Origin of the sequence: Vogesella indigofera (genome assembly GCF_028548395.1) — a bacterium.
Lineage (GTDB): Bacteria > Pseudomonadota > Gammaproteobacteria > Burkholderiales > Chromobacteriaceae > Vogesella > Vogesella indigofera_A.
Window position 1 is genome coordinate 115,344 of record NZ_JAQQLA010000007.1, and the last position, 54,978, is coordinate 170,321.

Annotated in this window: 53 protein-coding genes, 4 tRNA genes and 3 riboswitches (2 of these 60 running past the window's edge); of the genes, 19 read left to right on the forward strand and 38 right to left on the reverse strand. The window is 65.2% G+C overall.

The window, feature by feature from the left end; translation table 11 throughout:
* The 6 genes from PQU89_RS12680 to PQU89_RS12705 form a co-directional block, all read right to left on the reverse strand.
* Positions 1-415 carry the start of a SpoVR family protein gene (locus PQU89_RS12680; protein WP_120811693.1) on the reverse strand. The gene continues 1,100 nt to the left of window position 1, outside the view, so 415 of the gene's 1,515 nt are visible here — the first part of the coding sequence; its start codon is at positions 413-415; the stop codon falls past the left edge of the window.
* A 33-nt stretch (positions 416-448) separates the two neighbouring features.
* Positions 449-1,720 carry a YeaH/YhbH family protein gene (locus PQU89_RS12685; RefSeq protein WP_272766159.1) on the reverse strand — a complete coding sequence of 424 codons (1,272 nt, stop codon included), beginning with the start codon at positions 1,718-1,720 and terminating at the stop codon, positions 449-451.
* 74 nt (positions 1,721-1,794) lie between these two features.
* Positions 1,795-3,723 carry a PrkA family serine protein kinase gene (locus PQU89_RS12690; RefSeq protein WP_272766160.1) on the reverse strand — a complete coding sequence of 643 codons (1,929 nt, stop codon included), beginning with the start codon at positions 3,721-3,723 and terminating at the stop codon, positions 1,795-1,797.
* 190 nt (positions 3,724-3,913) lie between these two features.
* Complete coding sequence (locus PQU89_RS12695) at positions 3,914-4,225, reverse strand: PilZ domain-containing protein (protein ID WP_238377308.1); 312 nt, start codon at positions 4,223-4,225, stop codon at positions 3,914-3,916.
* On the reverse strand, positions 4,212-4,769 hold the full coding sequence (locus PQU89_RS12700) for an NUDIX domain-containing protein (RefSeq protein WP_272766161.1): 558 nt from the start codon (positions 4,767-4,769) through the stop codon (positions 4,212-4,214). The genes PQU89_RS12695 and PQU89_RS12700 overlap by 14 nt, the downstream gene beginning before the upstream one ends.
* Positions 4,756-5,313 (reverse strand): DUF2062 domain-containing protein, encoded by a 558-nt coding sequence (locus PQU89_RS12705; RefSeq protein ID WP_272766162.1) that lies wholly within the window; start codon positions 5,311-5,313, stop codon positions 4,756-4,758. The genes PQU89_RS12700 and PQU89_RS12705 overlap by 14 nt, the downstream gene beginning before the upstream one ends.
* Before the next feature lie 184 nt (positions 5,314-5,497).
* Here PQU89_RS12705 and PQU89_RS12710 point away from each other — a divergent pair, with 184 nt between their 5' ends.
* Positions 5,498-7,282, forward strand: a complete 1,785-nt coding sequence (locus tag PQU89_RS12710) for an acyl-CoA dehydrogenase C-terminal domain-containing protein (RefSeq protein WP_272766163.1) — start codon at positions 5,498-5,500, stop codon at positions 7,280-7,282.
* 170 nt (positions 7,283-7,452) lie between these two features.
* Positions 7,453-8,031 carry a DUF5610 domain-containing protein gene (locus PQU89_RS12715; RefSeq protein WP_272766164.1) on the forward strand — a complete coding sequence of 193 codons (579 nt, stop codon included), beginning with the start codon at positions 7,453-7,455 and terminating at the stop codon, positions 8,029-8,031.
* Positions 8,032-8,128: 97 nt separating this feature from the next.
* On the opposite strand, the gene PQU89_RS12720 is transcribed toward PQU89_RS12715, so the two are convergent.
* The 3 genes from PQU89_RS12720 to PQU89_RS12730 all read right to left on the reverse strand — a co-directional run bounded on the left by PQU89_RS12720 (position 8,129) and on the right by PQU89_RS12730 (position 12,361).
* Positions 8,129-8,986 carry a dienelactone hydrolase family protein gene (locus tag PQU89_RS12720; protein ID WP_272766165.1) on the reverse strand — a complete coding sequence of 286 codons (858 nt, stop codon included), beginning with the start codon at positions 8,984-8,986 and terminating at the stop codon, positions 8,129-8,131.
* A 106-nt stretch (positions 8,987-9,092) separates the two neighbouring features.
* Entirely contained in the window at positions 9,093-9,725 is a 633-nt protein-coding gene (locus PQU89_RS12725; protein WP_272766166.1) for a response regulator transcription factor, read from the reverse strand.
* Positions 9,722-12,361 (reverse strand): PAS domain S-box protein, encoded by a 2,640-nt coding sequence (locus PQU89_RS12730; RefSeq protein WP_272766167.1) that lies wholly within the window; start codon positions 12,359-12,361, stop codon positions 9,722-9,724. The genes PQU89_RS12725 and PQU89_RS12730 overlap by 4 nt, the downstream gene beginning before the upstream one ends.
* A gap of 87 nt (positions 12,362-12,448) precedes the next feature.
* Here PQU89_RS12730 and PQU89_RS12735 point away from each other — a divergent pair, with 87 nt between their 5' ends.
* The gene (locus tag PQU89_RS12735) at positions 12,449-13,621 is read left to right on the forward strand and encodes an ABC transporter substrate-binding protein (RefSeq protein WP_272766168.1); all 1,173 of its coding nucleotides are present in this window, start codon (positions 12,449-12,451) and stop codon (positions 13,619-13,621) included.
* A 39-nt stretch (positions 13,622-13,660) separates the two neighbouring features.
* Here the strand turns inward: PQU89_RS12735 and PQU89_RS12740 are convergent, their stop codons facing one another.
* The 5 genes from PQU89_RS12740 to PQU89_RS12760 form a co-directional block, all read right to left on the reverse strand.
* Positions 13,661-14,332 carry a GntR family transcriptional regulator gene (locus PQU89_RS12740; RefSeq protein WP_272766169.1) on the reverse strand — a complete coding sequence of 224 codons (672 nt, stop codon included), beginning with the start codon at positions 14,330-14,332 and terminating at the stop codon, positions 13,661-13,663.
* Positions 14,333-14,451: 119 nt separating this feature from the next.
* Positions 14,452-14,527: transfer RNA gene (locus PQU89_RS12745), tRNA-His, on the reverse strand.
* 47 nt (positions 14,528-14,574) lie between these two features.
* Positions 14,575-14,650: transfer RNA gene (locus PQU89_RS12750), tRNA-His, on the reverse strand.
* A gap of 17 nt (positions 14,651-14,667) precedes the next feature.
* Positions 14,668-14,744 (reverse strand) — tRNA-Arg (locus PQU89_RS12755).
* A gap of 18 nt (positions 14,745-14,762) precedes the next feature.
* Positions 14,763-14,839: transfer RNA gene (locus PQU89_RS12760), tRNA-Pro, on the reverse strand.
* Between the two features lie 231 nt (positions 14,840-15,070).
* Between PQU89_RS12760 and folD the strand changes: the two genes are divergently transcribed.
* The 3 genes from folD (at position 15,071) to PQU89_RS12775 (ending at position 17,477) form a co-directional block, all read left to right on the forward strand.
* Entirely contained in the window at positions 15,071-15,922 is an 852-nt protein-coding gene (gene folD / locus PQU89_RS12765) for a bifunctional methylenetetrahydrofolate dehydrogenase/methenyltetrahydrofolate cyclohydrolase FolD (RefSeq protein ID WP_272766170.1), read from the forward strand.
* Between the two features lie 85 nt (positions 15,923-16,007).
* The gene (purU, locus tag PQU89_RS12770; protein ID WP_272766171.1) at positions 16,008-16,868 is read left to right on the forward strand and encodes a formyltetrahydrofolate deformylase; all 861 of its coding nucleotides are present in this window, start codon (positions 16,008-16,010) and stop codon (positions 16,866-16,868) included.
* 3 nt (positions 16,869-16,871) lie between these two features.
* Entirely contained in the window at positions 16,872-17,477 is a 606-nt protein-coding gene (locus PQU89_RS12775; protein ID WP_272766172.1) for a hypothetical protein, read from the forward strand.
* A gap of 128 nt (positions 17,478-17,605) precedes the next feature.
* Here the strand turns inward: PQU89_RS12775 and PQU89_RS12780 are convergent, their stop codons facing one another.
* Together PQU89_RS12780 and PQU89_RS12785 are read right to left on the reverse strand one after the other, a co-directional pair.
* Complete coding sequence (locus PQU89_RS12780; protein ID WP_272766173.1) at positions 17,606-17,947, reverse strand: thioredoxin family protein; 342 nt, start codon at positions 17,945-17,947, stop codon at positions 17,606-17,608.
* On the reverse strand, positions 17,947-18,423 hold the full coding sequence (locus PQU89_RS12785; protein WP_047967183.1) for an NUDIX hydrolase: 477 nt from the start codon (positions 18,421-18,423) through the stop codon (positions 17,947-17,949). Before PQU89_RS12785 ends, PQU89_RS12780 begins: the two co-directional genes overlap by 1 nt.
* 295 nt (positions 18,424-18,718) lie before the next feature.
* Here PQU89_RS12785 and PQU89_RS12790 point away from each other — a divergent pair, with 295 nt between their 5' ends.
* Complete coding sequence (locus PQU89_RS12790) at positions 18,719-19,966, forward strand: TIGR03862 family flavoprotein (RefSeq protein WP_272766174.1); 1,248 nt, start codon at positions 18,719-18,721, stop codon at positions 19,964-19,966.
* A gap of 97 nt (positions 19,967-20,063) precedes the next feature.
* Here the strand turns inward: PQU89_RS12790 and PQU89_RS12795 are convergent, their stop codons facing one another.
* The 3 genes from PQU89_RS12795 to PQU89_RS12805 form a co-directional block, all read right to left on the reverse strand.
* Positions 20,064-21,338: an O-acetylhomoserine aminocarboxypropyltransferase/cysteine synthase family protein gene (locus PQU89_RS12795; protein ID WP_272766175.1), complete on the reverse strand. Its 1,275-nt coding sequence runs from the start codon at positions 21,336-21,338 to the stop codon at positions 20,064-20,066.
* 133 nt (positions 21,339-21,471) lie between these two features.
* On the reverse strand, positions 21,472-22,776 hold the full coding sequence (locus PQU89_RS12800; protein ID WP_272766176.1) for a hemolysin family protein: 1,305 nt from the start codon (positions 22,774-22,776) through the stop codon (positions 21,472-21,474).
* Between the two features lie 132 nt (positions 22,777-22,908).
* Entirely contained in the window at positions 22,909-23,844 is a 936-nt protein-coding gene (locus tag PQU89_RS12805; protein WP_272766177.1) for a DUF808 domain-containing protein, read from the reverse strand.
* 180 nt (positions 23,845-24,024) lie between these two features.
* Here PQU89_RS12805 and PQU89_RS12810 point away from each other — a divergent pair, with 180 nt between their 5' ends.
* Entirely contained in the window at positions 24,025-24,267 is a 243-nt protein-coding gene (locus tag PQU89_RS12810) for a hypothetical protein (protein ID WP_272766178.1), read from the forward strand.
* 110 nt (positions 24,268-24,377) lie between these two features.
* On the opposite strand, the gene gcvP is transcribed toward PQU89_RS12810, so the two are convergent.
* From gcvP to gluQRS, 5 genes are all read right to left on the reverse strand, one after another.
* Positions 24,378-27,233 (reverse strand): aminomethyl-transferring glycine dehydrogenase, encoded by a 2,856-nt coding sequence (gene gcvP / locus PQU89_RS12815; protein ID WP_272766179.1) that lies wholly within the window; start codon positions 27,231-27,233, stop codon positions 24,378-24,380.
* A 144-nt stretch (positions 27,234-27,377) separates the two neighbouring features.
* Entirely contained in the window at positions 27,378-27,764 is a 387-nt protein-coding gene (gene gcvH, locus PQU89_RS12820) for a glycine cleavage system protein GcvH (protein ID WP_047967190.1), read from the reverse strand.
* Positions 27,765-27,840: 76 nt separating this feature from the next.
* Entirely contained in the window at positions 27,841-28,926 is a 1,086-nt protein-coding gene (gene gcvT, locus PQU89_RS12825) for a glycine cleavage system aminomethyltransferase GcvT (RefSeq protein ID WP_272766180.1), read from the reverse strand.
* Between the two features lie 32 nt (positions 28,927-28,958).
* Positions 28,959-29,053, reverse strand: a riboswitch (glycine riboswitch).
* Between the two features lie 12 nt (positions 29,054-29,065).
* A riboswitch (glycine riboswitch) is annotated at positions 29,066-29,167 on the reverse strand.
* 121 nt (positions 29,168-29,288) lie between these two features.
* Positions 29,289-30,623, reverse strand: a complete 1,335-nt coding sequence (locus tag PQU89_RS12830; RefSeq protein WP_272766181.1) for an amino acid permease — start codon at positions 30,621-30,623, stop codon at positions 29,289-29,291.
* Between the two features lie 247 nt (positions 30,624-30,870).
* Complete coding sequence (gene gluQRS / locus PQU89_RS12835) at positions 30,871-31,779, reverse strand: tRNA glutamyl-Q(34) synthetase GluQRS (protein WP_272766182.1); 909 nt, start codon at positions 31,777-31,779, stop codon at positions 30,871-30,873.
* A 98-nt stretch (positions 31,780-31,877) separates the two neighbouring features.
* On the opposite strand from gluQRS, the gene fdxA reads away from it, so the two are divergent.
* Positions 31,878-32,201 (forward strand): ferredoxin FdxA, encoded by a 324-nt coding sequence (fdxA, locus tag PQU89_RS12840; protein WP_272766183.1) that lies wholly within the window; start codon positions 31,878-31,880, stop codon positions 32,199-32,201.
* 143 nt (positions 32,202-32,344) lie between these two features.
* Positions 32,345-33,301, forward strand: a complete 957-nt coding sequence (gene miaA, locus PQU89_RS12845) for a tRNA (adenosine(37)-N6)-dimethylallyltransferase MiaA (RefSeq protein WP_272766184.1) — start codon at positions 32,345-32,347, stop codon at positions 33,299-33,301.
* A 9-nt stretch (positions 33,302-33,310) separates the two neighbouring features.
* Here the strand turns inward: miaA and PQU89_RS12850 are convergent, their stop codons facing one another.
* From PQU89_RS12850 to dtd, 4 genes are read right to left on the reverse strand one after another with little or no spacing between them, the layout of a single operon-like run.
* Positions 33,311-33,856, reverse strand: a complete 546-nt coding sequence (locus PQU89_RS12850) for a YbaK/EbsC family protein (protein ID WP_272766185.1) — start codon at positions 33,854-33,856, stop codon at positions 33,311-33,313.
* Positions 33,857-33,903: 47 nt separating this feature from the next.
* The gene (locus PQU89_RS12855) at positions 33,904-34,506 is read right to left on the reverse strand and encodes a cysteine hydrolase family protein (protein ID WP_272766186.1); all 603 of its coding nucleotides are present in this window, start codon (positions 34,504-34,506) and stop codon (positions 33,904-33,906) included.
* Between the two features lie 52 nt (positions 34,507-34,558).
* Positions 34,559-35,113, reverse strand: coding sequence for a GNAT family N-acetyltransferase (locus PQU89_RS12860; RefSeq protein WP_272766187.1), 555 nt, complete (start codon positions 35,111-35,113; stop codon positions 34,559-34,561).
* Positions 35,110-35,562, reverse strand: a complete 453-nt coding sequence (gene dtd / locus PQU89_RS12865; RefSeq protein WP_272766188.1) for a D-aminoacyl-tRNA deacylase — start codon at positions 35,560-35,562, stop codon at positions 35,110-35,112. The genes PQU89_RS12860 and dtd overlap by 4 nt, the downstream gene beginning before the upstream one ends.
* A 67-nt stretch (positions 35,563-35,629) precedes the next feature.
* Between dtd and yaaA the strand changes: the two genes are divergently transcribed.
* Both yaaA and PQU89_RS12875 read left to right on the forward strand, forming a co-directional pair.
* Complete coding sequence (gene yaaA / locus PQU89_RS12870) at positions 35,630-36,409, forward strand: peroxide stress protein YaaA (RefSeq protein WP_272766189.1); 780 nt, start codon at positions 35,630-35,632, stop codon at positions 36,407-36,409.
* Positions 36,410-36,484: 75 nt separating this feature from the next.
* Positions 36,485-36,883, forward strand: a complete 399-nt coding sequence (locus PQU89_RS12875) for a GFA family protein (RefSeq protein WP_272766190.1) — start codon at positions 36,485-36,487, stop codon at positions 36,881-36,883.
* A 37-nt stretch (positions 36,884-36,920) separates the two neighbouring features.
* Here the strand turns inward: PQU89_RS12875 and PQU89_RS12880 are convergent, their stop codons facing one another.
* The gene (locus PQU89_RS12880) at positions 36,921-37,916 is read right to left on the reverse strand and encodes a 2-hydroxyacid dehydrogenase (protein ID WP_272766191.1); all 996 of its coding nucleotides are present in this window, start codon (positions 37,914-37,916) and stop codon (positions 36,921-36,923) included.
* 232 nt (positions 37,917-38,148) lie between these two features.
* Between PQU89_RS12880 and PQU89_RS12885 the strand changes: the two genes are divergently transcribed.
* The 3 genes from PQU89_RS12885 (at position 38,149) to PQU89_RS12895 (ending at position 41,153) form a co-directional block, all read left to right on the forward strand.
* The gene (locus PQU89_RS12885; protein ID WP_272766192.1) at positions 38,149-39,741 is read left to right on the forward strand and encodes a methyl-accepting chemotaxis protein; all 1,593 of its coding nucleotides are present in this window, start codon (positions 38,149-38,151) and stop codon (positions 39,739-39,741) included.
* Positions 39,742-39,877: 136 nt separating this feature from the next.
* A complete protein-coding gene (gene mscL / locus PQU89_RS12890) occupies positions 39,878-40,333 on the forward strand; it encodes a large-conductance mechanosensitive channel protein MscL (protein ID WP_272766193.1) in 456 nt (151 codons plus the stop codon).
* A gap of 75 nt (positions 40,334-40,408) precedes the next feature.
* A riboswitch (yybP-ykoY riboswitch) is annotated at positions 40,409-40,590 on the forward strand.
* Between the two features lie 5 nt (positions 40,591-40,595).
* Positions 40,596-41,153, forward strand: coding sequence for a TMEM165/GDT1 family protein (locus PQU89_RS12895; RefSeq protein WP_047967202.1), 558 nt, complete (start codon positions 40,596-40,598; stop codon positions 41,151-41,153).
* A 63-nt stretch (positions 41,154-41,216) separates the two neighbouring features.
* On the opposite strand, the gene PQU89_RS12900 is transcribed toward PQU89_RS12895, so the two are convergent.
* From PQU89_RS12900 to hpnC, 8 genes are all read right to left on the reverse strand, one after another.
* Positions 41,217-41,393 carry a zf-HC2 domain-containing protein gene (locus tag PQU89_RS12900; RefSeq protein ID WP_272766194.1) on the reverse strand — a complete coding sequence of 59 codons (177 nt, stop codon included), beginning with the start codon at positions 41,391-41,393 and terminating at the stop codon, positions 41,217-41,219.
* The gene (locus PQU89_RS12905; RefSeq protein WP_272766195.1) at positions 41,390-41,950 is read right to left on the reverse strand and encodes a sigma-70 family RNA polymerase sigma factor; all 561 of its coding nucleotides are present in this window, start codon (positions 41,948-41,950) and stop codon (positions 41,390-41,392) included. Before PQU89_RS12905 ends, PQU89_RS12900 begins: the two co-directional genes overlap by 4 nt.
* A 14-nt stretch (positions 41,951-41,964) precedes the next feature.
* A complete protein-coding gene (radA, locus tag PQU89_RS12910) occupies positions 41,965-43,335 on the reverse strand; it encodes a DNA repair protein RadA (protein ID WP_272766196.1) in 1,371 nt (456 codons plus the stop codon).
* Positions 43,336-43,410: 75 nt separating this feature from the next.
* Complete coding sequence (locus tag PQU89_RS12915; protein ID WP_272766197.1) at positions 43,411-44,013, reverse strand: hypothetical protein; 603 nt, start codon at positions 44,011-44,013, stop codon at positions 43,411-43,413.
* Between the two features lie 15 nt (positions 44,014-44,028).
* On the reverse strand, positions 44,029-44,778 hold the full coding sequence (locus tag PQU89_RS12920) for an SDR family oxidoreductase (RefSeq protein WP_272766198.1): 750 nt from the start codon (positions 44,776-44,778) through the stop codon (positions 44,029-44,031).
* Entirely contained in the window at positions 44,762-46,054 is a 1,293-nt protein-coding gene (gene hpnE, locus PQU89_RS12925; RefSeq protein ID WP_272766199.1) for a hydroxysqualene dehydroxylase HpnE, read from the reverse strand. The genes PQU89_RS12920 and hpnE overlap by 17 nt, the downstream gene beginning before the upstream one ends.
* Entirely contained in the window at positions 46,051-46,896 is an 846-nt protein-coding gene (gene hpnD, locus PQU89_RS12930) for a presqualene diphosphate synthase HpnD (protein ID WP_272766200.1), read from the reverse strand. Before hpnD ends, hpnE begins: the two co-directional genes overlap by 4 nt.
* A complete protein-coding gene (hpnC, locus tag PQU89_RS12935; protein WP_272766201.1) occupies positions 46,893-47,732 on the reverse strand; it encodes a squalene synthase HpnC in 840 nt (279 codons plus the stop codon). The genes hpnD and hpnC overlap by 4 nt, the downstream gene beginning before the upstream one ends.
* A 186-nt stretch (positions 47,733-47,918) precedes the next feature.
* Here hpnC and PQU89_RS12940 point away from each other — a divergent pair, with 186 nt between their 5' ends.
* The 4 genes from PQU89_RS12940 (at position 47,919) to PQU89_RS12955 (ending at position 54,439) form a co-directional block, all read left to right on the forward strand.
* Positions 47,919-49,259 carry a purine-cytosine permease family protein gene (locus PQU89_RS12940; protein ID WP_272766202.1) on the forward strand — a complete coding sequence of 447 codons (1,341 nt, stop codon included), beginning with the start codon at positions 47,919-47,921 and terminating at the stop codon, positions 49,257-49,259.
* Between the two features lie 203 nt (positions 49,260-49,462).
* The gene (gene capB / locus PQU89_RS12945; protein ID WP_272766203.1) at positions 49,463-51,244 is read left to right on the forward strand and encodes a caprolactamase subunit beta; all 1,782 of its coding nucleotides are present in this window, start codon (positions 49,463-49,465) and stop codon (positions 51,242-51,244) included.
* Positions 51,241-53,325, forward strand: coding sequence for a caprolactamase subunit alpha (capA, locus tag PQU89_RS12950; protein ID WP_272766204.1), 2,085 nt, complete (start codon positions 51,241-51,243; stop codon positions 53,323-53,325). The genes capB and capA overlap by 4 nt, the downstream gene beginning before the upstream one ends.
* Before the next feature lie 145 nt (positions 53,326-53,470).
* Positions 53,471-54,439: an AraC-like ligand-binding domain-containing protein gene (locus PQU89_RS12955; protein WP_272766205.1), complete on the forward strand. Its 969-nt coding sequence runs from the start codon at positions 53,471-53,473 to the stop codon at positions 54,437-54,439.
* Positions 54,440-54,451: 12 nt separating this feature from the next.
* Here PQU89_RS12955 and PQU89_RS12960 read toward each other — a convergent pair whose 3' ends face one another.
* Positions 54,452-54,978, reverse strand: partial view of a type II secretion system protein gene (locus tag PQU89_RS12960; protein ID WP_272766206.1) — the 3' portion only. 76 nt of this gene lie beyond the right edge of the window; 527 of the gene's 603 nt are visible here — the last part of the coding sequence; the start codon falls outside the window, past its right edge — the gene reads right to left on this strand; its stop codon occupies positions 54,452-54,454.

Consider the following 54,978-nt stretch of genomic DNA (forward strand, 5'->3'; position numbering starts at 1 on the left):
CGATAATGGCCGAGGCGTCGGTCCAGGTGCGGAACAGGTAATTGCCCTTGAAGAAGCTGTTATGACCATAGGCGGCGTGCGCGATCACCAGCGCCTGCATGGTCATGGTGTTCTCTTCCATCAGGTAGGCGATGCAGGGGTTGGAATTGATCACGATCTCATAGGCCAGCCCCATCTGGCCACGCTTGTAGCCCTTCTCAGTCTGCACGAAGTGCTTGCCGAAGCTCCAGTGCTGGTAGTTGACCGGCATGCCAACCGAGGAATAGGCGTCCATCATCTGCTCGGCGGTGATGATCTCCAGCTGCACCGGGTAGGTGTCGAGGTGAAACTCGCCGTGCGCGATCTCGCGGATGGCGGCGTCGTAACGTTCAATCAGGTCAAAGGTCCATTCGGATCCGGTAGAGATCGGTTTCATGATGCCTCGCTCTCCATATGTGTGCTGCCGGGGCTAGCGGGTGGCAGGCTGGCGTTTGAACAGCTCGCGGAACACCGGGTAGATGTCTGCCGGCGAGCCGATCTTCTGCATCGCGAAGTGCTTGTAATGCTCCGCCACCTTCAGGTACTCGTACCACAGGTTTTGCGGCTCGCCCTGGGTGATCTCGATATAGGCGAAGTACTGGCACCACGGCAGCAGGCTTTCCTGCATGATGCGGCCACAGTTGGCCGAGTCGCTGTCCCAGTTGTCGCCATCGGAAGCCTGCGCCGCGTAGATGTTCCAGTCGCGGTTGGCGTAGCGCTTCTGCACGATGTCGTGCATCAGGTTCAGCGCCGACGACACCACGGTACCGCCGGATTCGCGGGAGTGGAAAAAGTCCTCCTCGCTGACCTCGACCGCACTGGTGTGATGGCGGATGAACACCACCTCGATCTTTTCGTAATTGCGCTGCAAGAACAGGTACAGCAGGATGAAAAAGCGCTTGGCCATGTCTTTTTTCGACTCATCCATCGAGCCGGACACGTCCATGATGCAGAACATCACCGCCTGGCTGGTCGGCTTGGGCTGCTTGACACGATTGTTGTAGCGCAGGTCGTAGGGGTCGATGAACGGGATGCGGTTGACCTTCTCGCGCAGCGCATGGATGCGCTTGCGCCGCTCGCGCACCTCCGGGCCGTTGTCCGCGTCGGACTCCAGTAGCGTGTCGAGATCTTCCTCCGCCTCGCGCAGCTGGCGCAGCGTCGGCGCAGCCATCGCCACCCGCCGTGCCAGTGCACCGCGCAGCGAACGCACGATGCTGATATTGGCCGGGGTGCCGTCATTGGTATAGCCGGCGCGCACCGACTTCATTTCCTCGATGCCCATCAGCTGGGTCTTGATCAGATTGGGGAGCGCCAGGTCCTCGAAAAACACATTCATGAATTCTTCGCGCGACAGCTGGAAGGCAAAGTCGTCCTCGCCCTCGCCTTCATTGCTGGCCTTGCCGCCGCCACCACCGGCGCCACCACCCTGCGGACGGTTGATACGGTCGCCACGAATGAACTCCTCGTTACCGGGGTGGACCTGATCGCTGCGGCCGCCACGACCATGGTGAAAGCTCGGCTCGGAGATGTCCTTTACCGGAATGGACACGCTCTCGCCGCTATCGATATCGGTGATGCTGCGCCCCTTGATGGCCTTGCCGACGGCCTCCTTGATCTGGGCCTTGAACCGGCGCAAAAAACGCTCGCGATTGACCGCCGACTTGTTCTTGCCGTTGAGTCTTCTGTCGATGATATTCGACATGATTGTCTCCTAGCCTTGTGTGCGGTACGGACGTTGGCCGCAGGCCCCGCGGCCAACGTTGGTACCGCTATTGCTCAGGACGACTTGCGTACCCGCAGATACCATTCGCACAGCAAACGGACCTGTTTCGGGGTATAGCCTTTGGTCACCATGCGGTTGACAAAGTCTTCGTGCTTTTTGGCCTCATCCGCGCTGGCCTTGGCATTGAAGCTGATCACCGGTAGCAGCTCCTCGGTATTGGAGAACATTTTCTTCTCGATGACCGTGCGCAGCTTCTCGTAACTGGTCCAGGTCGGATTCTTGCCGGCATTGTTGGCCCGCGCCCGCAACACGAAGTTGACGATCTCGTTGCGGAAGTCTTTCGGGTTGGAAATGCCCGCCGGTTTCTCGATCTTTTCCAATTCGGCGTTGAGCGAGTTGCGATCAAAGCTTTCACCGGTATCCTGGTCGCGATACTCCTGATCCTGAATCCAGTAGTCGGCAAAGGTCACGTAACGGTCAAAAATATTCTGGCCGTACTCCGAGTAGCTTTCCAGATAGGCGGTCTGGATTTCCTTGCCGATAAATTCGACATATTTCGGTGCCAGAAACTCCTTGATGAAGGTGAGATATTTCTGCTCCAGCTCGGGTGGAAACTGCTCGCGTTCGACCTGCTGCTCCAGCACGTAGAGCAGGTGTACCGGGTTGGCCGCCACCTCGGTGTGGTCAAAGTTGAACACCTTGGACAGGATCTTGTAGGCGAAGCGGGTCGACAGCCCGCTCATGCCTTCATCGACGCCGGCGAAATCGCGGTATTCCTGCTGCGACTTGGCCTTCGGATCGGTGTCCTTCAGGTTTTCGCCGTCGTAGACCTGCATCTTGCTGAACAGGCTGGAGTTTTCCGGATCCTTCAGCCGCGACAGCACCGAGAACTGCGCCATCATCTTCAGGGTACCCGGTGCGCACGGCGCGCCGCCCAGCGACGAGTTGCGGATCAGCTTGTCGTAGATGCGGGTTTCGTCGGTGACGCGCAGGCAGTACGGCACCTTGACGATGTAGATACGATCGAGGAAGGCCTCGTTGTTCTTGTTGTTGCGGAACTGCTTCCATTCGCTCTCGTTGGAGTGGGCAAGGATGATGCCGTCAAACGGAATGGCGCCAAAGCCTTCCGTGCCCTTGAAGTTGCCCTCCTGGGTGGCGGTCAGCAGCGGGTGCAGTACCTTGATCGGCGCCTTGAACATTTCCACGAATTCCAGCAACCCCTGGTTGGCCAGGCACAGGCCGCCGGAGTAGCTGTAGGCGTCCGGGTCATCCTGGGCATAGCTTTCCAGCTTGCGGATGTCGACCTTGCCCACCAGCGAGCTGATGTCCTGGTTGTTTTCGTCACCTGGCTCGGTTTTGGCCACCGCCACCTGTTTCAGCACCGAGGGATAACGCCGCACCACGCGGAACTGGCTGATGTCGCCGTTGAACTCGTGCAGGCGCTTCACCGCCCACGGGCTGGGAATGCCGCGCAGGTAGCGGCGCGGAATGCCGTACTGTTCTTCCAGGATCGGGCCGTCCTCATCGTAGTTGAACAGCCCCAGCGGCGACTCGTTGACCGGGCTGCCCTTGACGGCATAGAACGGCACCCGTTCCATCAACTCTTTCAGTTTCTCGGCGATGGAGGACTTGCCGCCGCCAACCGGCCCCAGCAGGTAGAGAATCTGTTTCTTCTCTTCCAGCCCCTGCGCGGCATGGCGGAAGTAGGACACCACCTGTTCCACCACTTCTTCCATGCCGTAAAAGTCACGGAATGCCGGGTAAACACGGATGATCTTGTTGCTGAAGATGCGCGACAGGCGGGGGTCATGGCGGGTATCGACCACTTCCGGCTCGCCCACCGCCATCAGCATGCGTTCGGCCGCAGACGCATAGGCTGTGCGATCCTGCTTGCACAGTTCCAAGTATTCCTGAATGGTCAATTCTTCTTCGCGAGTGCGATCGAAACGGGAAGCGAAACTGCTGAAGATGTCGGGGCTCATGGCTTAACCCTCCTGCTGGAGGCAAGCGGAGCGGGAACGGTGCCAATCGCACCGCTCTTCCCCCTTGCCAAGTTATCAGTGGACTAACAAGCTGCATCTGTTTTTTTGGGTATAGCCCGCTAATGCAAATAAAAAAAGCCGCTCTTAATAGCGGCTGTTACATTCCAAACAATTAACATAAGTAAAGTAACTAACGTTTAATAATTTTTGCGCCGATTTCATACAGCTTGCCGCGCTCCACTTCATTGCAGCGGCGCACTTCCACCACGGTCTCGAACGGCTTGCTGTACACCGCGCCGACCGGCGGCACGATGATGGTGACTTCCAGAATTTCGCCGAATTGTGGCACAAACGCGGAGCGTATGGCGAGGCCATCCACCGACAGATCCACGCATTCACCATAGTGGGTTTCGCCGGTATGGCGCGATTTCATCTTGGCACGACAGCCCATGCGCAGGCGTTTGCCGCCACGACGCTCGTGATGCGCGTCAAAGGGCTTCACAGCGCAACTCCCCGCGTTGCCATGCGGCCAACCAGTACAGGCCGACCAGGCTCTTGCTGTCGCAGATACGGCCATCCAGTGTCATTGTCATTACCTCGGCCAGTGGCACAGTCAGCACTTCCAGAAACTCGCCCTCGTCCAGCTGCCGCTCGCCGGCGGTCAGCGCAGTCGCCAGATAATAGTGAATCACCTCATCAGAATAGCCGATGCACGGATACGCCTTGCCCAGATAAAACCAGTTGGCCGCCCGGTAGCCGGTTTCCTCCAGCAATTCGCGCTTGGCGGTCGCCAGCGGCGCCTCCTGCGGATCGATCTTGCCGGCAGGGATCTCCAGAAAAGTGCGTGCCAGCGGATAGCGGAACTGGCGCTCCAGCAGCAGCTTGCCGTCGTCGGATAGCGCCAGCACCGCCACCGCACCGGGGTGACGGATGTACTCGCGCCACGCCGGGCTGCCGTCCGGCAAGGCCACGCTATCGCGCTGCACCTTGATGAAGCCGCCGCTGAACACCTGCTCGCCGGCCAGTTTCTTTTCAGTCAGATCCACGAACTTCCTTTCGCTTGCGCCACTGTCGCAACACGGCGCATTGCCATAACAGCATCACGATAACATATCCGGTGAGGCCAAAGGTCAGCCCCAGGGCCGGTACGCCCACCACCAGCGGCCACCCCATGTGCAGGGTCCACCCCAGTACCGCATGCTGCCATTGCCACAGGTGTTCGCCATCGAATACCGGAAACGGCGGCATGACCAGTTCGCCGTTGATGCCCAGCAACTGCTTGCCCAGCTCGAAGGCCAGGTAGTACAGCGGCAGATAGGTCAGCGGGTTGGTATAGAGCGTACAGGCCAGCGCCACAGGCAGGTTGATGCGAAAAAGCAACGCCAGCAACGCCGCCGTCAGCATCTGTGTCGGCCCCGGCATCAGCCCGGAAAACAGGCCGACCGCCACCGCCAGCGCCACCTTGCGCCGCTGCAGGCTCCACAGCGCGGCATGGCCCAGATACGGGGCCAGCGGCCGCAGCAGGGCCGAATTGTCCAGCCACACTCCCGGGTGCGGCATACGCCGCAATAACCAGCGTTTGATACTCATCGGCTACCCGCGCCTTTCCGTGACCGGCAGCGCCGCACCGGTCAACAAAAATAAAACAAGCGTTTGACTTAAACGAGCGTCGCTGTGCACACTACGCCCCAGCACACGGTTTTGTGCCGCCACCCCAATACGACACGAGAGACGACCCGTTGCATCCGGGCCGTGCATTAATACGGAGACCATCATGCCCGCTTATCAAGCACCGCTGCGCGATTTCGACTTTGTCCTGAACGAGCTGATCAAAGTTCAGGATACCCTGCCCTCGCTGCCGGGTTATGAAGAAGCCACGCAAGACATTTTCTCGTCTTATCTGGAGGCGGCGGCACAATTCTGCGAGAACGAACTGGCGCCGCTGAATCGCCCGGCCGACGAAGAAGGCTGCACCTTCGACGCCGCCACCAAGTCGGTAACCACCCCGGTCGGCTTCAAGGAAGCGTACAAGCAGTTCTGCGAGCTGGGCTTCACCGCGCTGGACTGCGATCCGGCCTACGGCGGCCAGGGCATGCCCAAGACGCTGTCGTTCCCGATCATCGAGATGCAGTGCTCGGCCAACGTCGCCTGGTCGATGTACCCCGGCCTGAGCCACGGCGCCTACTCCGCCATCCACGCCCACGGTAGCGACGAGCAGAAAGCCACCTACCTGCCGCATCTGGTTGATGGCAGCTGGACCGGCACCATGTGCCTGACCGAACCGCACTGCGGCACCGACCTCGGCCTGCTGAAAACCCGCGCAGAGCCAAACGGCGACGGCAGCTACAGCATCAGCGGCACCAAGATCTTCATCTCCGCCGGCGAGCACGACATGGCCGACAACATCATCCACCTGGTGCTGGCGCGGCTGCCGGATGCCCCGAAGGATGTGAAGGGCATCTCGCTGTTCATCGTGCCGAAATTCCACGCCGACGGCAGCCGCAACAGCGTGTACTGCGGCAGCCTGGAACACAAGATGGGCATCAAGGCCAACGCCACCGCGGTGATCAACCTCGACGGCGCTCGCGGCTACCTGATCGGCGAAGCCAACAAGGGTCTGGCCTGCATGTTCACTATGATGAACGCCGCCCGCCTCGGCTGCGGCATGCAGGGCCTCGGTCTGGGCGAAGCCGCGTTCCAGGGCGCACTGACCTATGCCAAAGACCGGCTGCAGATGCGCGCGATGGCCGGCGCCAAGTTCCCGGACAAGGCCGCCGACCCGATCATCGTACACCCCGACGTGCGCCGCATGCTGCTGACGCAGAAGGCCTACACCGAAGCCGGCCGTGCACTGGCCGCGCTGCTGGCGCTGCAGCTGGACATCGAAGAGAAGCACCCGGATGCCGACGCGCGTCAGGACGCAGCCGACCTGGTGGCGCTGCTGACCCCGGTGGCCAAGGCGTTCATGACCGACAACGGCTACACTGCGGCCAACCTTGGCATGCAGGTATTCGGCGGCCACGGCTTCATCCGCGAATGGGGCATGGAGCAGCTGGTGCGCGACTGCCGCATCTCGCAGATCTACGAAGGCACCAACGGCATCCAGGCCATCGACCTGCTCGGCCGCAAGGTGCTGCTGGATCAGGGCCAGAAGCTGCGCAAGTTCACCAAGCAGATCCACAAGTTCTGCCAGGCCAACGAGAGCAACGCGCAGCTGGCCGAGTTCGTGGCCCCGCTGGCCAAGCTGCTGAAGGACATCGGCGACATCACCATGGGCATCGGCATGGCATCGATGAAGGATCGTGACGAAGCCGGCGCCGCCGCCAGCGACTACCTGCGCCTGCTCGGTCACCTGACCTACGGCTGGTTGTGGGCGCGGATGGCGGAAGTGGCCTACGCCAAGCTGGAAACCGGCAGCGACAACTTCTACAAGGCCAAGATCGTCACCGCCCGCTTCTACTTCGCCAAGCTGCTGCCGGAAGTGGAAGCGCTGAAAGCCACCATCAAGGGCGGCGCCAAGCCGCTGATGACGCTGGCGGACGAGCATTTCGCCTTCTGATCGCACACTGGCCATAACAACAAAAGGCAGCCTGCGGGCTGCCTTTTTTGCGTCCGGCTCACGGCAAAGCACGGCAGTCAGGTAAAAAAGCGCTATAACGTCAAGGAGATAGTCACGCCGGGGTCGGGCGTGACCGCCAGTCATGCCGTGCCAGCCTGCAGGAGTTTGCCATGTCCTTGTTTGCCACCCCGGGGATGTCGTCACTGACCCCCGCCGCCCAGAACAGCCAGGCCAGCAACGCGCCCGGCCGCCTCAACAAGCCGTCGGCGCTGGAGCGCAGCGCGCGCGACGAGATGAACGCCCAAGTGATCGACAGCCTCAACGTCTCGATCGGTGCCGGCAACAAGTCGCAGCAACTGCTTTATCGCAGTGCCATCGACAAGATCAACGAGCTGCTGGCACCGGACTTCGGCGCCGATGCGCTGCAGGCCGCCACCGCCAAGCAGAACAACAGCGCGGAAGCCACCGCCGAGCGCATCCTGTCGCTGTCGCTCGGCTTTTACGACGCCTACGCACAGCAGCATCCGGAAATGAGCGACACGGAGCGAGCCACCAGTTTCGTCGCGCTGGTGCGCGGCGGCTTCGAACAGGGTTTCAACGAGGCCAAGGACATTCTGGACGGGCTGAAGGTGCTGGGCGGTGACATCGCCAGCGGCATCCAGCAGACCTACGAACTGGTGCAGAAGGGCTACGACGACTTCCTCGCCAGCAAACTGCCGGCCGCAACCAGCCCCGACAGCAGTGCCTGAGGGCTGGCCGGTTACTCGTGCTGATCATGAAAAAAGCGTTGCGGCCAACCTTGTCAGGTTGGCCGCAACGCTTTAGCACACCAGAAAACTATCGTTATCACACCCCGTGGCGGCGGAACCACTGCAACATGCGGCGCCAGCCGTCCTCGGCCGACGGCGCGTGGTAGCTGGGGCGATAGTCGGCATTGAAGGCGTGGCCGGCATCGGGGTAGACCACGAACTCGCTACCGCTGCTGCCCTGTTGCAGGGCGGTCTTCATCGTCGCCACGCTGTCCAGCGGGATGCCACCATCCTTACCACCATACAGCCCCAATACCGGCACCTTCAGCAGCGGTGCCACCGCCAGCGGATGGCGCGGCGTCAGCGCCGTCTCCTGCCCCAGCAGCCGGCCATACCAGGCGGCACCGGCCTTGATCCGCGGGTTGTGCGCGGCGTAGAGCCAGGTGATGCGCCCACCCCAGCAGAAGCCGGTGATCGCCGCACGCGCGCTGTTACCGCCCAGCACCCGCGCGTATTCCAAGGTCGCATCCAGATCGGCCAGCACCTGCGCGTCCGGCACCTTGCTGACCACATTGGCGATCAGCGCGGCGGTGTCGGGATAGCCGCGGGCATCGCCCTGGCGCAGGAACAGTTCCGGCGCGAGCGCGAGATAGCCCTGCTTGGCCAGCCGGCGGCAGACATCCTGGATGTGTTCGTGCACCCCGAAGATTTCCTGCACCACCAGCACCACCGGCCACTGGCTGCCCTGCGCCGGGCGCGCGGCGTACAGCAGCAGATCGGGGCCGGCCTTGTGCCAGCCAGCGACCAGGCCGTCGCTGTCGGTGTGGATGGTGGCGGCGGTCACTGGCTGTACCGCGAGGGCAAAGCCGCCGGCTAGCACGGCGGAAATCAGCAGGCGGCGCTGCGGATCGACCTCATCCGGCAGCGGCAAGAGATCGGCTTGTTCCTGAGACATGGGCTGCTCCTTGGGTTCGGTGGCGGCAATGCCAGCGCATCGCCGTCTGCTACAGAGCCAAGCATAGCGAGTAAAGTTCAGTGTCGCTGCCGGAAGTGCGGCCGCGTCAGGCGCCGCCTTTTTGCTGGCGGTAGGCGACCACGGTCTGCACCAGATCGGCGATCGAGCGCACCCCCATCTTGTCCATCATCTTGCCGCGATGCGCCTCGACGGTCTTGATGCTGATGCCGAGGTCGTCGGCGATCACCTTGTTCATCTTGCCCTCGATCACCCGCTCCAGCACCTCGCGCTCGCGCGTGGTCAGCGTCTGCAGCCGCGCCTCGCACTGCTGCGCCAGCGTAGTGGTCTGCTGCAGGCTGGCGGCCGCTTCCAGCGCGCTGTTCACCGCCAGCAGCAGCGCCTCCTGGTTGAACGGTTTTTCCAGGAAGTCATAGGCACCGCGCTTCACCGCCTGCACCGCCATCGGCACGTCACCATGGCCGGTAATGAAGATCACCGGCCAGCGATTGCCGCGCGCCTGCAGCTCTTCGTACAGCTCCAGCCCGCTCATGCCCGGCATGCGGATGTCGAGGATCAGGCAGCCGACACTCAGCGCCGGGCGGAAGCCGGCGAGAAAGGCCTCGGCATGGTCGTGGCAAATCACGCGGTAGTCGTGGCTTTCCAGCAGCCAGACCAGCGAGTCGCGAAACGCTTCGTCGTCGTCAACGATATGGATGGTGATGGATTTGCTCGCAGTCATGGCTCGTATACCGGCAAAGTGAATCGGAAAATGGTACCACCCAGCGGATGGTCTTCCACCGAGAGTTGACCCTGATGGAATTCGACAATCGAGCGGCAGATGTTCAGCCCCATGCCCATGCCCTCGCTCTTGGTGGTGAAGAAGGCGTCGAACAGCTGTGACTTGATGTCGTCCGGCACGCCGTGGCCGCAATCGACAATCGCCACCTCCACCCGCTTGCTGCTGCTGCGCTGCACGCTGATCTGCAGCTCGCGCTGCGCCGGCGGCAGCTGCTGCATCGCCTCCATGCCGTTCTTGATCAGATTGAGCAGCACCTGCTCGATCAGGATCGGGTCGACGTTGACGGCGGGAAGGTTGGCCGCAAGGTGCACGTTGATCACCGAGCCTAGGCGGCGCGCCTCAATCTCGGCGATCGCCAGCGCGGCGTCGATGATGTCGGACGGCTGGCACGACTTGCACACCGGCTCGCTCTGCTTCACGAATTCGCGCACCCGGCGCACGATCTTGCCGGCACGTTCCGCCTGCGCGGTGATCTTTTCCATCACCGGGATCAGCGACTCCGCCGTGGCGCGGCCCTGGCGCAGGCGCTCGACGCAGCCGGCCTGGTAGTTGGCGATGGCCGACAGCGGCTGGTTCAGCTCGTGCGCCAGCGTCGACGCCATCTCGCCCATGGTGATCAGGCGCGAGGTGGCCTGCAGCTTGGCCATCTGTTCCTGGTAGCGCTGCTCGGCGTCGTGCTGCTCGGTGATGTCGGTGAGGATCAGCATCTGCGCCATGTCGCTGTCGACCCAGCGCACCGGGCGCGAGCGCAGCAGGAACCAGCGCTGCAGGTCATCCAGCCAGATCTCCTGATCGGCGCTGGCCTGCTGCAGCAGGCGGTACAACCGCAGGTCGCAGCACTCCGAGCTGTCCACCGTCTCCGGTGCGGCCAACCATTCGCGGTAGCGGTGGTTGCAGAACAGCAGCTGCTGGCTTTCGCCGCGCACCACCGCCACCGCCGCGTCCAGGCCCTCGATCACCGCGATGAAGCGTTCGTTGGCCGCCTCCAGCATCTGCTGCGCGTGGCGCTTCTCGGTCATGTCGGTCAGCGCCGCCATCCAGCCGGTCTGGTGGCCGTCGGCGTCGATCAGCGGTGAAATCAGCATCTGTGCGTAGAAGCGTTCGCCGTTCTTGCGCTGCATCACCGACTCGAACAGCTGCTGCGACTGCTCGCCGGACAGCGTCTGGCGCAGGGCGTCGTAGTTGTGGTGGGCGATATCCGGCGACCAGTACGGATACGGCGGCAGCAGCCCGATCAACTCCGCCTCGTCAAAGCCGGTGATGCGGCAGAACGCCGGATTGACGTAGGTGATGCGGCCGTCCAGCGCGATGGCGCGGATGCCGACCACCAGCGAATCCTCCATCGCCTTGCGGAACATGTACTCGTGGCGCAGCGCCTGCTCCGCCTGTTTTTCCGCGGTGATGTCACGGCCGGACAGGTACACCACGCCGGCATCCGGCAGCGGGCTCATCGCCCAGGCGATGGCGCGCACCTCCTGCGCGCGGTTGATCACCCGCGTCTCGACGTAGCGATCGACGCTGCCGGCCTCGATCACCTGCCGCAACAGCTGCTGCGTCGATTCGCGCTCGTCCGGGTGCAGGTAATTGAGGATCGAGGTGCCCAGCAGCTGTTCCGCCGGGTAGCCGAGGCCGCCGACAAAGGCCGGGTTGACGTGCAACAGGTAGCCGTCCTCGCGCATCACGCCCAGCCATTCGCGCGACAGGCCGTAGACACGGTCGCGCTCACGCTCGGCGTCGACGCGGCGGCGGATGTGGCGCGACAGGCTCATCAGGCTGAGCAGGGTCAGCAGCGACAGGCCGACGATCAGCCCGAGCTGGATCACGCGGCTCTTGTTGTGGTCGCCGCGCACCGGTCGCGCCACCAGCCGCAGCGGCGTGCCACCCAGCACGATGGTCTGCGACAGGCGCGACGACGGCGCGCCGTGGCTGTTGCGCACCAGCGATTGCTCGCCGTTGTTCAGCTCCAGATAGTATTTCTCGGCAAACCAGCTCGGCGGCACGCGGCGGATGAAGACATTGGCCTTGTAGATGCCGATCACCATGCCGCGGAACTGGGTGTCGCGGAACACCGGCACCATCAGGTCAAAACGCCACTCGCCGGATTCCAGCTGGTAGGGCTGGCTCATCACCGAGCGGCCGTCGGTACGCGCCTGCAGGTAGGCCGAGGCGGACACGCCGCTGAGGCCGGAGCCGACGGTGAGCCGGCTTTCCTCGTATGGCGCGATCCAGCGCAGGGTAAAGCTGTTGTCGGCCCACACTACCGCCGCCATCTCCGGGGTGTTGGCGAGAAACTCCGAGGCCTGCACCAGGAACTGGTCCTCGTCGATCGCCTCGCGGCCGATGTCGCGCGCCAGCCGCGACAGTTCGTCCTTGTGCTCGTCCAGGCGCAGGCGCAGCGTCTGCTCCGCCCACAGCGTGTCCTTGGCCAGATCGAGGCGCAGCTGCTCGGTCTCGCGCGCGTCCAGCGTCCACAGCATCACCGCCATGGTCAGGAAGAACAGCACGATGGTGCTGTTGGGCATCAGCCGGTAAAAACGGCTGCGCTTGAGGGACTGGTAAAAGCGTTGGGTTCGCATGGCGGCTACGGGCAAAGGTTGGCCGCAAGCGGGGCCAAAGTGTGATAATAGCGGGGAATGTGACCGTCAAGCCATCAGGAACCACCCGTGTATCGCACCCTTCGCCTGCTGTTGCTGTGCCTGCCGCTTGCCGCCACCGCGGCCGAAGCGCTCCGTATCGGCGTCTCCGGCCCGTTCACCGGCGGCTCGGCGCCGATGGGCATCAGCATGCGCAACGGCATCCGCCTGGCGGCGGCGGAGATCAACCGCAGCGGCGGCATCCGCGGCCGGCCGCTGCTGCTGATCGAGCGCGACGACATGGGGCGCTCCGACATCGGCATCCGCATCGCCCGCGAGCTGACGCTGCACCAGCGCGTGATCGCCAGCGTCGGCTTCGTCAACAGCGGCGTGGCGCTGGCCTCGCAGGGCCACTACCAGCAGGCCGGCATCCCGGCCATCACCGCGGTCGCCACCGCACCCAAGGTCACCGAACAGTTCGCACCACCGAAATACCCGCTCAACTACGTGTTCCGCGTCGCCGCCTCCGACGCGCAGCAGGCGCCGCTGATCGTGCGCGAGGCGAAACGCAGCGGCCTGAGCCGGCTGGCGATTTTCCACGACAAGACCAATTACGGCCGCATCGGCGAGGAAGAACTGATCAAGGCGCTGCGCCAGCAAGGGCTGAGCCCGGTCTATATCGGCCAGTTCCGCCTTGGCGAGCGCGACATGATTGCGCAACTGAGCCGGGCGCGCGATCTCGGGGCGCAGGCGATCCTGACCTACGCCATCGGCCCGGAACTGGCGCAGATCGCCAACTCGCTGGCGCAGATGGACTGGCGGCCACAGCTGATCGGCAGCTGGACGCTGTCGATGTCCAACTTCATCGACGACGCCGGCCCCAATGCCGAAGGCGCGCGCATGGTGCAGACCTTCATCAGCGACAGCACCGACCCGCTGCGGCAGGACTTTGTCGCCCGCTACCTGCAAACCTTCGGCGGCCGGCGCATTCCATCGGCGGTGTCGGCGGCGCAGGGCTACGACAGCCTGCTGCTGCTGGCGGCGGCACTGCGCCACAGCACCAGCACCGACGGCAAGGCCATCGTCCGCGCCCTGGAAAACCTGCCCGCGCCGGTCAAGGGCGTGATCACCACCTACCGCCAGCCGTTCTCCGCCAGCGACCACGACGCCATCGACCTGGCGGTACCGGTGATCGGCAAACTGCAGCACGGCGAAGTCGTCCACGCCTACAGCAACGAGCGCACGCAAAAACGCCGCCCCTAGCTCAGGCCAGGAACGGCGTTTTGTATACAAAAATGACGGTTAGCGACGCTCGGCGGAGTTCATGTACGACTCCAGCGCATGGCCGGCAGACTGGATGTGGAAGCGGATGAATTCCGCTGCCTCGTCCGCCTTGCCCTCGCGACACAGCTGCAACAGCTTGCTGTGCTCCTGGTGCGCCAGTTCCATGGTACGGGTGAACAGGATCTGCATCCGCGTGTAGCGGTCAGTCTTGTTGTGCAGCTGTTCGATCAGCGCCAGCGTGTTCGGGCGCTTGGCGGCACGATACAGCGCCAGGTGGAAGCGCGAATTCAGCTCGCCCCAGTGGCGGATGTCGTTGCTGACCAGCGCCTGCTCGAACTCCTTCAGCGTGGCCTCGGCAGCGGCGTGGTCCGCCTCGTCCTGACAGGGAATGGCCGCCCGCAGCAGCTCGCTCTCCAGCGTGGCGCGGATGTCCAGCAACTCCAGCACGTCATCCAGCGACAGCTTGGACACCAGCGCGCCCTTGTGGTCGATGATCTGGATCAGCCCCTCGGCCTCCAGCTGGCGCAAGGCTTCGCGCACCGGCACGCGGCTGACGCCGTATTCGTTGGAAAGGGCCTCCTGGCGCAGCTGCTGTCCATCGGCAAATTCGCCGGACAGGATGCGCTGGCGCAAGGATTCTGTAACCGCACTGGTCAGGGTCTGGCGTTTGATCGGCTGCAAGGTGGTCATGGTCACGCTCTGGCTATCGGATACATGCAAATGTATTCGATTATACGGTGAATTTCACCGGCCACAAGCGGAAAACAGGGAAGAAATGGAAAAACCCGGCACAAAGCCGGGTTTTTAACTGGGGTGGATGATGGGGCTCGAACCCACGACAACAGGAATCACAATCCTGGACTCTACCAACTGAGCTACATCCACCGCTGAGCGGTGCGCTTTGCCGCATTGCTGCAACAAGGCAAAAGGGGTGGGGTGGATGATGGGGCTCGAACCCACGACAACAGGAATCACAATCCTGGACTCTACCAACTGAGCTACATCCACCACAGATAAAACATGCTTGGCGCACCCGACAGGGTTCGAACCTGTAACCCCCAACTTAGAAGGTTGGTGCTCTATCCAATTGAGCTACGGGCACGTTATGCCGGGTTGTCTGTGGTCGGGGCGGTGGGATTCGAACTCACGACCCTCTGCTCCCAAAGCAGATGCGCTACCAGGCTGCGCTACGCCCCGACGACAGGAGGCGAACTATACGTGGCGAAAATCCGCCTGTCAACACCCGCGGTGCAATAAAATCGAAATGGATGATCCGCGCCCGCCAACGCCAGCGCGCGGCTGCCGCGACCCCAGATGCCGCACCGCACAAAAAAAGCACCGCCAATGCGCTAAAAGATTGAGCACCACCCCGGAAAAATGAGAAAATCCGGCTTTCGTTTACATCAAACCTTAATGGTGGATAGCAGCATGGCGGCACAACTTATCGACGGCAAAGCCGTCGCCGAAACCCTGATCAACCGTGTGCGCGAAGGCGTGGACGCCCGCGTGGCCGCAGGCAAGCGCGCTCCGGCGCTGGCCGTGATTCTGGTGGGCGACGATCCGGCCTCCGGCATCTACGTCAAGAACAAGAAACGTTCCTGCGAAAAGGCCGGCGTGCGCTCGGTAGCCTACGACCTGCCCGGCAGCACCTCGCAGGAGGAACTGCTGTCCATCATCGACACCCTCAATGCCGACGACGGTGTGGACGGCATCCTGGTGCAGCTGCCACTACCCAAGCAGATCGACCCGCAGCTGGTGATCGAGCGCATCAACCCGAAGAAGGACGTCGACGGTTTCCACCCGTACAACGTCGGCCGCCTGGCCACCAAGATGCCGTTGCTGCGCCCGTGCACCCCGCGCGGCGTAATGACACTGCTGGAAGAGTACGGCATCGACCCGAAGGGCAAGAACGTGGTGATCGTCGGCGCCTCCAACATCGTTGGCCGGCCGCAGGCACTGGAAATGCTGCTGGCGCGCGCCACGGTGACGGTATGCCATAGCGCCACCGCCGATCTCGCCGCCGAGGTTGGCCGCGCCGATATCGTGGTCGCCGGTGTCGGCATCCCGAAATTCGTGAAGGGTGAATGGCTGAAGCCGGGCGCGGTGGTGATCGACGTCGGCATCAACCGCCTGGACGACGGCAGCATCTGCGGCGACGTCGACTTCGCCGTGGCGCGCGAAGTGGCCAGCTTCATCACCCCGGTACCGGGCGGTGTCGGCCCGATGACCGTGGCCACGCTATTGCAAAACACGCTGGATGCGGCCAACCTCAACGCCTGATCGCAGACCGCATCCGCTTCGACGCCACAGTCTGCCTGCCGACTGTGGCGTTTGTTTTCCGAAAACCAATAACAAAGAGCGCACCATGAGCAACAAGCACTCGGCCACCCTGCTGGTCAGCTGCCCCGACAGCCAGGGGCTGGTGGCGGCCATCGCCAATTTCCTGCTGACCTACAACGCCAACATCCTGCACGCCGACCAGCATCAGGACCCGGTGGAGAACCTGTTCCTGATGCGGATCCAGTGGGATCTGCACGGCTTCAGCCTGCCGATGGAAAGCTTCGCCGCCGCCTTTGCCCCGATCGCGGAAAAGCACAACATGAGCTGGGAAGTGTCGCTATCGTCGCGTAAACCGCGGATGGCGATCTTCGTGTCGAAATACGAGCACTGCCTGGTCGACCTGCTGCACCGCTGGCGCATCGGCGAGCTGGACTGCGACATTCCGCTGATCGTGTCCAACCACGAGGACTGCCGCGGCCTGGCCGAGTATCACGGCATTCCCTACCACGTGATCAACGTCACCCGCGACAACAAGGAACAGGCCGAGGCGCAGCAGTGGCAACTGCTGGAAGACGCCGGCGTCGACCTGATCGTACTGGCGCGCTACATGCAGGTGCTGTCGCACAAGTTCGTCGAGCGCTACCCGCACCGCGTCATCAACATCCACCACAGCTTCCTGCCGGCGTTTGACGGGGCCAAGCCCTACCACCGCGCCTTTGCCCGCGGCGTGAAGCTGATCGGCGCCACCAGCCACTACGTGACCGAAATCCTCGACGACGGCCCGATCATCGAGCAGGAAGTGATGCGCATCTCGCACCGCGACGATGTCGACGACCTGATCCAGAAAGGTCGCGACCTGGAGCGGGTGGTCCTGTCGCGCGCGGTACGCTGGCACCTGGAGAACCGCATCCTGGCCTACAACAACAAGACCGTCATTTTTGACTGAACCATGAACCTGCCCCTCATCAACGACGCGCTGGCCATGCTGCGCCTGCAGTTCCAGCCGCTGGCGCACTACCAGTACCCGACCCGACACCTGGCCATGGCCTTGCTGCTGCTGGGGGTGGTCGCCGCCGCCAGCGCACCGGCCGGCATGGGCGAACCGCTGAACGTGATCCTGTTCTTCACCGTCTACGTCACGCTAGAGACCCTGCTCTACGGCCGCTTCATGCAGTGGTGGCTGCGCCGCGCCAGTGTCGCCGACATACCGTCGCTGACCGGTACCATCGTCGCCGCCAGCGCCATCCAGCTGCTGGACCCGCTCAGCAGCTGGCTGCCGGACGACGTCGCCAGCGTGGCCAGCATGACCATCGGCATGATCGGGCTGTGGCTACTGGTGTCGGCACTGGCGTTCGGCAGCGGCCTCACCAAGCTGCGCATCCTGCTGGGCACCCTGCTGTTCGCGCCGGTGGCGCTGTTCTTGTCTTTCGTACTGATGAACGGAGCCACCGGCCTCGGCCTGGTGACGATGCCGGAAGAGCTGCAACGCGCGCTGCAGCAGGCGGAACAACAGGCCGACGCCAAGCCGGCCGCCGACAGTGTGCCAGCGCAGTAAGCGCCACCAACAAAACCCCGACCCTGCGTTGCGCCTCCTTGCCGTACTACTGGTACTGTCTGCGTCGGCGCGCCTGGGCTCAGGTGCGCTGCGAGGTCTTGTTAGCGACGCTAGACGCTAAACCTGGCTCACGGCTCTTCCTCGGCCGGAGCCAGCAGCGCGGCCGCCAATGCCGCGCGCACCGCATCTGCCTGGAACGGTGCGGCAAAGCGGCAGTGAAATTCACCGTGCCGGTACAGCGCGAAGGCCGGCAGCTGGAACAGCTCGAAACGGTTGGCCAGTGCCTGCGCGCAGGCGACATCGACATAGAACAGCCGCACCGCGCCATCACCCAGCCATTGCGGCAACTGCCGGTACCAGCCGCGACAGGCGCCGCACGCTGGCTGGCCGAACATCACCAGCGCCGTGTCGCCGCTGGCCACCAGCGCGTGATCGAAGCCGAATTCGTCCAGCGCCTGCCAGCCCGTCATCACTCCACCTTGGCGATATAGCGGGCCAGCTTGAGCATGGCGCGCACCGCCTCGCTCTTGGCGCCCTCCTCGCCGCGCAGCTTGGCGTAGCGGCGCAGGATGGCGCGCGACTCGATGTGGATGTCCATGTCGGCATCCGGCGATGTCACCAGCGTCAGGCGGCTGCCGCCCTCCTGCAGCCGCGGCAGGCCCTGCGCGATCACCAAGTACACCTTGTGCGCATTGTGCTGGGTGATGTGATCGAACAGGTAGAGCATGGAATTGATGCGCAAGCCGGTCTGATCGCGGATCTGGCGGATCAGCGCCTGCGAGCGCAGTTCGCCGCGTTGCGACACGCCGCCGGGCAGGCAAAAACGGCTGTTGGCCGAGGCCGTCATCAGCACGCCATCGGGCAACTCGATGATGGCGGTGGCGCGGCGCGGCAAGGTGGGGCACAAGCGGGTGTCACGCGGGTTCCGTTCCGAAACAATCTGCATATTTTTAAAATTCAATTCTCGAAAAATTCAACAAAACAATTAAAAATCAATACTTTCGCCGGCGTGGCGAGCAATCGGCAATTTTAAACAGCCACTTGGAATATCTGCAAACGCCGTATGCATGAAATGACAAAATAAAAAAAGCCCGCGCCGGTCTGCCACACGGCAAACGACACGCCACGCCGGCCACCAACGGCCGCCACCCGCCGCCGCTGAAACGCGGCTGCTGTAGCGACCGCCATTTCGGTACAATGCCGCTCTCCCGTTGCGGCCAACCTTTGCAGACGTTCCGACCATGCCTGATTCCTCCCCTACCCGCCCGCGCGTTGCCATCATCGGCGGCGGCCCGGCCGGCCTGATTGCCGCCGAGACCCTGCTCGCGCACGGCATCCATGTCGAGCTGTTCGACGCCATGCCCTCGGTCGGCCGCAAGTTCCTGCTCGCCGGCGTCGGTGGCATGAACATCACCCACAGCGAACCGCGCTCGCCGTTCCTGGCGCGCTACGGCCAGCGCGAGGCGGAACTGACCCCGATCATCGACGCCTTTGACGCCACCGCGCTGCGCGACTGGGTGCACGTCCTCGGCATCGCCACCTTCGTCGGCAGCTCCGGCAAGGTGTTCCCCACCGAGATGAAGGCGGCACCGCTGCTGCGCGCGTGGCTGACGCGGCTGCGCGACGCCGGGCTGCACATCCACGTGCGCCACCGCTGGCTGGGTTGGGATGCCGACGGCGGGCTGCGCTTTGCCACCCCGCACGGCGAGTGCGTCCGGCACGCCGACGCGGTGTTGCTGGCGCTGGGCGGCGGCAGCTGGGCGAAACTGGGTTCAGACGGCAAGTGGCTACCGCTGCTGCAGGACAAGGGCGTGGCGGTGGCTGAGCTACTGCCGTCCAACTGCGGCTTCGACGCGCAGTGGAGCGCCCATTTCCAGGAAAAATTTGCCGGCAGCGCGCTGAAGAACGTCGCCATCACCTTCCGCGACGCCTGCGGCCAAGCTTTGACCCGCCGCGGTGAGTGCGTGGTATCCGCCCACGGCATCGAGGGCAATCTGGTGTACGCGTTCAGCGCCGCCATCCGCGACGAGATCAACGCCCACGGCAGCGCTACCCTCCTGCTCGACCTGGCACCGGACCGCGATCCGGCGCGGCTGCACGCCGAGCTGGAACGCGGCCGCGGTGCGGCGTCGCTGGCCAACCACCTGCGCAAGCAGTGCGGCATCGACGGCGTGCGCGCCGGTCTGCTGCGCGAGCTGCTGGACAAGGACAGCTTCAACGACATGGCGCGCCTCGCCGCTGCGATCAAGGCGCTGCCGCTGACGCTGCACGCGGCGCGGCCGCTGGACGAGGCGATCAGCAGCGCTGGCGGCGTCCGCTTCGACGCCGTCGACGCACAGCTGATGCTGCGTGCGCTGCCGGGCGTGTTTGTCGCCGGCGAGATGCTGGACTGGGAGGCGCCGACCGGCGGCTATCTGCTCACTGCCTGCTTCGCCAGCGGCCGCGCTGCCGCGCTGGGCATGCTGCAGTGGCTGGCGACGCCGCGCTGAGCACGCATCACAGCAAGCACTTACGCGCCCCACAAAACACTGCGGCCAACCTTGTCACCAAGGTTGGCCGCAGCGTCATTCAGCCCGCCTTACGCGCTCAGGCAGCCGCCTGCAGTGCCTGGCGGATGTCGGCGAGGATGTCGTCGACGTGCTCGATGCCGATCGACAGCCGGATCATCTCCGGGCGCACGCCGGCCTTGAGCTGCTCGTCCGGCGACAGCTGGCGGTGGGTGGTGGAGGCCGGGTGGCAGGCCAGCGACTTGGCGTCACCGATATTGACCAGCCGCGTCACCAGCTGCAGCGCGTCAATGAAGCGGCCGCCGGCCGCTACGCCGCCCTTGATGCCGAACGACAGGATGCCGGAGGCGCGGCCGCCCATGTATTTGTCCACCAGCGGCTTTTGCGGATGCTCGGCGCGGCCGGCGTACTCCACCCACGCCACCGCCGGATGCGCAGCCAGCGCGTTGGCCACCGCCAGCGTGTTGTCGCAGATGCGGTCCATGCGCAGCGCCAGCGTCTCGATGCCGAGCAGGATCTGGTGCGCGTTGAACGGCGAGATGGCGGCGCCCATATTGCGCAGCGGCACCACGCGGGCACGGGCGATGTAGGCGGCCGCGCCGAGCACCTCCACGTAGTTGACGCCGTGGTAGCTGACGTCCGGCGTGTTCAGGCGCACGAAGCGCTCTGCGTGCTCGCCCCACGGGAACTTGCCGGAGTCGACGATGATGCCGCCGATGCTGCCGCCGTGGCCGCCGAGGTATTTGGTCAGGCTGTGCACCACGATGTCGGCGCCGTGCTCGAACGGGCGGCACAGGTAGGGCGACGGCACGGTGTTGTCGACGATCAGCGGCAGGCCGTGGCGGTGCGCCTCGGCGGCAAAGGCGCCGAAATCGACCACATTGCCCAGCGGGTTGCCGATCGACTCGCAGAACACCGCCTTGGTGCGCGCGTCAACGTTGGCCGCAATGTCCTGCGGTCGGGCCGGGTCGATGAAGCGCACGGTGATGCCCAGCTGCGGGAAGGTGTGCGCGAACAGGTTGTAGGTGCCGCCGTACAGGGTGCTGGTGGCGATGATGTTGTCGCCGGCTTCCGCAATGGTCTGGATCGCGTAGCTGATCGCCGCCATGCCGGAGGCCACCGCCAGCGCGCCGATGCCGCCTTCCAGCGCCGCCACGCGTTTTTCCAGCACGTCGGTGGTCGGGTTCATGATGCGGGTGTAGATATTGCCCTGCACCTTGAGATCGAACAGGTCGGCACCGTGCTGGGTACTGTCGAAGGCGTAGCTGGTGGTCTGGTACAGCGGCACCGCCACCGCCTTGGTGGTCGGGTCCGGGCTGTAGCCGGCGTGTACGGCGAGGGTTTCCAGTTTCATTGCTCTCTATCCTGTGGTTATGGTTGCGAAACCTTTTAACTTTATCGTCATTTTTTGTTGCCGCAAAGCGGCATTGCCGATAAGCAATGCAGCAAAACAAAACCCCGCACCAGGCGGGGTTGTTTACGACAGGTCACGCTTCCGGCGTGACTTCCGGCGGCGGCGCCGTCACCAGCAGCTTGTCGACACGGGTGCGGTCCATGTCCACCACTTCGAAGGTGAAACCGCCCCACTCCACGCGGTCGGCGGTCGCCGGCACGCGGCCGAGCATGAAGATGACGAAGCCGGCCACGGTCTGGAAATCGCCGGTTTCCTCGCCCTCGATCATGTCGAGATCGAAGTGTTCCTTGAAATCGTCCAGTGACATCATGCCGTCCACCAGCCAGCTGCCGTCGTCGCGCTGCACGATCTCCTCGTCGCTGTCGGAGGCCTCGGTCGGCAGGTCGCCGACAATCGCCTCCATCACGTCGTTGATGCTGACCAGGCCCTCGATCTCGCCGTACTCGTCGACCACCAGCGCGGTGTGGTTGCGGGTGCGCTTGAACTGCTCCAGCAGCTGCATCGGGCTGATCGCCTCCGGTACGTACAGCGGCGGGCGCACCAGTTCGGTCAGCGTCACCGACTTGTCATCCAGCAGGCGGTGCAGCAGGTCCTTGGCCTGGATCATGCCCAGCACGTTCTCGAAGCCACCCTTGCACACCGGGTAGCGGGTGAACACGCTCTGCTTGATGATGCGCAGGTTGTCTTCCAGCGGGTCGTCGATATCCAGCGCGATGATGTCCTTGCGCTGGGTCATGATGGAGACCACCTTCTTTTCGTCGAGGCTGAAGATGTTTTCCACCAGCTCCTGCTCGGCACGTTCAAAGATGCCCTCTTCCGCGCCCTGCTCCATCAGCACCTTGATTTCTTCCTCGGTGATCGACGGCTCTTTCGGCTTCTTGATGCCCAGCACGCGCAGCACCGTCTCGGTGGACAGGCTGAGGAAACGCACCAGCGGCCGCGTCGCCCTGGCCAGCAGCAGCATCGGTGGCGCCAGCACCGTGGCCAGCACCTCCGGGTTCTGCATGCCGATGCGCTTGGGCACCAGCTCGCCGATGATCAGCGAGAAATAGGTAATCAGCAGCACGGTGATGCCCAGCGCCAGCGGGCGGGCAATGTCGGCCAGCAGCGGCACGCTGGCGAAATAGGGAATCAGGCGGTCGGCGATGGCGGCCTCGCCGAAGGCACCGGACAGGATGCCGATCAGGGTAATGCCGATCTGGATGGTGGACAGGAAGCGGGTCGGCTCGTCGGCCAGCTTGAGCGCGGCAATGGCGCCGCGGTGTCCTTCTTCTGCCCACTGCTGCAGGCGTACTTTGCGCGAGGAGACGATGGCAATTTCCGCCATCGCAAAAATGCCGTTCAGGAAGAACAGCACGAAAATTATGAATATGTCCATCGGACTGTGGGGTCACCCCGGAAACAAGGAAGCCCCGATTCTACATCAGGGCGCGCCGGATTCAACTTTTTCACGGCCGGCCGGGTGTGACGGCGAACGCCCTGCCCCCGACCGGGGTGACCGCTCAGGCGTTCAGCCGCGCACCAGACGCCAGCCGCGCTGCCCCGCCGTCACCAGCAACAGCGTCAGCGCCCCGGCGACGATGCCGGTCAGCGCGTCCAGCACCGTCGGTGTCAGCAGCGCCAATGTTCGCCCTACCAGCGGCAGGTTGCCGGCGATGGCCGTGGTCTGCTCGATGGCGTGGTGCAGGAAGGACAGGCCGTGGGTGAGGATGCCGCCGCCGACCATGAACATCGCGGCGGTGCCGACGATGGCCAGCGTCTTCATCAGATAGGGTGCGGCGTTGAGCATCAGCGCGCCCAGCCATTGCAGCGCGACGCTGTCCTTGCCACTGAGGTGCAAGCCGCCGTCGTCGAGCTTGACGATGCCGGCCACCAGGCCGTAGACGCCGACGGTCATGATCAGCGAGATGCCGGACAGCACCGTCAGCTGCGACAGGAACGGCGCCGCCGCCACCGTGCCCAGCGTGATGGCGATGATCTCCGCCGACAGGATAAAGTCGGTGCGGATCGCACCCTTGATCTTGTCACGCTCGAACGCCAGCATGTCGGTGGCCGGGTCGCTCAGCGCCGCAGTCAGTGCCTGGTGGTGCGCCTCGTCTTCCGCCGCGCTGTGCAGCAGCGGGTGCGCCAGTTTCTCGAAGCCCTCGAAGCAGAGGTAGGCACCGCCCAGCATCAGCAGCGGCGTGATCAGCCACGGCGCCACCACGCTGATCAGCAGCGCCGCCGGCACCAGGATCAGCTTGTTGCGCAGCGAGCCCATCGCCACCGCCCACACCACCGGCAGTTCGCGCTCGGCGTGGACGCCGGCCACCTGTTGCGCGTTGAGCGCCAGATCGTCGCCCAGCACGCCGGCGGTCTTTTTGGCGGCGACCTTGGTCATCACCGCCACGTCGTCGAGCACGGTGGCGATATCGTCAATCAGGGTTAACAGGCTTGCTCCTGCCATCGTCGGCTCCTGCCGCCTCGCACAGGCGGGCGGTCGTCAGTAAATGGGGGAAAATCGGCAGGCATGGTAGCAGTTTTCCGTGACCGGCCCCATCACCAATCTGCGCGCCGGCGCGTCGAAACGTGGTCAGCCACGGCACCAGGCCCTACACTGGCGGCTGTCATTCAACGGAATCCGATCATGTTCTTGCGTTCCCTGCTACTGGCCAGCCTGCTGCCGGCCCTCACTGCCTGTTCGGTACTGACGGTCGCCGATGCCGCGGTCACCGTGGTGGCCACCACCGTCAAGGTCGGCGCCACCGTGGTCGGTGCCGCGGTCGATGTCACCGCCGCCGGCGTGCGCGCCGCCACCAAGGACGATGCGCCAGCACCGGCCAAAGCGGCAAGCGATGCCACCTGCCCGACAGCGGGGCCGTGCCCGTAAACCACTCCTCCGCTGCGCCGCTGCCATGAAAAAACCCCGCCGTCTCCGGCGGGGTTTTGCTTGCGTGACGGCCAGGGTTGGCCGCAGGCGCGCGCTTACCGGTACTCTGCTTACTCGTACTCTTCTACCGATGGGCAGCTGCACACCAGGTTGCGGTCGCCGTAAACGTCATCGATGCGGTTCACGCTCGGCCAGAACTTGTTGTCCAGCACGTACGGCAGCGGGAAGAACGCTTCTTCGCGGCTGTAGGCACGCGCCCACTCGCCGGTGATGTCGGCCTTGCTGTGCGGTGCGTTGACCAGCGGGTTGTCGTTCAGCGACCAGACACCGTTCTGCACCTTGTCGATCTCCTGGCGGATGGCGACCATGGCGGCGATGAAGCGGTCCAGCTCGGCCTTGGATTCCGATTCGGTCGGCTCGATCATCAGCGTGCCCGCTACCGGGAAGCTCATGGTCGGCGCGTGGAAACCGTAGTCCATCAGGCGCTTGGCAACGTCCACCTCGGTGACGCCGGAGGCGGCCTTCAGCGGACGCAGGTCGATGATGCACTCGTGCGCGACACGGCCGTTGGCGCCGGTGTACAGCACCGGGTAGTGCGCCGACAGGTTCTGCATCAGGTAGTTGGCGTTCAGCAGCGCCATTTCGGTGGCATGCTTCATGCCTTCCGCGCCCATCATCGCGATATACATGTAGGAGATCGGCAGGATCGACGCAGAGCCGAACGGCGCGGCGGACACCGCACTCTGGCCGGCAACCGCGCCCGGCACTTCCGATACCACGTGGTTGGCCATGAACGGCGCCAGATGCGACTTCATGCCGATCGGGCCCATGCCCGGGCCGCCGCCGCCGTGCGGAATGCAGAAGGTCTTGTGCAGGTTCATGTGCAGCACGTCGGCGCCGATGTCGGCCGGACGGGTCAGGCCCACCTGCGCGTTCATGTTGGCACCGTCCATGTATACCTGGCCGCCGTTGGCATGGATCAGCGCGCAGATTTCCTTGATGCCTTCCTCGAACACGCCGTGGGTGGACGGATAGGTGATCATCAACGCGCCAAGGTTGGCCGCATGCTGCTCGACGCGGGCCTTGAGATCGGCCATGTCCACGTTGCCGTTGTCGTCGGTCTTCACCACCACCACCTGCATGCCCAGCATCTGCGCGGTGGCCGGGTTGGTACCGTGCGCCGATTGCGGGATCAGGCAGATGCTGCGGTGCGCTTCGCCACGGCTGGCGTGGTAGCGGCGGATCGCCAGCAGGCCGGCATATTCACCCTGCGCGCCGGAGTTCGGCTGCATCGAGATGGCGTCGAAACCGGTGATCGCCAGCAGCTGCTGTTGCAGGCCTTCGATCATTTCCAGGTAGCCAACAGCTTGGTCGCGCGGTGCGAACGGGTGCATGTTGGCGAATTCCGGCCAGGTCACCGGGATCATCTCGCTGGTGGCGTTCAGCTTCATGGTGCAGCTGCCCAGCGAAATCATCGAGTGATTCATTGCCAGGTCGCGATTTTCCAGCTTCTTCAGGTAGCGCAGCATCTCGTGCTCGCTGTGGTGCTCGTTGAACACCGGGTGCGTGAGGATCGCCGATTCACGCTTCAGCGCGGCCGGGATGGCGTCGGCCGCGGCGGCATCCAGCGCGGCGATGTCGGCAGCCTTGCCGGTGAAGATCTCAATCAGCTGCGCCAGGTCCGCCTCGGTGGCGGCTTCGTGGAAGGCGACACCCAGTACACCGTTGCCGGCATCGCGCACGTTGATGCCGGCAGCCAGCGCCGCGGCGTAAACGTTGGCCGCATTGGCACCCAGCTCAACCTGTACCGTGTCGTAGAAGCGGTCGAACACCAGCTTGCCGCCGGCGGCCTTCACCGCGTGGGCGAAGATCGCCGCCAGACGGTGGATGCGGGCGGCGATGCGCTTCACGCCTTCCGGACCGTGGTACACCGCGTACATGCCGGCCATATTGGCCAGCAATACTTGCGAGGTGCAGATGTTGGAGTTGGCCTTCTCGCGGCGGATGTGCTGCTCGCGGGTCTGCAGCGCCATGCGCAGCGCGGTCTTGCCCTTGGCATCGACGGACACGCCGATGATGCGGCCGGCCGCGGAACGCTTCATGTCGTCGCGGAAGGCGAAGTAGGCAGCGTGCGGGCCGCCGAAGCCCATCGGCACGCCAAAGCGCTGGGTGTTGCCCACCGCCACGTCGGCGCCCATTTCGGCCGGCGACTTCAGTGCCACCAGTGCCATCACGTCGGCGGCCACGATGGCCACCGCGCCACGGGCTTTGGCCGCGGCGATGTACGGGGTCAGGTCCAGCAGCTCGCCGGATTCGCCCGGGTACTGGAACAGCGCACCGAAGTAGTCGCCGTTGCCGGCTTCTTCCGGATGGCCGAGCACCAGCTCGAAACCGAAGTACTCGGCGCGGGTCTTCAGCACGTCCAGCGTCTGCGGCAGCACGCGGCTGTCGACGAAGAACTGCTCGGACTTCACTTTCGACACGCGGCGCGCCAGCGTCATCGCTTCGGCGGCGGCGGTGGCTTCGTCCAGCAGCGAGGCGTTGGCCAGTTCCAGGCCGGTGAGGTCGATCACCATCTGCTGGAAGTTGAGCAGCGCTTCCAGGCGGCCCTGGGCGATTTCAGCCTGGTACGGGGTGTAGGCGGTGTACCAGCCCGGGTTTTCCAGCACGTTGCGCAGGATCACGCCCGGCACCTGTACCGGGTAGTAGCCCAGACCGATGAAGGACTTGTTGACAATGTTCTTGCTGGCGACGGTTTTCAGTGCCGCCAGTGCGTCGGCTTCACGCATTGCCGGCGGCAGGTCCAGCGCGCGGTTGAAGCGGATGCCGGCCGGCACGGTCTGTGCCACCAGTTCTTCGACGGAGCTGACGCCGATGGCGGCCAGCATGTCGGCTTTTTCGGATTCGCACGGGCCGATGTGGCGGGCGATGAATTCTTGATGATTGAAGAGTTGCGAGAGCGACATGTCTTCGATTCCGTTTGCTGAATAAGCCACGAAACACACGGAAGGACACGGGGCAAGCAGGCTGCCGCTGGGGCGTGTGTTTCCGTGTGGTCCGTGGCTAAAAAACAAAAAGCCCTACTGTCTGACGACAGCAGGGCTCGTTCATCAGGCGCCGATTTCGGCAGCGTAAGTCGCTGCGTCCAGCAGGCCGTCCAGATCAGCGGCGTTGGCCGGCTTGATCTTGAAGAACCAGCCAGCGGCGTACGGCTCGCTGTTGGCCAGCTCCGGGTTGGCTTCCAGTTCGGCGTTCACCTCCAGGATTTCACCGGCGATCGGCGCGTACACGTCGGAAGCGGCCTTCACCGACTCCACCACACCGGCTTGCTCGTCGGCGGCCAGGTTGGCGCCAACGGCTGGCAGCTCGACAAATACGATGTCGCCCAGCAGCTCTTGCGCGTGCTCGGTGATGCCTACGGTCACGGAGCCGTCGGCTTCCAGGCGCAGCCATTCGTGGCTGGATACGTATTTCAGTTCGGCAGGAATGTTGCTCATGGTTTCTCTCCAGAAAAATGCGTTGTCATGGTGTGGATCGGGACTGCCTCGGCTCGCCCCGTCGTTATACACCAGCTTATTCAAAAACTTTCTTGCCGTTGCGCACGAACGGCATTTTCACCACACGCACCTCGGTCAGCGTGCCGCGCAGGTCAACCTGGGCGGTGGCGCCGGTGGACGCCGGTACGCGGGCGATGGCGATGGAGTGTTTCAGGGTCGGCGAGAAGGTGCCGCTGGTGATGATGCCTTCCTGGCCATCGACGACCACTTTCTGGCCTTCGCGCAGCACGCCGCGGCCTTCCAGCACCAGGCCGACCTGCTTCATCGGTACGCCGGCGGCTTTTTGCGCCGCCAGTGCCTGGCGGCCGATGAAGTCGCGCTCTTCCGGATTCCAGGCGATGGTCCAGCCCATGCCGGCCTGCAGCGGCGACACGGTTTCGTCCATGTCGTGGCCGTACAGGTTCATGCCGGCTTCCAGACGCAGGGTGTCACGCGCGCCAAGGCCGATCGGCGCCACGCCGGCGGCTTTCAGTTCGTTGAAGAAGGTGATGGCCTGATCGGCTGGGATCATGATTTCCAGGCCGTCTTCACCGGTGTAGCCGGTGCGGGCGTAGAACCAGTCGCCGGACGGCAGACCCTGGAAGACTTTCAGTGCCTGGATGGCGTCGGCCAGCTCCGGCTTCACGCTGCATACCTTGGCAATCGCGGTCGGGCCCTGCACCGCCAGCATCGCCAAGTCGCGGCGCACCTGCAGCTGCACGTCGAAGCCGGCGGACTGCTTGTCCATCCACGCCAGGTCTTTTTCGGTAGTACCGGCGTTGATCACCATGCGGAAGCCGGTGGCGGTCAGGTATACGATCAGGTCGTCGACCACGCCGCCGTCGTCGTTGAGCATGCCGGAGTACAGCGCCTTGCCTTCGAAGCCGAGCTTGGCCACGTCGTTGGCGATCAGCTTTTGCAGCCAGACCTTGGCGTCGCTGCCGCTGATGTCGACGACGGTCATGTGCGACACGTCGAACATGCCGGCGTCGCTACGCACGATCTCGTGCTCTTTCAGCTGCGAGCCGTAGTGGATCGGCATTTCCCAGCCGGCGAAATCAACCATCTTCGCGCCGGAAGCGACGTGGGCATCAAATAAAGGGGTACGTTTCGGGGCCGTCATTGCAAGTCCTTGGAGTGAGATTTGTCCCTACCTCACACCCCTCTGTCCCTGCACCTGAGATTTTCCGGCATTGCGCCGTTAGCCCCTTCGGTGGGCGCTGTACGCGCCGCTCTCCAGATTCTGCGGGCCGTCTAACGGCCCGATTCTTGCAGTCCTTTTGCCTGAGCGATTGCGGGTGCACTTGCGCCTTCGGCGGCGGCGTCCGGTTTGGCCCGGCGCGGCTCTCTCCTGCGGAATGGGCGCATTATCAGCGCAGCCATGGCGCTTGGCAAGTCGGGTTTTGCAACAGGATCAGGCACTTGGCGCAAAAAAGGTTGGCCGCAACGGCAGAAGGGCTTTGCGGCCAACCTTTTAGCGGCGTTTTATGCCTTCACGATATTTTCACGCAGTTGCCACAAATACACCGGCAGCCCGGCCAGGAGCAGCAGCACGCCCCACATCACCACCTCGGCGCCGGAGCCGAAAATGGTCCACAGCGCGAACACGAAGCCGCCACCGGAGAACGCCAGCGGCGCCAGCCAGTCGCGGGGGCGGAACTGGCGGTGGCGTTGCAGCATCACCGCCAGCAGCGCCATCGCGCAGAACGCGTACGGCAGCAAGGTGGTGGCGGTGGCGAGCAGGATCACGAACTCGAAGATCTGCACCCCGCTGTCGCCGCCGGCGTACTTGCACACCAGCAGGATGGTGACCAGCAGCGTGGACAGCAGCAGGCCGACGATGGGCACCCCGGCCGCGTTCTCGCGCTTGAAGAAGGCCGGGAACAGCTTGTCGCGCGCGGCGGCGGCCGGGATGTGGCCCTGCATCAGGCACCAGCCGTTGAGCGCGCCGAAGCAGGAAATCACCGCACCGAGGCCGACGGCGTAGTACGCCCACTCGCCCCACAGGCTGCGCGCGGCATCGGCAAACGGTGCCGCCGATGCGGCCAACGTCGCTGCCGGCATCAGCCCCTGCAACGCGACGGTGCTGGCGATGTACAGCGCGGCGGCGAGCAGCGTGCCCAGCACCGTGGCGCGCGGGATGGTGCGCTCCGGCTGCTCGACGTCACCGGCCGGCACCGACGCCGACTCCAGCCCGAGGAAGGCCCACAGCGTCAGCGCCATGGTCGCCGGGATCGCCTCCGACAGCGGCTTGTGCTGCGGATTGAACACGACGAAATCGGGATTCAGGTACAGCAGGCCGGCGACGGTGACCCCGGCCAGCGGCAGCAGCTTGATCAGGGTGGTGACGATGGCGACGCGGCCGGAGCTTTGCGCGCCGCGGCTGTTGATCCACGTCACCAGCCAGATCAGGCCGATGGCGGTGGCGCCGGCGGCGAGGTTGCTGTCGTTCAGCTGCGGGAAAAACACCCCCAGATAGCTGACGCCGGCCACGGTCAGCGCGGCGTTGCCGGCCCACAGCGCGATCCAGTAGCCCCAGGCGATGAGGAAGCCGGCGAAATTGCCAAAGCCTTCGTGGATGTAGGCATACGGGCCGCCGGCCTTGTGCGGCAGCAGCGTCGCCAGCCTGGCGAACACCAGCGCCAGGCAGATCGCGCCCAGCGAGGTGATCACCCAGCCGATCAGCGAGGCGCCGCCGTACTGCGCCAGCGACGCCGGCAGCAGGAACACGCCGGAGCCGATCATGTTGCCCACCACCAGCGCGGTGCACATCCAGATGCCGAGTTTGCCTTTGGCGGCGGTTTTCGGAGCGTGACTCATGCGGCCCTCCGTGCGGAAGAGCGCTGAGGCCAGCGGGGAAACGGGCACGGCGCGGCGGCCGTGCAAGCGATGAAATCCTGCATGATTATTCGAGGGTCCTGAATGGGCGGCGCGGCCGCTTTGCTCTGTCTGCGTGCCGCCGCCGGGCAGCGGCACCCCGGCAACCTGTTCCGGTTGCTCTGCCATGACAAACGGGCCTCGAAAGAGGCCCGTTTGGCGAAAGGGTGGCGATTGTATACCAAGTTAACTATGCAATGACGATAGGTCCCGCCGGCACCCGCGCCAGCTGCCAGTTGTCCCGTGCCCACTGCCACAGCTCGGCCACGTCGCCCGCCTCTGCCGGCGGCGCATGCCCCAGCCGCGTCAGCGCCTGCCGCAGCTCGGCGGCGGCCGAGCGGGCGTCGATCGCCGGCGCCAGCGTCTGCTTCGACAGCTTTTCACCGGCGGCGTTGACCATCAGCGGCAGATGACAGTGCGTCACCACCGGCCCGCCCAGCTTCTGCCGCAGCCACAGCTGACGCGGCGTCGACACCAGCAGGTCTGCACCGCGCACGATGTCGGTCATGCCCTGCGCGATGTCGTCTACCACCACCGCCAGCTGGTAGGCCCAGAAACCGTCGGCGCGCAGCAGCACGAAATCGCCGATCTCGCTTTGCAGGTGCTGACCGTATTCACCCTGCAGGCGGTCGTAAAACACGGTGCGGCTGTCGTCCACCCGCAGCCGCCACGCCCGTGCGCTGCGCCCCGGCGCCACGCCGTGACGGCAGGTGCCGGGATAGACCATGCCGTCGGCACCGTGATGGCCGGCGGCGGCGATTTCCTTGCGGGTGCAGCCGCAGCCGTAGGCGTCGCCCTGCGCCACCAGCTGTGCCAGCGCCGCGCGATACAGCTCGTGACGGTCATGCTGGTACACCAGGTCGCCGTCCCACTCGAAGCCGAACGCCTGCAGCGTGCGCAGGATGGCGTCGGCGGCGCCGGCCATCTCGCGTGGCGGATCGAGGTCTTCCATGCGCAGCCACCACTCGCCGCCGTGGTACCTGGCTTCCAGATAGCTGCCGACCGCAGTGGTCAGCGAGCCGGCGTGCAGCAGGCCGGTGGGGCTGGGCGCAAAGCGGCCGCGATAGGGCAAAACGGGAACGGGGGCAGTGACGGACATGGCAGGAGCAGCGAAAATAGAGAGATACGACTAAAATGTTGACTAAACGACTCAACCATTACCCGGACACCCACCATCTACTAAAGGAGCGCGCCCAGATGACGCACGTTGTAACCGAAGCCTGTATCAAATGTAAATACACCGACTGCGTCGATGTCTGTCCGGTGGACTGCTTCCACGCCGGCCCCAATTTCCTGGTGATCGACCCCGACGAGTGTATCGACTGCACGCTGTGCGTGGCGGAATGCCCGGCGGAGGCGATCTTCGCCGAGGAAGACCTGCCGGCCGACCAGCAGGACTTCGTCGCCATCAACGCCGAGTTGACGCCGCTGTGGCCGGTGCTGTCCGCCAAGATCGACGCACTGCCCGACCACGCCGACTGGCTGCCGGTGAAGGACAAGCGCCACCTGCTGGAACGCTGAACACTACACGCCGCCATTGCCCGCCCGCCTCGCGCCGGCTGACGGCCGCGGCGCCGTGTCACCCGCGGCTGCTGCGGCCAACGTTGGCCGCGGCCGGCCGCGCCATGCGACAATAGCCGGCCATTTCCTTAGCGCACACCGACATGTCCGATCATCCTGCAGCCATCCTGTTGATGGGCCCCACCGCCTCCGGCAAGACCGGCCTCGCGCTGGCGCTGGCCGAGCGTTTTCCGGTCGAAATCATCAGCGTCGATTCCGCGCTGGTCTACCGCGACATGGACATTGGCACCGCCAAGCCGACGGCGGCGGAGATGGCGCAGTGCCCGCACCACCTGATCGACATCATCGACCCCACGGACGCCTACTCCGCGGCGCAGTTTCATGCCGACGCCAACCGCCTGATCGCCGCCATCCACGCCCGCGGCAAGCTGCCGCTGCTGGTCGGCGGCACCATGCTCTATTTCAAGGCGCTGACCGACGGCCTGTCCGACCTGCCGCAGGCCGATCCGGCGCTGCGCCAGCAGCTGGAAGCCGACGCCGCCCGCCTCGGCTGGCCGGCCATGCACGCACGCCTCGCCGCCATTGATGCCGTCACCGCCGCCCGCCTCGCCCCCAACGACTCGCAACGCATCCAGCGCGCGCTGGAAATCTGCCTGCTCAGCGGCGACACCATGTCGGCGCTGCTGGCACGCGGCCGCGACGCCGCCGCGCGCGGCAACCTGCTGCGGCTGGCGCTGAATCCGGACGAACGCAGCTGGCTGCACCAGCGCATCGCGCTACGCTTCAACATCATGCTGGAGCAGGGTTTCCTCGACGAGGTCAGCCGCTTGCGCCAACGTTGGCCGCAGCTGTCACTGGAGCTGCCGTCGATGCGCTGCGTCGGCTACCGCCAGGCGTGGGAATACCAGGACGGCCTGTACAGCCACGCCGAATTCGTCGAACGCGGCATCGCCGCCACCCGTCAACTGGCCAAGCGCCAGATCACCTGGCTGCGCAGCATGGCATCGGACAACCTGAACCTGGCCGCCGACCACGACGACATCCTGACTCCGGCCTGCCACGCCATCGAACGCTGGCAGGCGGCGCAGCAGCACGCCTGAGCGGCGGCGTCAGTCGCTGTCGAAAGTCAGCGCCGCCACCTCGGCCTGCGCCAGTTGCGCCAGCAGCGCCGGGGACAGCAGCAACTTGCTGTGCCGGACGCCGGCGCCCACCACCACGTAGCGGCGCGCCATCACCGCGGCATCGACCAGGATGCGCATCGACGCCGGCAAGCCCAGCGCGGTAATGCCGCCGAACTCCATGCCGGTCAGCGCGGTGGCCACCTCCCGCTTGGCAAACGACAACCGCTGCGCGCCGAGGGCGCTCTTCACCGCGCCGTTCACGTCCAGCCGGCGCGAGCCCAGCGTTACCACCGCCGCGTGCTGTTCCACGCCGTCCTTCTTGTAGCGCAACACGATGGTGTTGGCGCAATCCTCCAGCCCGAAGCCGTAGCGGGCGCTGAACTGCTCGGTATCCGACGCCTCGTCCGCCACCGCGAACACGATCAGCTCCTGCCCCTGTACCTGGCTGGCCACGCTGGCCGGCAGGTGTTGCGGATGCAGCTCGGCCGCCAGCGGCTGGAACTGGAATTGCCGGGCGAAATCACGGATGTTCATGGCAAGGCTGTCCTCTTTGTTCAGGTTGTGCTTGGTTTAGCAATTGGTCACGGCAGCGCCTCACCGCCGTGCCGGCCGGCGGCGGGCGAGTCCGCCGCCAGCAAGGCCAGCGCCTGCCCGGTGCTCAGCACCTGCGCATACTCGCCATCCAGATTCGCCAGCGCCATCGCGTGCACCTCGTCCGCACTGCGCGGCGTGCCGTGGTAGTCGCGACGGGCAAAGGCGAAGGTGGCGTCGCTGACCACCAGGGTGTCGAAACCGAGATTACCGGCGCTGCGCGCGGTGGACTCCACCGAATTGTTGGTGCTGACGCCGACCAGCAGCAGGCGGCGGATGCCGCGCACGTGCAGCCAGCGCTCCAGCGCGCTGTGGGTGAAGGCATCGGGCACGTTCTTCTCGAATACCATCTCGCTGTCCAGTGGCTGGAACGCCGGCTGGAACTCAGCGCCGCTCTGGCCGGGCCAGAACAGCGAGCTTGGCGTGCGCGACATGTGGCGCACGTGGATCACCGGGTGGCCGCCGACGCGCCAGGCGGCGAGCAGGCACGCGATATTGGCCTCCGCCTGCGGGTTGTTGCGCTCGCCGGCCTGCGGCATGGCCATCGCCTGCTGCATGTCGATGATCAGCAAGGCCGGAATCTGTGTTGTCATTATCGGTTTTTCTTGATTAAAAATTTCGCGGCCAAAGCCGGCCGATCTTCATTCAGGACGGCTGCGCCCAATCCTGCCGCAGCAAGGAAAACACCAGCAGGTCATGATATTGCCCGAGCCAGAATCCGGCCTCGCGCAAATACCCTTCCTGCACAAAGCCCAAACCCTGCAGCAGGCGGATGGACGGCAGATTGTCCGGGTGGACCTGTGCCTCGATACGGTTAAGCGCCATATTGGCAAAGCCCCAGTCCAGCGCCAGCTGCAGCGCCTCGCGCATCATGCCCTGCCCGCGATAAGCCGGCGCCAGCTCGTAACCGAGCGTGCAGCTGCGCCAGCCGCGATTCCACTTGAACAGGCCGCAGCTACCTGCCAGTTGCTGATCAGCCCGCGATTCGACAGCCCAGCGCAGCCACGGACTGGGTAGCTGCTGCCAGCCGATAAAGAGCGCCACCTGCGCCTCCGCCTGTGCCAGCGTCTGCAGCGGCTCGGAGCCAAACCATTGCATGGACACGGCATCGCGGTAGATATCAAACAGTGCCGGTGCATCCTGCGGCCGGAATTCGCGCAGCGTCAGCCGTGCGCTCTGCAGCACGGGGAAAGCGCTCATTCCGGCGCCTTGCTGTCCAGCCAGATCGTCACCGGGCCGTCGTTGACCAGCGCCACCTGCATGTCGGCGCCGAATACCCCGGTCGGCACCGCCTTGCCCAGCGCCGCGCCCATCAGCTGCACGAATTCGTCAAACATCGGTGATGATTGCTCCGGCCGCGCCGCGCGGCTGTAGCCGGGGCGGTTGCCCTTTTTGGTGGTGGCGAACAGGGTGAACTGGCTAACCGCCAGCACCTCGCCACCGCAGTCGAGCAGCGAGCGGTTCATCACGCCGTCATCGTCGTTGAAAATGCGCAGCTGGCTGATCTTCTTCACCAGCCACTCGCTGTCGGTGCGGCTGTCCGGCGCCTCGATGCCGACCAGCAGCAACAGCCCGGCCCCGATCGCACCGCTGATCCGGCCGTCGACGGTGACCGACGCCTCGCGCACCCTTTGTACCAATACTCGCATCATCCCTCCTGAAAAGCGTTTCGGCTCTGCGTTACAATCCCTGCCATTGCGCGCGACAAGGATTGCTATGTTAATGGTTATTTCTCCGGCGAAAACGCTGGATTTCAACACCCCGCCGCGGACGGTACCGTACACGCAGCCGGATTTCCTCGATCACAGCATGGCGCTGATCCGCGTGCTGCGCGACAAGTCGCCGGCCGACATCGGCCAGCTGATGGGCATCAGCGATGCACTGGCGCAGCTCAACGTTGGCCGCTACCACGACTGGCAGCCGGATTTCACGCCCGACAATGCCAAGCAGGCGGTGCTGGCGTTCATGGGTGACGTCTACGAGGGGCTGAATGCGGCGGCGCTGAATGCAAGCGAGCACGACTACCTGCAGCGGCACCTGCGCATCCTGTCCGGGCTGTACGGCCTGCTGCGGCCGCTGGACCTGATGCAGCCGTACCGGCTGGAGATGGGCACCCGCCTCGCCAACCCGCGCGGCAAGAACCTGTACGAATTCTGGGGCACGCTGATCACCGAGGCGCTGAATCGCGAGCTGGCGGCACAGGCAGCGCCGGTGCTGGTCAACCTCGCCTCCGACGAGTACTTCAAGTCGGTGAAGCCAAAGCAACTGCAGGCCCGCATCATCACCCCGGTGTTCCAGGACCTGAAGAACGGCCAGTACAAGATCATCAGCTTCTACGCCAAGCGCGCGCGCGGGCTGATGGCGCGCTGGGCAACGCAGCAGCAGGTGACGGACGCCGAGCAGCTGAAGGCGTTCGACAGCGAGGGCTACGCCTTCGTGCCGGAGCTGTCCGACGCCAGCAGCTGGCTGTTCCGCCGCGATCCGGCGGCACAATAAGCAAGGCCACAAAGCAAGCGGCCGCATGTTTGCGGCCAACGTTGGCCATCCGTTAGCACGCGAAAGGTATCCCCGATGCAAGGCAGCTGCCTGTGCGGCACCGTCCGCTATGAAATCGACCGGCTCGATGCGCCGATCACGCACTGCCACTGCCTGACCTGCCAGAAGGCGCACGCGGCGGCATTTGCCAGCACCGCCGGCGTGCTGCGCCAGCACTTCCGCTGGCTGGCGGGGCAGCAGGCACTGGGCAGCTACGAGTCGTCGCCCGGCAAGCTGCGCCACTTCTGCACTCGCTGCGGCAGCCAACTGGTGGCAGAGCGTGCCGCCCAGCCGCACGTCATCGTGCGCGTGGCGACGCTGGACGACGATCCCGGAGTCAGCCCGCAACAGCACATCTGGTGCAGTCACGACCGGCCGTGGCTGGCCAGCGACGGGCTGCCGCACTATGCGGCGTGGCAACCGGGCCGCGAATGACGGTTGCGGCCAACGTTGGCCGCAAGCGCGGCCGGCGTCAGCCGTGCACCGCGTTGTCCAGCACCGCGCCGTGGGCAAAGGCCTGCACATTGCCCAGCGTGGTGCGGGCGATATTGTCCAGCGCCTCGCGGGTGAGGAAGCCCTGGTGCGAGGTAATCAGCACGTTGGGGAAAGTCAGCAGCCGCGCCAGCTGGTCGTCCTGCAGCCCGGCCTCGGACAGGTTTTCAAAGAACACGCCCTCTTCCATCTCGTAGACATCCAGTCCCACCCCACCGAGACGGCCATCCTTCAGCGCCTCGATCAGCGCCGGGGTATCGATCAGCCCGCCGCGGCTGGTGTTGATCAGCAGCGCGCCGCGTTTCATCTGCGCCAGGGTATCGGCGTCGATCAGGTGCCGCGTCGCCGGCAGCAAGGGCAGGTGCAGGCTGACGACATCGGACTCGGCCAGCAGCGTGGCGCGATCGACGTAGCTGAAACCGAGCTGGTTGGCCAGCAACCGGTCCTGCGCCACGTCGTGGGCCAGCACGCGCATGCCGAAACCGCGGGCGATGCCGATCGCCGCCTCGCCGATGCGGCCGGTGCCGATCACGCCGAAGGTCTTGCCGTGCAGGTCGAAACCGACCAGCCCGTCCAGCGAAAAGTCCATCTCGCGCACCCGCACGTAGGCCTTGTGGATGCGGCGGTTGACCGCCAGCAGCAGCGCGAAGGCGTGCTCGGCCACCGCGTGCGGCGAATAGGCCGGTACCCGCACCACGCGGATGCCGTGCCGGCTACAGGCCGCCAGGTCGACGCCATTGAAACCGGCGCAGCGCAGCGCCACCAGCCGCGTGCCGCCGGCGGCCAGGCTGGCCACCACCGCCGCGTCCAGCCGGTCGTTCACGAACGGACACACCACCTCGAAGCCGGCGGCCAGCGCCACGGTGTCGCGGTTGAGGCGTGGCTCGAAAAAGCTCAGCGCAAAACCGTAATCATGATTTGCTAGGGTCAGCGCCTGACGATCGTATTGTTTGCTATCGAAAACGGCGATTTTCATGTGCGGTCTCTCCATGCTGTATCGGATTCGATACAAATCCGCCGTGCTGAACGGCGATATTCATTAAAAACAGCTGCAACAAACCGAATGATTTTAAACAGGAAAATCAGAGTCGCGCGGCCTTGATCCAGATCAAGCAGATAAATGGCACGTCCCATGACGTGGTTATACCATGCGTGGCTTGCAGCGTTATCCACCTCCACGATTGCCTAGTCGTCTCAGTGTCCGAATCATGAAAAAGAATCTGCCAGTCCATGATATTGAAGTGCCGTTTACCAGCGGTCTCATTGTTACCCAAACCGATCTCAAGGGCAGCATCACCTACGCCAACGACAGCTTCGTGCAGCTGTCCGGCTTCAGCCGCGAGGAGTTGCTCGGCCAGAACCATAACATCGTGCGCCATCCGGACATGCCGCCGGTGCTGTTCGACGACCTGTGGCAGACGATAAAGCGCGGCGACTGCTGGCGCGGCCTGGTCAAGAACCGCTGCAAGAACGGTAACTACTACTGGGTCGACGCCTTCGTGGTGCCGGTGAAGGAACGCGGCGCCATCCGCGGCTACATGTCGGTACGCAGCCCGGCGCGACCGGAGGCGGTGCGCGAGGCGAAACTGCTGTATCCGCAGCTGCTGCAGGGCAAGCCGCTGGCCAAGGCCAAGGCGCCCGGCCGCACGCTGGCCTGGTTCCGCCGCATCCATGTCGCCCTGAGCACGGTGCTGGTGCTCGGCGCCGGCGTGCTGACCGGCGGCGTCGCCGGCGGCGTGATCATCGGCACCAGCGCGCTGTCGACGCTGGGCTGGCTCTTGGCGGAGAAACACCGCCGCGACCACCAGCAGCATCTGCTGGACAGCTGCATGAACATCTCCGAAGGTCGCCTCACCAACGAGCTGGCCATCAACCGCGCCGGCGAACAGGGCAAGCTGGAAACCGCGCTCGCCTACATGCAGGTGCACCTCAAGGTGATGCTGGACGAGCTGCAGATGACCGCGCGCGCGCAGGCCGACGAAACCATGCACATGCAGCAGCGCATCGCCGAGCTGTTCAACCGCATGGCCGCCGGTAACGAAAGCGTCAGCCAGATCAGCAGCGCGGTGGAAGAGCTGTCCGCCTCCATCGAACAGGTGGCCGGCCACGCCGAGGAAACCGCCCGCCTCAGCATCGACACCAGCAGCAGCGTGGCGCAGAGCAATGCCGACATGAACACCTCGCAGCAGCGCACGCTGGCGGCGAGCCAGTCGGTGGAACAGGCACAGCACATCATCACCGACCTCGCCAGCGCCATCGACAGCATCACCCAGGTGACGCAGACCATCCACGACATCGCCGACCAGACCAACCTGCTGGCGCTGAATGCGGCAATCGAGGCGGCGCGAGCCGGCGAGTCCGGCCGCGGCTTCGCCGTGGTCGCCGACGAGGTGCGCAAGCTGGCGGAACGCACCAGCCTCAGCACCGACCAGATCAAGCAGCTGATCCACAATGTACGCCAGGCCGCCAACAGCACCGTCAGCGCCATCGCCACCATCACCGAGCAGACCCGTGCCGGCGCCGAGGCGCAACTGCGCACCACTGCCAAGCTGCAGGGGGTGCAGGACAGCTCGCACAGCGTCAACCAGATGATGCAGGCCATTGCCGGTACCAACGCGCAGCAGTCCGCCGCCGCTGCCCACCTTGCCGAACGCATGACCTACATCGCCGAGCAGTTTGCCGAGTCGCACCAGCACATCCGTTCCGCCAATCACGGCATCGAGAAACTGGCCGATCAGGCGGCGCGGGTGTCGGCGCTGGCCGCCCACTTCGAGGTGGAAGCGGACACCCAGCCCGTCTGAGCCCGGCAGGCACGCACACCCGCTCCCGCGATGGCGGCTGCGGGTGTTTTTGCGTGCAAAAAGCCGTTGCTCTTGCCTTTGCCGCTGTCGGATACTAGCTTGTCATTGATATCCGACATTAAACGAAGGGAACAATATGTCCGTACTGAAAGAGTTTCGCGAGTTTGCCATGCGTGGCAACGTCATCGATCTGGCCGTTGGTGTCGTCATCGGCGGTGCTTTTGGTACCATCGTCAAGTCGCTGGTTGATGACGTAATCATGCCGCCGATCGGCCTACTGATCGGCAACGTCGACTTTGCCAACCTGTTCTTCGTGCTGAAAGAAGGCGCCAAGGCGGCGCCGTACGCCTCGGTGGCAGCGGCGAAGGAAGCCGGCGCGGTGACGCTGAACATCGGGCTGTTCATCAACGCGCTGGTCAGCTTCACCATCATCGCCTTTGCCATCTTCATGCTGATCAAGACGCTGAACCGGCTGCAACGCCCGGCGCCGGCGGCACCGGCAGAAGTCACCACCAAGGAGTGCGGCTACTGCCTGTCCAGCATTCCGCTGAAGGCGACGCGCTGCCCGCACTGCACCTCGCAGCTGGGCTGATCCGGCCCAAGGTTGGCCGCAAGCGTTGCGGCCAACCTTGAAGCGCCTGCCGTCATCGCGTACAATCCGCCTCGTCCTGAGGGAGTAGCCGCTCTGCATTACTGACAGAGGCTTGCGTCAACACACTTGGTTCACCGGGCAATCCGGCAGCACCATGGCGCAAACAGCCGCAAGGCCTGGCAAGACTCATGATTTTCCGGTGCGTAGCGGGGGCTGCGGCAGCGGAGAATCATGTTGTCCGTGCAGCCCCCCGGATCATTTCATGGAAGCCTTCCTGCTCTCTACCGGCATCGTCGCCCTGGCCGAAATCGGCGACAAAACCCAGCTGCTCGCGCTGCTGCTCGCCGCCCGTTTCAAGAAACCGCTGCCCATCATCGCCGGCATTTTCGTGGCCACCGTGCTCAACCATTTTGCCGCCGCCTGGCTCGGCCAGATTGCGTCGGCCTACATCACCGACAACCTGCTGCGCTGGGTGCTGGGCATCTCCTTCATCGCCATGGCGCTGTGGATGCTGATCCCGGACAAGCTGGATGACGACATGCCGCTGCTGGACCGCGTCGGCGTGTTCGGCGCCACCGTGATCGCCTTCTTCATGGCCGAGATGGGCGACAAGACGCAGATCGCCACCGTGGCGCTGTCGGCACGCTTCGACGCGCTGCCGGCGGTGGTGATGGGCACCACGCTGGGCATGATGATCGCCAACGTGCCGGCGGTGCTGCTGGGCGAAGTGGCGGCGCGCAAGCTGCCGGTGGCTACCGTGCACCGCATCGCCGCCTGTATCTTTGCAGTGCTGGGGGTGGTCACCCTGGTCGGCTTCTAAGCCGCCGCACCACCATAAAAAAAGCCGGATCACTGCCTGTGATCCGGCTTTTTGTCGTCTGCGTCAGCGCTGGCGTCCTTCGCGGATGCCGGCACGCAGCGTCGCCATCTGCAGCCGGAAGTTGCGGCAGTTCTGGCACAGCAGCAGGTGGAACTGCAGGCTGACCTGTTCATAGCGGCTGAGCTTGCGATCCATGGCGTCTGATAGCAGCCGGCTGGCCTCGCGGCAACTGAGCATCATGCGTTTTCCCCCTGCAGCCAGCGCAGCTGCAAACATTCGCGCAAGCTCATCCGTGCGCGATAGAGCATCACCGAACAGTTGGTCGCGCTGATCTCCAGATTCTGACAAATCTCGCTGATTTCCATGTCCAGCACCTCGCGCATGGCAAACACCAGCGCGGTGCGCCGCGGCATCGCCTCGGCACAACGCGCGTACACCAGCCAGAACTGGGCGGCCAGCAACGACTGTTCCGGCGCGCCCCAGGCGCTGACCTTCTCCTGCCAGTGGCCACCCGCAGTGAACAGGCCGTCCAGGTCACTGTCGTCCAGATCCTCGGACAGGTCGGTGGCCACCTCGCGGTGCTGCTTGCGCACGATGTCGATCAGCTTGAAGCGCAGGATGGACGTCAGCCAGGTGCGCAGGCTGGCCTTGCCGGCAAAGCGCTCGCGCGCCTCCAGCGCCGCCAGCAGCGCGTCCTGTACCGCGTCCTCGGCCGCGGCACTGTCGCGTAACTGCGCCAGCGCAAAGCGCAGCAGGTAGGGCCGTTCAGCTTCGATCTGTTCAACACTGGGCGGCATACCGGCTCCCGCAGTTAACGACGGGCACAGTATTCCACGGCTTCGGACAAGCGTTCCACCCCGATCACCTCCAGCCCGTCGATGGCCTGGCGCGGCTTGTTGGCCGCCGGCACGATGGCGCGCTCGAAACCGAGCTTGGCCGCCTCTTTCAGCCGCTCCTGGCCGCGCGTCACCGGCCGTACCTCGCCGGACAGGCCGACCTCGCCGAACACCACCAGTTTCTCCGGCAGCGACTTGTTGCGCAGCGAGGACACCATCGCCAGGATCACCGCGAGGTCGGCGGCCGGCTCGTTGATCTTGACGCCGCCCACCGCATTGAGGAACACGTCCTGGTCGAAGCAGGCGATGCCGGCATGGCGGTTGAGCACCGCCATCAGCATCGCCAGCCGGTTCTGCTCCAGCCCTACGGTGAGGCGCTTGGGCTGGAAGCCATGGGCATCGTCGACCAGCGCCTGGATTTCCACCAGCAGCGGTCTCGTGCCCTCCTGCGTCACCAGCACGCAGGAGCCGGACACGTCGTCGCGATAGCTGGACAGGAAGATCGCCGACGGGTTGGACACGCCCTTCAGGCCACGGTCGGTCATCGCGAACACGCCCAGCTCGTTGGCCGCGCCGAAACGGTTCTTGATGGCGCGGATCATGCGATAGCTGGAGTGGCTGTCGCCCTCGAAATAGAGCACGGTATCGACGATGTGCTCCAGCACGCGCGGCCCAGCCAGCGAACCTTCCTTGGTGACATGGCCGACCAGGATGATGGTGATGCCGCTCTGCTTCGCCATCCGCGTCAGCTGCGCCGCGCACTCGCGTACCTGCGACACCGAGCCTGGCGCCGAGGTGACCTGGTCGGAATACAGCGTCTGGATCGAGTCGATCACCGCCACCTCCGGCATCTCGGTTTGCAGCGTGGCGAGAATGGATTCAAGGCGGATCTCCGACAGCAATCGCACCCGCGCCGCGTCCACCGCCAGCCGCGAGGCGCGCAACGCAATCTGCTGCGGCGACTCCTCGCCGGACACGTACAGCACCTTGCGCGTCGAGCCGATGGCGGACAGCGCCTGCAGCAGCAGCGTGGACTTGCCGATGCCGGGATCACCGCCGAGCAGCACCACCGCACCCTTGACGATACCGCCGCCGAGCACACGGTCCAGCTCTTCGATGCCGGACGGCTCGCGCGGCACTTCCGCCGCCTGCACCTGCGACAGCTGCTGCACGGGCTGCGTCTGCGCCGTCCAGCTCTGGTAGCGGGCGTTGGCCACCGGGACCGGCGCGGCCACGGTTTCGGTCAGCGTGTTCCATTCGCCGCAGTGCGGACACTGGCCCTGCCATTTGGGCGAGCTGCCCGCGCATTGCGTGCATTGATAGAGGGTCTTGTTGAATTTGGCCATGGTGTCTTCAAAAAATGACAAAACCCGTTAGTGCCGGCACTAGCGGGTTGAAACGGGGAATGCGGGGCGTGCTGACTATTTCTTGACCACGGCGGCCGGCTTGCCGAAGGAGTCCTCCTGGCCCACGGCCACCGGTGGCGCGCTCTGCTCGTTGATCAGGCTGAGCAGACGCTTCTCCGCGGGCGATGGGCCGCTGGGCTTGGGCTTGGCCTCGGACTGTTCGTTGCGGCGGATGGTCGACAGGATCGCCTCCACTTGCGGATCGTTGCGCGCCAGTTCGTCGGCCTCGTCGCTGGTCAGCGGGTGCCGCTTCGCCAGCGGTGCAAGCGAGGCTACGGCTGGCTCATTTTTTTTTTGAGCGGCATGTTCCGCCGCTTTTGCACTGCTGCTGTCGACCGCGGCCAGCGGCGCGGACAAGTCCGGCGCCGGCTCCGGCGGCGGCTCCATGGTCTCCAGCTTGTTCTTGGCCATGTATTCGTGCATCTCGCGCCAGCCGGCGTAGATCTGCGCCTTGTCCGCGTCCGGATTGCGGGTGTAGCACGTCTCCAGCGAGCGGCCGGTCTGACGGCAGGCGGCGCCGATGGCCTTGTTGGCCTCGGCGGCCAGGCCACTGACATTCATCACCCAGTTACAGCCGCTCAGCAGCGCCAGCGCTGGTAATAACAGATAGGCACGCATACTTGTCCTTGTGGTTTACGACGGACGCAGATCCAGCTCGATGATCTCGCCGCTGCGGCCGGCACTGGCCTGTCCCAGCCAGTACAGCATGTGCGGCATCAGCGCCGCCAGTTCGCCGCGCTCGCTCTTGGCTTCGCCCGGATGGGTACGGGTGCGCTGCGGCGAGTTGACCGGCCCCGGCACCAGCAGGTTGGTGCGCAGTTGCGGCCACACGTCCCACTCGTTGGCGGCGACTTTCACCAGATAGCCCAGCCCGGCCTTGGAGGCGCCAAAGGCGCCCCAGAACGGTCCCGGATGCTGGCCGTGGGTCTCGCCGACGAACACCACGCTGGCGTCGGCCGCCTGCTTCAAGAGCGGCAGGCAGGCGCGGGTCAGCGCGAACGGCGCCACGGTGTTGATGCGGTACTGGTTCATCCACTCGTCGATGCGCTGGTCCACCAGCGGCGACAGCGCATAGAAGTGCGAGGCGCAGTGCACGATGCCGTCCAGCCGTCCCACCGCCTGCTTGATCTGGAACGCCAGGGTATTGAATTCGTCGTCGCTGGCCTTGAGCAGGTCCAGCGGAATCGCCAGCGGCTCCGGCAGGCCGGCCGCCACGATCTCGTCGTACACCTTTTCCAGGCCCTTCACGCTGCGCGCCAGCAGTACCACGGTGGCGCCATGGCCCGCGGCGGCCAGCGCCGTCTCGCGGCCGATGCCTTGCGTTGCCCCGGTCACCAGCACCACGCGGCCGGCGAGATAATCTTTGTCAAACGTTTGCATCATGTTCTTTTTTCCAGTCCTGCATGAGGGCATGGGCGCTGGCGATACCGCTGCGGACGGCGCCTTCGAGCGTCGCCGGATAGTCGGCACACAACCAGTCACCCGCGAGATAGCCGGATTTTACGCCAAGTCGCGGCGCCGGGCGCGCAAGGCCAACGTTGGCCGCAAACGTCGCGCGCTGCTCGGTGATCTGCCAGCTGGCCGCCAATGGCGGCAAGTCCGGCACATGCTGCTGCAATTCGACCAGCACCCGCGCCGTCAGCGCCGCGCGCGACAGCGTGTCGTGCTCGCCGGCGGCACTGATCACCACCGCCACCAGCCCGGCCTCGCCGGTCAGCGCCTCGCGGTCGAACCACCACTGGCCGATGCCGCGCTGCAAGCCGGTCATCGCCTGCGGCAGACGCACCCTGCCCTCGAAACGCAGGTATAGGGTCGTTATCGGCTGGTATTGCCACGCCTTGAGCATGGCGGACAGTTTTTCGTCCGCCGCCAGCGCGGCGGCGTGATACGGCGCGGTGGCAAGCAGCACCGCATCGAACGCCTCGCCGTCCACCAGCGGCCGCGCCGCCTGCCAGTCGATGTGCCGCACCCGCTGCCCGAGGCGCAGCTGCGCGCCGGCGCCGGCCAGCCACTGTAGCGCCGGCTCGGCGAACAGCGCGCTCAGGTCGATGCGCGGCAGCAGCAGGCGGCTGGCATCCGCTTGCGCGGCGCCGAGGCTGTCGCGCAGCACATTGGCCAGCAGCTGCATCGAGGCCTGCGCCGGCGGCGTATTCAGCGTCGCCAGGATCAGCGGCGTCCAGAAGCCGTCCAGCACGGCGCTGGACTGGCCACGCTGCCGCAGCCAGTCCAGCGCCGCGACATCGTGCCCGATCTGCCAGCGCCGCACCCTGAGCTGGGTCAATAGCCGTGCCAGTGCCAGCTTGTCACGCCAGCCCAGACCCTTGGCGCGTAGCAGCCCGGCCAGCATATGCCACGGCGCCGGCCAGTCCGGGCAGTGCAGCTGCACGCCGTCGATCTGGTGCCAGCGCAGCGGCTGGCTGGCCAGTGCCTGCGCCGGATCGACGCCCACCTGCCGCATCAGGCGCAGCGATTCGCGGTAGGCGCCGATCAGGATGTGCTGGCCGTTGTCCAGCGCCATGCCGTCCAGCGCCACGCGCCGGGCGCGGCCGCCGGCAATCTTGCCGGCCTCGAACAGCACAAGGTTGGCCGCAGGTGCCAGCGTGATGGCGGCGGCGAGGCCGGCCCAGCCGGCGCCGATGATGGCAACGCGTGGTTTCAAGGCTTGTAGCCGAAGGTCCAGGTTTTCCACGCCAGCCACAGCTTGCGCCCCGGCGACAGCGACAGCCGCTGGTTGAGCACCTTGGCCGGGCCGTCCAGCGCGATCTCGTCCAGCGTGGCGCGGTAGATCGCCGCCATCACCAGGCCGATGCGCTGCGCCTTGCGGTCGGCCGCCGGCAGCAGCGCCCACGCCTTGCGATAGTGCTGGTGTGCGCGCTCGATCTGGAAGCGCATCAGCTCCTCGAACTGCGGCGACTCACGATAGGCCAGCACCTCGGACGCCGGCACGCCGAAGCGTTGCAGGTCTTCCACCGGCAGGTACAAGCGGCCGCGGCGCGCGTCCTCGCCCACGTCGCGGATGATGTTGGTGAGCTGGAACGCCAACCCCAGCTCGTGCGCGTACTTCAGCGTGGCGCGGTCGGTATAGCCGAAAATCTGCGCCGACAGCTGGCCGACCACGCCGGCGACGCGGTGGCAGTACAGCTGCAGGTCGCTGAAGCGGTTGTAGCGCGGCACGTCGAGGTCCATCTGCATGCCGTCGATGATCTCCGCCAGCCACGCCTGCGGTAGCTCGAAGCGCGTCACGTGCGGCTTGAGTGCCAGCATCACCGGGTGGCTGGGCGTGCCGTGGTACAGCGCCGCCAGCTCGCTGCGCCACCACGCCAGCGTAGTGCGCGCCACGTTGTCGTCGTGGATCTCGTCGACCACGTCGTCCACCTCGCGGCAGAACGCGTACAGCGCCACCATCGCGTCGCGCTGCGCCGGCGGCAGGTAGCGGAAGCTGGCGTAAAAGCTGGAGCCGCTCTTGGCGGCCTTGTCTTCACAGTATTGCTGCGGGGTCACGCCCGTCTCCTCTTGTTTTTGCCGGAACGCGCCGTGAGCGCCTTCCAGATGATCGCCAGCCAGTCGCGGCTGCTCAGCACCGGCCGCTGCGTGAATACGTCACCGCGCGCGTCGTGTATCTTTTTCAGGATGCGCTCGCCGCCGAGCACGATCAGGCGCAGCTCCCAGCCCAGCCGCCCCTTCAGCTTCAGCGCCAGCGGCGAGCCGGCCTCCAGCATCGCGAGCGCGCGCTTCACTTCCTTGTCCATCAGCATCGGCCACACCCCACCGGCGTCGCCGCGCGCGATCTGATCTTCGCTGACGCGGAATTTCGCCAGATCGTCCTGCGGGATGTAGACGCGGCCCTTCTGCCAGTCGACGGCCACGTCCTGCCAGAAGTTGATCAGCTGCAGCGCGGTGCAGATGCCGTCCGACATCGCCAGGCTGCGCGGGTCACGCTCGCCGTACAGCGCCAGCATCAGGCGCCCGACCGGGTTGGCGGAGCGGCGGCAGTAGTCGACCAGCTCGGCAAAGTCCTGGTAGCGCGTCTTGGTCACGTCCTGGCTGAACGCCGACAGCAGATCGTAAAACGGCGCCAGCGGCAGCCGGTAGTCGGCGATCACCCGCGCCAGATCCTGCATCAGCGGCAGCTGCGGCGTAGTGCCGGCCTCGATGCGCGCCAGCTCGTCGCGCAGCGCCTGCAGTGCGGCCAACCTTTGCGCCGGCTGGGCGTCGCCCTCGTCGGCGATATCGTCGGCATGACGGGCAAAGTGATAGATCACGTGCACCGCGCGGCGCATGCGCCGCGGCAGCAGGAGGGAACCGACCGGGAAATTCTCGTAATGACCAACCGACATCGCCTGCGCACCGCCCGTCAACAAAAGCGGCATTATAAAGCAAGCCGGCGGCGGGCTTGCTTTATTGCGCGGTGGCCGCGCACCTGCACTGGCGCACCACAAAGCCTGCGCTGGCGTGCTATCCCGCCGGGCAGCCCCTTTCTACGATGACTCCAGGCCATCAGGCTGATAACAAAGGAGACAATCGTGGCAACAATCATCAATCAAGCACAGCGGCACGACGACCCGGACTTCACCCGCAGCGCGGTGCCGGCCGACGCGCGCATGGGGCGGCTGGGGCTGAGCATGGCGTGGTGGTCGGTGTGCAGCGCCATGTTCTGGCTGGTGGTCTCGGCCACACTGGCGCTGAACTACGGCACCGTCAACACGCTGATCGGCCTCGCACTGTCGGCACTGTGCTACAGCGTGATCAACGGCATCATCACCCGCTACGCGATCCGCAGCGGGCTGTCGGTGGGGCTGTTCTCGCGCATCCTGTTCGGCAATTCCGGCGCTTCGCTGGCGACGCTGATCTTCTTCGCCACCGCCATCTACTATGCGGTGTTCGAGGGCTCGGTGATCGCGGTCGCCATCCAGCACATGTTCCCGGCGCTGTCGCTGGAACACGCCTACCTGCTGGTGGTGGTGTACAGCGTGCCGCTGGTGCTGGGCAGCGTACAGCGCTGGCTGGACAAGCTCAACGGCGTGCTGCTGCCGTTCTACCTGTCGGGCCTGGTCGCCGCGGTGATCCTGACCATCACCGAATACGGCTACAGCGACGCCTGGCTGCAACTGGCCCCGGCCGGCGGCGCGCCGGCCGATGGCTGGTGGCACTGTTTCAGCTACTTCATGGGGGTGTGGATCCTGATGATGTACACTTGGGACTACGCCCGCTTCGGCAAGAACGAAGACAGCGACTACCACGCCCGTTTCAACTTCGGCCTGCCCTTCTACCTGTTCACCTTCCTGCTCAACGGCGTGGTCGGCATCTTCCTCGCCGCCAGCATTCCGACCACCGGTGGCGTCAGCGAGGTGTCGGTGGTGCTGGCGCTGCTGAAGCTGATGGGCTGGGTCGGACTGGCCTTTGTCTGGGTCAGCCAGACGCGGATCAACACCGCCAACTTCTACCTCGCCACCGTCAACATGCAGACCTTCTTCGACAAGAGCTGCGGCCTGCGCCTGCCCAAGGCGACGTGGGGTGTGGTGGTCGGCGCCATCGTCTACCTGCTGATGCTGGGCAATGTGTTCAGCGTGATCCTGCAGGCGCTGGCCTACCAGGGCATCTTCGTGGTGGCGTGGGTCGGCATCGCGCTGGCCCACATCCTGAGCCACCCTGCGGCCAACCTTGCGCCGGACGACAACAAGGCGGTGCGCCGCGAGGGCATCAGCGCCTGGTTTGTCGCCGCCGGCTGCGGCATCGCACTGCTGGAGAGCGGCGGCTTGCTGGCCAGCTTCTCGGCGCCGGCCACCGCGCTGGTGTCGTTCGGGCTGTATCGCTATCTGCAGCAGCTGTCGCAAAGCCGCCTGGCTGCGGCGCAGGGCGGCTGAGCGCGCCGCTTTAACCGTCTTCATTTTTACCCGTCTTCACTCCTCTTTTCCCCGCACCTGGCTGCGGGGTTCTTTTTTGCCGCCGCGCACTGCGCTGGCAGGCCAGTTTTCCTGCGCGCTGGTGCAAGCCGCTGGCCGGACAAGTTCTTACCGTAGCAGTCAGGCAACAGGCATTGCTGCCCCCCAGAAAACGGAGACACACCATGACACAAGCGCATCAAGTCCCAGCCGCGATCGACCCGATCACGCTGGCCGTGGTCCGCGGCGCGCTGGAAACCGCGCAACGCGAAATGACGCTGACGCTGGAGAAAACCGGCCGCTCCAGCGTGTTCAACCTGGCACACGACTACAGCAACGCGCTGTTCGACCACCTGCCGGAAATGATCCTGCAGGGCCAGGACATCCCCATCCACCTCGGTTCGCTGATCCCGGCGATGAAGGCGGTCGCCGACTACTTCGGCGACGACATCCACGAGGGCGATGTGATCTACCACAACGACCCGGTGTACCAAGGCAGCCACATCCTCGACTGCTGCATGTACAAGCCGGTGTTCTATCACGGTGAACTGGTGTTCTGGGCGGTGTGCAAGGGCCACCTCACCGACATCGGCGGCCCGGTACCGGCCGGCTACAACCCGGATGCGAAAGAGATCTACGCCGAGGGTCTGCGCATCCCGCCGGTGAAGCTGTGGGACAAGGGCCGCCGCCGCGACGACGTGGTCAACCTGCTGCTGTGCAATATGCGCGCCCGCCGCGACCAGGAAGGCGACCTCAACGCCCAGTTCGGCGCCTGCCGCGTCGGCGAGCGCAACCTGCTGGCACTGCTGGACAAGTACGGCCTCGCCACCGTGCGCGCCGCCATCGCCGAGCTGAAGGACATGGCCGACCGCCACATGCGTTCGCTGATCCGCTCCATTCCCGACGGCACTTACCACGGCGAAGCGGTGCTGGAAGACGCCGGCCACGGCTACGGTGAGCTGACCATCAAGACCCAGGTCACCGTCAGCGGCGACAACGTGCACATCAGCGTGCAGAGCCCGCCGCAAATCCCCTACTTCATCAACTCCTACGCCGGCAACTCGATGTCCGGCGTCTACCTCGGGCTGATGATGTTCGCGCAGGTGCCGCCACCGTACAACGCCGGGCTGTACCGCTGCGTGTCGGTCGATCTTGGCGCCCACGGCACGCTGTGCAACGCCGCCGAGCCGGCGCCGCACGTCAACTGCACCACCACGCCGATGGAAACGCTGACCGACGCGGTGCGCATGGCGTTCGAGGCCGCCGCGCCGGAGCGCGTCACCGCCTCCTGGGGCCACGCCAGCGGCATCAACATCGCCGGCATCAACCCCGCCACCGGCGAGCAGTACGTGACCATGGTGCTGGCCTCGATCATCTCCGGCGCCGGCGCCACCCAGTACATGGACGGCTGGCACGCCTGCGGCCCGCTGTGCTGCTTTGGCGCGCTCAGCTCCGGCGACATCGAGCTGCTGGAGTACGCCTACCCGATCATCATCCACCGCTACGGCCTGCTGCAGGACAGCGGCGGCGCCGGCGCGCACCGCGGCGGCAGCGGCACGGTGTGGGAGGTGGAACCGCGCGGCCATGACATGACGGTGATCGCCTTCGGCGAAGGCCGCCAGATCCCGACCATGGGCGCCGCCGGCGCGCACGACGTGCTGATCGACAAGAAGCTCGGCCGCCTGGAAGTGGAACACGACGGCGCGCTGACCGTGCACCGCCACAACGTGATCACCACCCTCAAGCCCGGCCAGCGCGCGCGCAACATCAACCCCGGCGGCGGCGGCTACGGCCTGCCGTGGCAGCGGCCGCCGGCACAGGTGCTGGCCGATCTGAAGAACGGGCTGATCTCAAGGTTGGCCGCACGCGAGGAGTACGGCGTGGTCATCGCCGATGACAGCCTGCACATCGACGCCGCCGCCACCGCCGCGCTGCGTCAGCAACTGAACCTGGGAGCATCAGCATGAAACAGCGATTCCGTTTGGGCGTGGACGCCGGCGGCACCTTTACCGACTTCGTGCTGGCCGAGCACAACGGCCCGCTGCGCCTGTTCAAGAGCCCGTCGACACCGGAAGACGGCACCAAGGCCATCGCCGCCGGCCTGCAGCAGATGGCCGAGGCGCTGGACATGCCGGTCGGCGACATCATCAAGAACTGCGACCTGTGCATCAACGGCACCACCGTGGCGCTGAACGCACTGATCGAGCTGAAAGGGGTGAAGGTGGGCCTGCTGTGCACCGCCGGCCACGAGGACAGCATCGAGATCCGCCTCGGCCACAAGGAAGAAGGCTACCGCTACGACGCCAGCTACCCACCGGCGCCGCAGCTGGTGCCGCGCCACCTGCGCCGCCCGGTGCGCGGCCGCGTGCTGGCCGATGGCAGCGAACACGAGGCGCTGAACGAGGACGACATCCTCGCCGCCATCGAACACTTCCGCGCCGAAGGCGTCGAGAGCGTGGCGATCTCCTTCGTGTGGTCGGTACGCAACCCGGCACACGAGCAGCGCGCCCGCGAGCTGGTGGCACAGCACCTGCCCGGCGTGTTCGTGTGCAGCGGCAGCGAGGTCTATCCGCAAGTGCGCGAGTACACCCGCACCTCCACCACCATCGTCAACGCCTACCTCAGCCCGGTGATGGGCCGTTACGTGCAGCGCATCGACCAGTTCTTCGCCGAGCTGGGCGCCCACAGCCCGGTACGCTACTTCCAGTCCAACGGCGGGCTGGCGGTCGGCAACATCATGCGCGAACGGGCGGTAAACGCCATCAACTCCGGGCCGGCATCGGCGCCGCAGGCCGGGCTGTACATCGCCAGGCCGTTCGGCATCGACAACGTGATCACCGTCGACATGGGCGGTACCTCGTTCGACATCACGCTGGCCAAGGACGGCCAGACCAACCTCAACCGCAACATCGACTTCCTGCGCCACCGCATCGGCGTGCCGATGATCCACGTCGAGACGCTGGGTGCCGGCGGCGGCTCCATCGCCCACATCAACACCTTCGGCATGCTGGAAGTCGGCCCGCACAGCGCCGGCGCCAGCCCCGGCCCGGCCTGCTACGGCAAGGGCGGCGAACGCGCCACCGTCACCGACGCCAACCTGGCGCTGGGCTACCTGCGCCCGGACGCGGTACTGGGTGGCAGCATCCGCCTCGACCAGCCGAAGGCACGCGCCGCGATTGCGGCCAACGTGGCAGAACCGCTGGGCATCAGCGTCGAGCGCGCCGCCTACGGCATCAGCACGCTGGTGAACATGAACATGGCCAACGGCATCCGCCGCATCTCCATCGAACAGGGCTACGACCCGCGCGACTTCGCGCTGATCTGCGCCGGCGGCGCCACCGGCATGCACATCACCGCGCTGGCGGAGGAGCTGGGCATCCACACCGTGCTGGTGCCGAAATTCGCCTCCTGCCTGTGCGCGTTCGGCCAGGTGATTTCCGACGTCAAGTACAACTTCCTGGCCAGCGCGCCGATGCGGCTGCACCGCGAGGCCGACCTCGCCACGCTGAACCGGCTGTTCGACGACATGGAGGCCAAGGGCCGCAGCCACCTGCGCGCCGACGGTTTTGACGACGGCAACATCCGCGTGCACCGCAGCCTGGAGATGCGCTACCAGGGCCAGATCCACGAGTGCACGGTGGAGATCGCCAACGGCGAGATCACGCCGCACGGCGCCGAGCAGATCCTGCAGGCCTTCCACCACCGCCACGAGGCACTGTTCACCTACGCCGAGCCGCACAATCCGGTGGAACTGGTCAACCTGGAGTGCACCGTCAGCGGCCTGGTCGACAAGCCGGCGCTGCCGAACCTGGCCACCGGCGAGGATGGCGTGGCGCAGGCGCACGACGGCTTCCGGGCGATGCTTTTTGACGACAGTGGCCGCTGGGTGGAAACGCCGGTCTATCGCGGCGAACAGCTGAAGGCTGGCAACCGTATCGTCGGCCCCGCCGCCATCGAGGAGCCGACCACCACCGTCATCATCCGCCCCGGCTGGCAGGCGGTGCTGCACGAGTCCGGCAGTTATCAACTGACACGCTGGGCAGAATAGGCAATGATGCAATGTCGACTGCGGCCAACGTTGCAGTCGACCCATGTGATGAGCGCCGGCAGCCTGCCGGCCGCCACACCCGCGCATCCTGTCGCAACGACGACGGGCGGACTCGATCCCGGGGTGGCACCAGAGGAGACGACACATGATGCAGCACTACTCGACTTCCGCCGCCGCGCCGGCGGAACGCCATCGCCGCTGGCAGGAAATCATCGGCCAGACCTATTTCAACCTGCAGCTGGATTTTCTCGATCCGGCGCGCTTCGAGGGCGACCTCAGCTGCTGGCAGCTGGGGCAGCAGTCGCTATCGCGGCTCAGCAGTGGCCCGCTCAGCTACCGCCGCGTGCGCGGCGAGATGCACGACACCGCCGAGGAGCAGTTCCTGGTGTCGCTGCCGCGGCAGAGCGCCATCTTTTTCAGCCAGATGGGACGCGAGGCACACTGCGGCGCCGGCCATTTCATCCTCGAACGCAGCAACGATCCCTACGAATTCCACCACACTCGCGCCAACAACCTGTGGGTGCTGAAGATCCCCGGCCACCTGCTGCGCGCACGGCTGCGCAATCCGGAACGCTACTGCGCGGTGACCTTTGACGGCAGCCACAGCATCGGCGCGCTGTTTGCCGACTACCTTGGTGCGGTCGGGCGGCGGCTGGAACAGGGCGACGACTGTCTGCACCCGCTGGTCGGCCAGCAGCTGCTGGAGCTGTTCGTCGCCGCCACCGAAGGCAATCCAGCGGTGCTCGATTCGCAGGCCTCCTGCGTGCGCGCCGCGCACCTGAACCGCATCGAACGCTATGTGCGCGCCAATCTGGCCGACACCCGCCTAGCCCCGGAGCAGATCGCCGGCGCCTGCCGCATCTCGGTGCGCTATCTGCACGACCTGTTCCGCGATACCGGCCAGACCTTCGGCCTGTGGCTGCGCGAACAGCGGCTGGCGGGCGCGCGTCAGGCGCTGGGCAGCCCGCAGCCGCAAACGCTGGCGCAGCTGGCCTACCAGTGGGGCTTTACCGACCAGTCGCATTTTTCACGGGTATTCAAGCAGCGCTACGGCTGTACACCGCGCGAGGAGCGCGAGCGGCTGCAGGCGGCGCGACAGGGCAAGGCGCACTAGCGCCGATAGTGCTCAGCCGTCGGCCTCGGCGTTGTCGGCCGGTGCATCGAACGGCTGCTCACTCTCGCCGTCCTCGTTGGCCGCATCCGGTTGCAGTGCGGCACCACCGACGATCTGGTAGCTGAACTGCCAGCGCGCGTAGCTGCGCGCGCCCTTGAATGCGGCGTCGCGCGGCTCGAACTGGTCGACCTTGAACGGCACGCCGCCGCCCAGGCTGTAGACGCCGGCGATGCCGCCATCGGGCGCGCGCAGCAGTCCCCACTGCGGTTTGCTGGTCATCGGGTCGGGATACAGCTGGCGCAGATAGCGCTGGACATTGGGATAGCGCTTGTCCAGCAGCAGGTCGGCCAGCGTCGGCGGGTAGCGTTTGGCCGCCGCCGGCGAGCGCTCGTAGTACTGGCGGATCGCCTCGCGGTACTGGTTGCCGACGAACAGCAGCTCCTGCTCGCGCTGGCGCTGCTGCACAGTGGACCACACCTCGGCGGTGGCGGCCAGGGTCCAGCCGATCACCGCGATCAGCACCAGCAGCCCGAGATAGG

What these genes read in the sequence shown, in the direction of transcription:
- PQU89_RS12685 (WP_272766159.1), bottom strand. Translation starts at nt 1,720, where the DNA reads ATGTCGAATATCATCGACAGAAGACTCAACGGCAAGAACAAGTCGGCG.
- PQU89_RS12690 (WP_272766160.1), bottom strand. Translation starts at nt 3,723, where the DNA reads ATGAGCCCCGACATCTTCAGCAGTTTCGCTTCCCGTTTCGATCGCACT.
- PQU89_RS12705 (WP_272766162.1), bottom strand. Translation starts at nt 5,313, where the DNA reads ATGAGTATCAAACGCTGGTTATTGCGGCGTATGCCGCACCCGGGAGTG.
- PQU89_RS12710 (WP_272766163.1), top strand. Translation starts at nt 5,498, where the DNA reads ATGCCCGCTTATCAAGCACCGCTGCGCGATTTCGACTTTGTCCTGAAC.
- PQU89_RS12715 (WP_272766164.1), top strand. Translation starts at nt 7,453, where the DNA reads ATGTCCTTGTTTGCCACCCCGGGGATGTCGTCACTGACCCCCGCCGCC.
- PQU89_RS12720 (WP_272766165.1), bottom strand. Translation starts at nt 8,986, where the DNA reads ATGTCTCAGGAACAAGCCGATCTCTTGCCGCTGCCGGATGAGGTCGAT.
- PQU89_RS12725 (WP_272766166.1), bottom strand. Translation starts at nt 9,725, where the DNA reads ATGACTGCGAGCAAATCCATCACCATCCATATCGTTGACGACGACGAA.
- PQU89_RS12730 (WP_272766167.1), bottom strand. Translation starts at nt 12,361, where the DNA reads ATGCGAACCCAACGCTTTTACCAGTCCCTCAAGCGCAGCCGTTTTTAC.
- PQU89_RS12740 (WP_272766169.1), bottom strand. Translation starts at nt 14,332, where the DNA reads ATGACCACCTTGCAGCCGATCAAACGCCAGACCCTGACCAGTGCGGTT.
- folD (WP_272766170.1), top strand. Translation starts at nt 15,071, where the DNA reads ATGGCGGCACAACTTATCGACGGCAAAGCCGTCGCCGAAACCCTGATC.
- purU (WP_272766171.1), top strand. Translation starts at nt 16,008, where the DNA reads ATGAGCAACAAGCACTCGGCCACCCTGCTGGTCAGCTGCCCCGACAGC.
- PQU89_RS12775 (WP_272766172.1), top strand. Translation starts at nt 16,872, where the DNA reads ATGAACCTGCCCCTCATCAACGACGCGCTGGCCATGCTGCGCCTGCAG.
- PQU89_RS12780 (WP_272766173.1), bottom strand. Translation starts at nt 17,947, where the DNA reads ATGACGGGCTGGCAGGCGCTGGACGAATTCGGCTTCGATCACGCGCTG.
- PQU89_RS12785 (WP_047967183.1), bottom strand. Translation starts at nt 18,423, where the DNA reads ATGCAGATTGTTTCGGAACGGAACCCGCGTGACACCCGCTTGTGCCCC.
- PQU89_RS12790 (WP_272766174.1), top strand. Translation starts at nt 18,719, where the DNA reads ATGCCTGATTCCTCCCCTACCCGCCCGCGCGTTGCCATCATCGGCGGC.
- PQU89_RS12795 (WP_272766175.1), bottom strand. Translation starts at nt 21,338, where the DNA reads ATGAAACTGGAAACCCTCGCCGTACACGCCGGCTACAGCCCGGACCCG.
- PQU89_RS12800 (WP_272766176.1), bottom strand. Translation starts at nt 22,776, where the DNA reads ATGGACATATTCATAATTTTCGTGCTGTTCTTCCTGAACGGCATTTTT.
- PQU89_RS12805 (WP_272766177.1), bottom strand. Translation starts at nt 23,844, where the DNA reads ATGGCAGGAGCAAGCCTGTTAACCCTGATTGACGATATCGCCACCGTG.
- PQU89_RS12810 (WP_272766178.1), top strand. Translation starts at nt 24,025, where the DNA reads ATGTTCTTGCGTTCCCTGCTACTGGCCAGCCTGCTGCCGGCCCTCACT.
- gcvP (WP_272766179.1), bottom strand. Translation starts at nt 27,233, where the DNA reads ATGTCGCTCTCGCAACTCTTCAATCATCAAGAATTCATCGCCCGCCAC.
- gcvH (WP_047967190.1), bottom strand. Translation starts at nt 27,764, where the DNA reads ATGAGCAACATTCCTGCCGAACTGAAATACGTATCCAGCCACGAATGG.
- gcvT (WP_272766180.1), bottom strand. Translation starts at nt 28,926, where the DNA reads ATGACGGCCCCGAAACGTACCCCTTTATTTGATGCCCACGTCGCTTCC.
- PQU89_RS12830 (WP_272766181.1), bottom strand. Translation starts at nt 30,623, where the DNA reads ATGAGTCACGCTCCGAAAACCGCCGCCAAAGGCAAACTCGGCATCTGG.
- gluQRS (WP_272766182.1), bottom strand. Translation starts at nt 31,779, where the DNA reads ATGTCCGTCACTGCCCCCGTTCCCGTTTTGCCCTATCGCGGCCGCTTT.
- fdxA (WP_272766183.1), top strand. Translation starts at nt 31,878, where the DNA reads ATGACGCACGTTGTAACCGAAGCCTGTATCAAATGTAAATACACCGAC.
- miaA (WP_272766184.1), top strand. Translation starts at nt 32,345, where the DNA reads ATGTCCGATCATCCTGCAGCCATCCTGTTGATGGGCCCCACCGCCTCC.
- PQU89_RS12850 (WP_272766185.1), bottom strand. Translation starts at nt 33,856, where the DNA reads ATGAACATCCGTGATTTCGCCCGGCAATTCCAGTTCCAGCCGCTGGCG.
- PQU89_RS12855 (WP_272766186.1), bottom strand. Translation starts at nt 34,506, where the DNA reads ATGACAACACAGATTCCGGCCTTGCTGATCATCGACATGCAGCAGGCG.
- PQU89_RS12860 (WP_272766187.1), bottom strand. Translation starts at nt 35,113, where the DNA reads ATGAGCGCTTTCCCCGTGCTGCAGAGCGCACGGCTGACGCTGCGCGAA.
- dtd (WP_272766188.1), bottom strand. Translation starts at nt 35,562, where the DNA reads ATGCGAGTATTGGTACAAAGGGTGCGCGAGGCGTCGGTCACCGTCGAC.
- yaaA (WP_272766189.1), top strand. Translation starts at nt 35,630, where the DNA reads ATGTTAATGGTTATTTCTCCGGCGAAAACGCTGGATTTCAACACCCCG.
- PQU89_RS12875 (WP_272766190.1), top strand. Translation starts at nt 36,485, where the DNA reads ATGCAAGGCAGCTGCCTGTGCGGCACCGTCCGCTATGAAATCGACCGG.
- PQU89_RS12880 (WP_272766191.1), bottom strand. Translation starts at nt 37,916, where the DNA reads ATGAAAATCGCCGTTTTCGATAGCAAACAATACGATCGTCAGGCGCTG.
- PQU89_RS12885 (WP_272766192.1), top strand. Translation starts at nt 38,149, where the DNA reads ATGAAAAAGAATCTGCCAGTCCATGATATTGAAGTGCCGTTTACCAGC.
- mscL (WP_272766193.1), top strand. Translation starts at nt 39,878, where the DNA reads ATGTCCGTACTGAAAGAGTTTCGCGAGTTTGCCATGCGTGGCAACGTC.
- PQU89_RS12895 (WP_047967202.1), top strand. Translation starts at nt 40,596, where the DNA reads ATGGAAGCCTTCCTGCTCTCTACCGGCATCGTCGCCCTGGCCGAAATC.
- PQU89_RS12900 (WP_272766194.1), bottom strand. Translation starts at nt 41,393, where the DNA reads ATGATGCTCAGTTGCCGCGAGGCCAGCCGGCTGCTATCAGACGCCATG.
- PQU89_RS12905 (WP_272766195.1), bottom strand. Translation starts at nt 41,950, where the DNA reads ATGCCGCCCAGTGTTGAACAGATCGAAGCTGAACGGCCCTACCTGCTG.
- radA (WP_272766196.1), bottom strand. Translation starts at nt 43,335, where the DNA reads ATGGCCAAATTCAACAAGACCCTCTATCAATGCACGCAATGCGCGGGC.
- PQU89_RS12915 (WP_272766197.1), bottom strand. Translation starts at nt 44,013, where the DNA reads ATGCGTGCCTATCTGTTATTACCAGCGCTGGCGCTGCTGAGCGGCTGT.
- PQU89_RS12920 (WP_272766198.1), bottom strand. Translation starts at nt 44,778, where the DNA reads ATGATGCAAACGTTTGACAAAGATTATCTCGCCGGCCGCGTGGTGCTG.
- hpnC (WP_272766201.1), bottom strand. Translation starts at nt 47,732, where the DNA reads ATGTCGGTTGGTCATTACGAGAATTTCCCGGTCGGTTCCCTCCTGCTG.
- capB (WP_272766203.1), top strand. Translation starts at nt 49,463, where the DNA reads ATGACACAAGCGCATCAAGTCCCAGCCGCGATCGACCCGATCACGCTG.
- capA (WP_272766204.1), top strand. Translation starts at nt 51,241, where the DNA reads ATGAAACAGCGATTCCGTTTGGGCGTGGACGCCGGCGGCACCTTTACC.
- PQU89_RS12955 (WP_272766205.1), top strand. Translation starts at nt 53,471, where the DNA reads ATGATGCAGCACTACTCGACTTCCGCCGCCGCGCCGGCGGAACGCCAT.